Origin of the sequence: Cocleimonas sp. KMM 6892 (assembly GCF_035798195.1) — a bacterium.
Lineage (GTDB): Bacteria > Pseudomonadota > Gammaproteobacteria > Thiotrichales > Thiotrichaceae > Cocleimonas > Cocleimonas flava.
This window is the reverse complement of record NZ_JAPFBV010000002.1, coordinates 230,687-288,357: the sequence shown is the minus strand read 5'-3', so window position 1 is coordinate 288,357 and position 57,671 is coordinate 230,687. Positions and strand designations below refer to the sequence as shown.

Sequence of the window (57,671 nt, the reverse complement as noted above, 5' to 3'; positions counted from 1 at the left end):
CTTCGTGACCTGCAGCATCAGCGTAAGAGAAAAACCGAAACAAACTATTGTTAAAATCGATACTTGAAACAAAAGTACCTTTGCCTTGATGTCGATACAACAAACCTTGCCAGACTAAGTTATCCAGAGCTTTTTTAACGGTGCCGATACTCACATCTAATTCCTTAGACAGACGCGGTTCGGACAGGATTAGATCACCAGGCGTGAGTTCACCCTGTTCTATTTGATGCTTAATATGTTCTTCTACTTTTTGATAAAGAGGCTGCACTTGCCTGTGATTAGCGCTTTCATCGATGTTTGGATTTTTAGTCATTTGTATGTGTGTTTTGGTTTTTTAATAATAAATATTTGACAGTTAAAGAGAGTACTACTATCTTAATACCACTAACTCATATATATGAGCTGTATGACCTTCAGATAACCTTAACTATAGTTCAAGTCATCTGATATTTCTACTTACAACAATAATACAAAAAAAGACAAAAGCTTTAAGAGGAGCAAAGTGGAATTCTTAAATTATTTCGGTAATGTATTTACCGTATACCATATGTCTTTACTGATAGGTGGCACCCTTGCAGGTTTAATTCTTGGTGCTTTACCCGGTTTAAGCCCTACCATGGCTGTCGCTTTGATGATTCCATTTACTTTCCATATGGAACCGGCGGCAGGTCTTATTTTATTAGGTGCAATGTATACCGCAACCGTCGCTGGTGGAGCCATTAGTGCGATCTTAGTTAATGTGCCCGGAGCACCCGCTAATATTGCCACCGCATTAGACGGACATAAACTGGCGGGGCAAGGACGGGCTGCTGAAGCACTCTTCTATTGTTTTACCAGTTCATTTGTTGGTGGAATAATTGGCATTATCATCCTGATATTTTTCACTCCCCCACTTGCAAAGCTTGCGCTTAAATTTGGACCTACAGAGTTATTCTGGATTGCAATTCTGGGGATAACAATCATCGGCACAATTGGCAGTAAATCGGTCGTCATGGGGTTGCTCTCAGGCATCATCGGTATTGCGCTTTCTACCATTGGTGCGAATCCAATGCTCGGTGAAGATCGTTTCGTATACAACGAACACCTTGAAAGTGGCATTCATATTGTCGCTGCGTTGATTGGTTTATTTGCCATTCCTCAAGTATTAAATCTTATCGAGAAATCCCGAGATGCCAAAGATGCCGCCATCCACGATTTGGGTGAATCCAATGTATTAAAGGCTGTTCTATACAACCTCACTCGCATCAAAGCGCTGTCTATTGGTTCAATTATTGGGGTGATTGTCGGCGTTATACCCGGAGCTGGTGGACAAATTGCGGGCCTAGTTGCTTATGATCAGGCGAAGAAACTCAGTAAAAATCCTGACAAATTCGGCAAAGGTGAACCCGATGGTGTTATCGCGGCAGAATCTGCAAACAATGCGATGGTAGGCCCTTCACTCGTGCCTTTACTGACGCTTAGTATTCCTGGTAGCCCAACCGCCGCGGTGTTACTCGGTGGATTATTGATACATGGTTTATTTCCTGGCCCGACCTTATTCACAGAACACGCTGAAGTCACCTGGACTTTTATTAATTCGTTACTTGTTGCACAAGTCTTCATGTTAATCATTGGGCTAATACTCAGCAGGCACAGTGGCTGGATTATGAAAGTCCCTGCTCACTTTATGGCGGCGACCATATTTATCTTAGCGGTATTTGGTACTTACAGTATTCAATCTAGTTATTCAGATGTATTGATAATGGCTACTCTTGGTGTGTTTATGTACTTTGGTAGCAAGCTTGGTTTTAGTCCTGCACCTGTTGTTTTAGGCATTATTCTTGGGCCCATCGCAGAGGACAATTTCTTACAAGGAAAATTGATTGGAGAAGCCAGTGATGGTGTCTTTAATTACTTCACTTCTGGTGTGTTGAATATCACGATGATCACGCTTGTGATTCTATCAATTGGATACAGCGCTTATTCAGAAGCAAAAATGAACAAATTAAAGCAGAAGATATTGGCCGATAAAGAACGACAGAGCAAAGAAAGAAATAACAGTAACACGCAGAAAGACAATAACACTCAAGGAGCAGTTTGATGATTTGGTTTAAATCTAAAGAACATATAGCCGCACTTGTAACAGCTGGTATCGCTACACTTGCGCTAATTACATCTTTTTATAAAACAGATGCTGAAGTCTATTTATTTCCTAGAATTGCAGCAGTCATTATTACTTTATTAGCCGTTACGCTGATTATTAAAGTCATTAAGAATACGGCAAAAACGGTCAATTTCTCTGACAGTTTACCTAAGCTTATCAAGTGGAAAACACTGCTACCCGGCTTGGCTGTGGGTTTTATCTATCTATTTTTATTAGAAGTTGTCGGTTTCTATGTCACCTCATTTTTCGCTTATTTCGCAATCTGTGTGATTTACGGCAGATGCGATATGACAAATCGTAAGCGAGGAATTTTTAAACTTGTTGTTTCAACAATTTTCATGATAGTGCTGTTTTTACTGTTCTGGAATCTCTTGCATGTACGAACACCAACAGGATGGTTGATATAACTATTCCAAGAAAAAAATAAAAAGACATGGAGTCATTTTACACATGCGCAAATATCCTAAGGAGGAATTACGATGTATCAACGAACAAAGACGTGCCAACTAACAAAGATGTGCCAACGAATAAAAGTGTACCAACGAACTAAAAAACACCAAAGGAAAAGTAAATTCACCAAGCTAGGCATCATGCTAGGCACCAGCCTGTTAACCATAGCTGCTACCACAAATAGCTATGCAGAAGGTTACCCAGAACGCCCGATTGGGGTGATGGTGGCGTATAACCCGGGGGGTGCTACTGACTTTCAGGCACGTATTGCCACGTTAGCATCCGCAAAGATGAAAGACGACAAACCTATTTCAATAGGCCAACCGATCTATGTCACTAATAAACCAGGCGCTGGTGGCCGAAAAGGCTGGAACTGGTTTGCAGATAAAGCGCCCAAAGATGGTTATATGATGGCGGCGTATAACGTGCCTCACTTTATTGCTCAATCGATTGTCTATGACACTAAATACAACATCAACAATCTGGAACCTGTAGGAAACTGGGGTGCTGACCCAGCAGTACTTATCGTGGGTAAAGACAGCCCATTCAATACTGTTGCAGATTTAGTTGCTTTCGCAAAAGAGAATCCCGGAAAAATCACCGTAAGTGGTGCGGGTAAATTTGTAGGACATCATATCGCGCATTTACAACTCGCAAAAGCAGCCGGAATAGATATTAAATACGTACCGGGAAAAGGCGGTGTTGGCGCGATGAAACTGGTAAAAGGCGGACAGGTTAAAGCCGGGTTTAATAACCTATCGGATGCCGCACGCGCTTCTGATGACATCAAAATCCTCGCGGTTGCTGATCTCGAAAGACATTCATTTTTACCCGATGTTTCTACACTTAAAGAGTCTGGTATTGATGTTGATAATTCGAGTGTAAACTTCCGTGGTTTGATGGTTCCTAAAGGAACACCTCAGGATGTTATCGATTATTTAGCCAAATCAGTCCCTGTCATGTTTGAAGACTCAAAGACTATCGGAAAAATGAAGCAAACTAATTCTCCGGTAAAAATAATGAGCCGCGATGAAGTCGTCGCCATGTGGGCAGAAAGACAGACTGCACTCTCTGCATTACTTGAAGGTTTGAAATAACTTTTATTACACGTTAGGCCGATGGATACACAGTATTCATCGGTCACCATTTTTTTAAAATTCATTGAAAGAACGACATAGTCTATGAACACTGAAAGACAACACTCGACATCGAATAACGTTACAGAACTCGTTAACAGAGCCCGCAAAGCTCAACTTATCTATGAGCAGTATACTCAGGAACAAGTTGACGAAGTTGTTACAGCCTTGGGCTGGAGCATTATGAACCCGGAAAACAATAAGACGCTGGCGATGATGTCAGTTGCTGATACTGGGCTTGGAAATATTGAAGATAAAATCATTAAAAATCATCGTAAAACACTCGGGCTGTTACGTGATTTACAAGGCGTTAAAACAGTCGGTGTCGTCTCTGAAAATATCGAAAAGGGTATTGTTAAAATAGCTCGACCTGTGGGCGTAGTAGGAGCCATTGTGCCCTCAACAAATCCTGCTGCGACACCTGCCAATAAAACCATTAATGCACTAAAGTGTCGAAACGCGATGATACTTGCGCCTTCTCCCAAAGGTGCCAGTAGCTGTGCCAAATTAGTTGAATTCATGCATACTGAACTGGAACGTATCGGCGCACCAAAAGATTTGGTTCAGCACTTACCCTTTCCAATCAACAAAGCAGATACTCAGCAACTAATGAAAGAAGTTGATCTGGTGGTTGCTACCGGATCACAAAACAATATGCGCGATGCTTATGCCAGCGGCACCCCAGCTTTTGGTGTTGGCGCGGGAAATGTCGTTTCCATAGTCGATGAAACAGCCAACCTGGATTCAGCCGCGCAAAAAATTGTCGCATCGAAAGCATTTGATAATGCCACCAGTTGTTCATCTGAAAATCAACTCGTTATCGTAGATGCTGTTTACGACCAAATGATTGAAGCATTAGCCAAACAACATGCCATCATGCTGAGTGACAGTGAACGAGATAAAGTATGCAAAAAATTATGGCAAAACGGCTATTTGAATCAGGCAGTAATCGCCAAAAAAGCCAACGAAATAGCCCAGATGTGTGAGCTCGATTCACCCAATCAGGAAAATGCAAAAGTACTGTGCGTCGCTGCAACCGGAATTGGAGAAGATCACCCTCTTTCGGGAGAAAAACTTTCCCCCGTTCTAACGGTTTACCGTGCCAGTGATTTTAACGACGCCAAAAACATTACCAATCACATTCTGGATTTTCAGGGTAAAGGGCATTCAATCAGCATTCATTCGAACAATGATAAACGTATATTTGACCTTGGTCTAAACATGCCAGCTTGTCGAATTATCGTTAATCAGGCACATTGTTTTGCCACCGGCGGAAGTTTTGACAATGGCATGCCCTTTTCTCTCTCGATGGGTTGCGGCACATGGGGCAATAACAATATGTCAGACAATATGAATTATAAATACTATTTAAATACGACGCGTATTGTCCGGACTATTCCTGTTAATCAACCGTCTCTTGATAGTGTATTCGGTGATTACTGGAAGGCGCATAACATCTCACCTTTGGCCGCAGAGTAGAGGTTTAATTTATGCCAACCAGATTACAGACCGTTAAAAAAATCATTGACCAAGGTGCGAAACAACATCCTGATAGACCTTTTCTTATCGCCACTGAAGGAGTAGATGAATACCTGACCTGGTCACAGCTACAAACTCACGCCCAGGAAATTGATGCCCTTCTGGATGATGAGGGCATCGAATTGGGTGAGACCGTAGCTTTCCTACTTGATAATGGTTACTGGACGACGATCTTATTCCTGGGGGTAATGTATAGCGGCCGCGTCATTCTTGCACTAAATGCACTAAGTGGCCCAGATGCATTGGCCTATGTAACAGAACATTCTGACGCGAAGTTAATTTTCACCAATGAAAAATTTACGAGCAAGTTTAGTGATGTTTTTTCACAAATACCCGATTCAACCAAAATTATAGATACTGATGAAACCACAGGTCCTGTTGTCGAATTCCCTGAGATAAATACTTCCAAAACTGAAAATAAAATCTGCCCTGATAGCATAGCCATTTTGATGTATACATCAGGCACGACAGGCAAGCCCAAAGGCGTCTTGCTCTCACACAAAAATGTTATTGCAGGCGGGCGTAATACCGCCGTTGCACATCAATTGACGGCTGAAGATATCAGTCTCTGTGTTTTACCCTTGTACCACATCAATGCACAAATGGTTTCTGTGATGGGAACCTTAGTCAGTGACAGCAAATTGGTGATTTCAGATAAATTCAGTACTCGACGTTTCTGGCAAGACATTCACCATCATCGGTGTACCTGGTTCAGTATAGTGCCGACCATTATCTCCTATCTGATTGATCACGATGGAGAAGGCACCAGCGATAAAATGATGCTGGATATAAAACGTCAGGTACGCTTTGGGCGATCCGCATCAGCTGCGCTTTCACCGTCAAAACACCAGCAATTCGAAAAACGTTTTGGCATTCATATCATCGAAACCATGGGACTCACTGAAACAGCTGCACAGATTTTATCAAACCCTATGCCTCCTAAGAGCATTAAATACGGCTCACCGGGCACTGCGTTTGGTAATCAGGCAAAAATAATCAAAGACGATGGTAGTGAAGCACCTACTGGCACCATCGGGGAACTGATGATTAAAGGTGATAATGTGATGCAGGGTTATTACAAAAACCCCGAAGTCACCAAAGAAACAATCACTGAAGATGGATGGCTACACACTGGGGATCTTGCTTATGAAGATGAAGATGGTTTTTTCTTCATCACAGGACGTCTCAAAGAGCTCATCATTAAAGGAGGCGAGAATATAGCGCCTCGGGAAATTGATGATATTTTATATGGTCATCCTGCTGTGCTGGAAGCCGCCGCATTCGGTATCGAAGACGAACACTATGGTCAGGAAGTAATGGCATCTGTGGCGTTATGTCCGGGCATGACAGTGAATCAGGAAGAGCTTTTAGAACTTTGTATAGAAAAACTGGGAAAATACAAATCACCCAAACAGATCACTATTATGGATGAATTACCCAAGGGACCTTCTGGAAAAATTCAACGATTAAAGTTAAGCGCTTAGCGGTGTCTAATTTCAGGAATTATTCGTATTAAAAAATAAAATGGCACCCCCCTACTTCTAGGCCTTTTTTTTGATTAAAATACTAAAAATATACCATTCAAAGAACACAAAGCATCTAAACCGGCTAACTAATAAGCGATAAAAACCCCATGAATCCTGACTTTATAACACTTGCACAACAATCACCTAAACGCATTGTACTTCCTGAAAGTAGTGACGATCGTATTCTTCAGGCTGCTGTAGCAGCTGACCAACAAGGTATCGCCAAGATCACTTTACTTGGTGACCCCGCGGTAATAAACACTCAACTAGAAAAATTGAACTTGAGTTTAGGGAATATCACTATCGTTCATCCCGAGACCAGTGACAATAATTACGCTACGAATCTGTTTAAGCTACGTGAAAAGAAAGGCATGACTCAGACACAAGCCGATAAAATAAGTCTTCAGCCTTTGTATTTTGGAGACTTAATGGTCCAAGCTGGCGATGCCGACGCCTGTGTTGCGGGTGTGATAAATTCAACCGGAAATGTAATTCGTGCAGCACTGCATGTTTTGGGTACTGAAACGCCAACCACGCGATTATCTAGCTTTTTTATTATGTTGTTAGAAGCGCCATTAGAAAGCCCGGTATTATTTGCCGATTGCGCGATTAATATAGACCCGGACGCAGAAATACTGGCAGACATCGCCATTCAAAGTGCCAAGAATGCAAAAAAATTACTTGGCATGGACCCTAAAATTGCAATGCTGTCTTTCTCAACAAATGGCAGTGCAAAGCATATCTCAGTGGATAAAGTCCGAGAAGCGACCGATCTAGTCAAAGAACAGGCTCCAGAGCTAAATATCATTGGAGAAATTCAGCTAGATGCTGCTATGTCTAAACGTGTATTGGCGACGAAATGGCCCGATTCTGATTTTCAGGCACCTGCCAATATTTTTGTCTTCCCGTCATTAGAAGCGGGCAATATCGGCTATAAAATTGCAGAACGCTTTGGCAACGCCACAGCGGTTGGACCTATCCTCCAAGGCTTGGCAAAACCAGTGAATGATTTATCTCGTGGAGCCGATGTAGAAGCGATCATTAATACGATTGCGGTAACCTGTTTGCAGTGCGAATAAATAACCTAAATGCACTTAGGCTAAATCAAACACGTAAGTACATTTAATCGTTAACTACTCATAAAAACACATCGAAGATTCCATGCAGAGCCTTCGATGTGTTTTTAGACCTTAGAAAAATGAACAAAGCCACCCCCCTACTTTGAGGCACTTTTTTTTATACTTACATAAAAAGAAAGCTATCAAATCACGACTTTTCTCAGCAGAAATAAAAGCAGACTAATTACTCCTGAAACGATACTACTAATAACACTTAGCAATAATTCAGTTGTTCTTTTTAAAACCTTGACCGTTCTTAACGCCCCTTTTCCAACGAGTTTCATCATCCCTTTGGTTTGACTGCCATATTTCAGTGTGACTTTTTCCAAATGACGCAGATCATCGGTAGTCTCAACGTATTTAAGTAAATGCAGCGTATCTACTGCGGAACTGGATTTACGAATCGTATTCACCTGTACCGCAACTTTTTTAAGTGGCTGGATCGCATCTGGGTGATAAGCGCGTTTGGCAGCGCGCTGTATATTATTTAAACTGTTATCTTGTTTGACTAAACGGGTAAACGCAGGCCAATCGAATATCTTTCTGCCAAGTTTCAGCAGTTGCTTCTGAAAGCCTTTACTAATTCTTTGTGTTTTAACAGCCAGCTTCATCATGGAAGCACCCGTTTTAGCGGGAGCAGCAGTCCCCATAGAACCAATAGTTAAAGCGGTTAAACCAATTCCGGTACCCGACAAAATAACAATCAGCTCATTCACGTCTTTTCCTGCCAGATACTTATTTGTTTCTTTCTTCAAATCCCTGACGTCACCCACGACTGTAAAATCTGCACTGACAGCTCCGGCAATGCCTGCAATATTAGAACCATCACCTTTAAGAAACCCATCAATGAAGTTTGAGGTGTTATTAACGATGCGTTTAACCTGAGTGTCTTGCTCTGCTAATTGTTGTTCATACTTAGAAAAAGCTAGTGGATAGTTATGTTTTTTGGCAATTTCAAGATACATGCGCACATCATCAAAGTCTGAACGAATAAATGCCGCTTCAATTTCAGATTCAACTGCTTCCTGACTTACCGACTTTTTTAATTGCTTAGAAAGATCGACTAGAACATCTTGATAGTTCCAGTATTGAGTGACTTGATACAAACTAAATGCGAATGCACTGAGAGATAGAATAAATAAACCAAGTCTAAATTTTGTTTTAAAGGTGTGCCACTTAAGCATCTTTTTGCAGCGCTATCCATTTCCCTTTGATTAAACCTTCGATAGGCTGGTAACGCGTTTTATAATTCATTTTACGGCAATCTTTTATCCAGAAACCAGGATAAACATATTCAAGCTGTTGCTGTTTAGCATATTCAATTTGCCATAACACGGCGTAAACACCTAAACCGCGCTTATTCCCTTCTTCAGGATCGAAAAACGTATACACCGCAGATAAACCGGATTTAACGACATCTGTAACGGCCACACCAATAAGATTTTTATTGCCCGACTCATCTTCAGAGTAAAACTCATAAAAATCGATATCACACCAATCAGCCAACAGGAATTTTTCAACCCCTTCGTAATCCTGACTTTCGTGACGACTTTCCAGATAGCGTTGGTATAGCGCTAAGTATTCCTCACGAAATCCAGCAGTGTTTATTTCAACACTCAGATCACTGTTTAACTTCCAGTTACGTCTCTGACTTTTGCTTCTAGTAAAGTCAGCTACTGGTATTCTGGTTGTTACACACTCTTCGCAAGTATGACAATACGGACGGTAGACTTGTTCGCCACTGCGTCTAAAGCCATTTTGAATTAAGTAATCGTAGACATGCGGTGTCATTTCGTAATCGGGATCGACTACTGCGTTTCTTGCAATAAGACCTGGTAGATATGAACACGGGTGCATACCTGTAGGAAATATTTTGAGTGGCTGATCAAGTTTCATTGTGAAAGATTATTAACCCATCTAAAGAAAAACATTATAAATGACTCTAATTGCAAGCCCCCTGAGTACATGCTGCATTCTTCAATGCTGTCGCATCAAGTATCTGAATACTACCCTTTTCCTCCTTAATGAAACCTTTACGTTTCCAGTCGGAAAAGAATCGACTCACCGTTTCGATAGTTAATCCTAACAGAGAACCAATTTCACTTCGAGACAAGTGTAGCTTAGACCATTCAGAAGCGGGTGCGCTATCTAAAGCATCAACAGAAAAGGACAAATTTTGATCAGAAAGACTCAAGCGCATGATAAAACTAGCTAATTTTTCAGAAGCTTTTTTAGCGCCAAGCTCTAACAACATATCTTCGGACTGACGAATATTTTTGATTAGACGCGCAACCATGGATTGATCAATTTCAGGCGTAGATTTGCGCAACACGGCTAATTCAGCCATGGGCAAGCGACATACTTCGCAATCTGTGAGCGCTATCGCAGTATTGTTATAACTTTCATTGGCAAAACCATCAAAGCCAAACAAATCACCAGCAACCAGAATACGCACGATTTGTGTACGTCCATCCGGCAAGCTCTTAGTGACTTTAATCAGGCCTTTTCTCAACGTGTATGCGCTCTCCGAGCTATCATCAAATTGGCGAAACAATGTTTCTCCAGATTCGAACGTCAAAACGGAAGTATGAAAGTCCTGAATGGTGGCTTCTAAAGACTCTTCCGGTAACTCAGAGAAGATACTTTGGTGACGAACTGGACACGTATAACAATGACCTTTGCATTTAACATGTGACACTAATTTTTACCTTATTTATATCACCACAGACAAACCTAAATCTGTTAGACAGTGAGTTGATTTTTTGATTATTGGTTTCATTTTACTGAAAAAAATATAATTTCGATATATTATTGCTATTGTCAAACGATGGGGCTCGTTTGACAAATATCCAGACAATATAATTATAAGGGCTAAGCCAATGAAATTAGGGGCAAAATTTTTAGCATTAGTTGCGTGCTATTTCCTTACAACCAGTAATGGTTTTTCTCAAGGTAGTTCGACTGTACACGATATTAAGCGTGTCGCATTCTCTTTAAATTTAGTCGATGCCGCACTTGAACGTCTAAAACACAGAGTTAGATACGACGGACGTTATGTGGCAATACCTTTTCCCTGGGGTGATGTGCCTAAAAATATTGGCGTGTGTACCGATGTCGTGGTTCGTGCATATAGGAAATTAGGTATCGATTTACAAGAACGCGTTTTTCACGATATGCGTCAAAGCTTCTCCCAATATCCTAACTTACCAAAATGGAATCGAGTCCAAGCCGATCCGAATATAGACCACCGCAGAGTGCTTAACTTACGTGTTTTCTTTGCGCGTAACGGCTCGGCATTACCGATTACAAATAGAGCTAACGATTACTTACCCGGCGATTTAGTCACATGGGACATCATGCCTGGCATGCCGCATATCGGTATCGTCACCAATAAAGTGAGCTACGATAAAAAAAGACCCTTAATTGTTCACAACATAGGTAAAGGTCCAAAACTCGAAGATGTGCTGTTTACTATGAAGATTACCGGTCACTATCGCTACCAGCCTGATTTATAAGTTTTTTTCCCTCTTATCAATTTAACTGAACATCTGTTCAGCTTTGGTTAATTGATTAAATGATATATAGACTCTATACCAATAAATAACTAAATTCCGGGGTCATTATGAGGATAACGTTGCGTAAGCATCCTCTTATAAAATCATTACTTTTCATTTTTATAATGGGAATGTGTAGCCTTACACCAATTTCAGCTCAGGCTGAAGTTATTAGCATTCCGATCAAAAGGACTATTCCTACTCAACCCATCACAAAGCTAGAGGTTATAGCGATGGTTAAAACTATTTTAAATGGTCGTGTGCTTTCTATTAAGAAGCAATCCAGTTACACCAACCCTGATTGTCATCATGTGAAATTTCTTGAAGATCAGGGTGAATTCCAGATGATTAAACTCGGTTGTTACGTAGAAACCATTGCACAGACAGAAAAATAAATATTAAGCCTATAAAAATAATTATGTGCTGTAATTTACTGTGTATAATGACCCTCAAAGTTATTTTTTTTCGTTGCTAATTACTTGATAATTAGACAAAAGAATAACTATCAGAAGATCATAAAATACAGAAACAAATGGGGTTATTATGAGAGTACTGGTTGTCGAAGATGATGCAGATATTCGTGAACAACTCATCGACACATTGCAAGGGGAAGGCTATGTGGTTGATGCAGCAGCGGAAGGTTCTCAAGGTTTATATTACGCACTAGAATACCCAATTGATATCGCGATCGTAGACTTGGGTCTTCCTGAAGTTAGTGGATTGGATATCATCAAACAATTACGTGATGCCGGAAAAGATTACCCAGTAATTATTCTTACCGCACGTACACGCTGGCAAAACCGCGTAGAAGGCTTAGAGGCCGGTGCCGATGATTATGTCGATAAGCCATTCCATCACGAAGAATTATTAGCACGCATGCGCGCCCTACTTCGCCGCACTGGCAGATGGTCTCAGGCTGAATTTTCTTGCGGTCCAATTCGCTTGAATACATCTGAGCAACGCGTTTTAGTTCATGACGAAGAAATTTCTCTGACTGCTTATGAATACAAAGTCATAGAGCACCTGATGATGCATGCAGGTGAAGTCATCTCAAAAACCGATTTAACAGAAAGCATGTATGACGATGAGTCAGACAGAGACAGTAATGTTATTGAAGTATTTATTCGTCGCTTAAGAATGAAACTTGACCCTGATGGATCAATCAATCCAATCGAGACATTACGTGGTCGCGGCTACCGCTTCACACTCACTCGCAACAATAACTAATACACAACAAGACAGACTTACATGAGTTCTCTTCGTAGCCGGCAATTCCTAAGTGCCCTAGCCATTATATTCCTGGGCATTCTGCTTTTAGGAAGTGTTTTATATTATGTCACACAACATAAGATGCTTAAGGACGAAGAGTCTTCATTAAGTGAAGCTGGCCTTGAATTAATGGGCTTCATGGATTTCCATGACGGTAAATTCGTTATTGATAACAGCTCTAAAAACGATTTCCTTGCTTTCTTGACTAGAAATAATTTCAGCAAATTAAGCTCGGAAAAGTTTGCCTATATACAACACACTGAGACCGGAAATATTGTCTGGCACAGCCAATACCCTTTCAATGACATCAGCGCAGGCCGTTTCGCCAAAGATAAACGAAAAGTTTTCACCACTTTCTTATTGAATATGCCCGCAGAAGTTGAAGGGGTAGATATTCTCAACCCGGAAGATACGCAAGGCAGAAACGTCTCCAAGCTTGACGGCGCAGAAAACTACATTGTTTATGCACGTGGATTCAATTACAAACCAAACGGGGCCTATCAGCTTATTTTAGCCAAATCTGCTGAAACCTTACAAAAAGGTCACGATGAAATTATTCGTAATATTTTATTGCTCTTCCTTATAACTACTATTCTGGTTTTAATCTCGCAGCTTGTCAGTAGCTATCTGGTAATCACACCAATTAGAAAGTTTGAACAAGAGATCAACAAGATTGAGTCTGGTGAACAGCAACTTATAAGCAAAGAATACCCTACTGAGTTATCAGCAGTAAAAAGTGCGGTAAACGCATTAATAAACGCAGAAAAAGGCCAGAAACAACGCTACCGCGACGCACTTGATGATCTTGCCCACAGCCTTAAAACACCACTCTCAGTTCTTCAAAGCTCCGCAGAGAAAAGTCACAATGACACTATTCGTACCCAGGTTGAACGCATGGATGACATTATTGCCTATCAACTTAGGCGTGCAGTTGTTAATGAGCACGGTGGTACCATCATCAAACAACAAGCTGTCAGACCAGTGCTCTACCGATTAAAAGAGTCTTTAATCAAGGTATACCGAGACAAACCTTTTGAATTTGTTATCAATGTAGATGATTTCTCAAAATGCCGCATGGAAGAAGACGACATGATGGAGGTTTTTGGCAACCTCGCGAATAACGCCTGCCGCTTCTGTGAAAAAATTGTTGAGATAACGGGCACACAGAACGGTGACACATTGATTATTGATATCGATGATGATGGCCTTGGCTTTCCCGACAAAAACCCTTCTGAGCTATTACAGCGCGGAATTCGAGCAGATAGCCAATCAGAAGGACAAGGCATTGGCTTAGCTGTAAGTACTGAAATAGTCGAAGCCATTGGCGGTAAGATAGAATTACTGATATCGCCCTATGTAGGCGCCAGAGTCAGATTACATTTACCCATGTAAAGCAAATGCAGTTATGTACAACACTGCATCAGATCAGTCCTAAACCCACCATTCCATCATTTTTATTATCACTCTATTCTAATCGTGACTAGAGCTTCATAAGCCCCAACTAAAAGCGAATACTAACCATATTGATTAGGCCTGTTATTGTCAGATTTTAATTCATAACCCACAATTCATAGTTCTTAATTGCTATATCTAAATTTCAGCTGTAGCCGACTTCTATATAAGTACAATGCCTTAAAATCAGAGCATATTTATATTAGAAGATGAAACACTAGAACGCAAAGACATGCGCACAACATCAAAAAATACATGAGGAAAGTAAAAAAGTGCCCGTAAGTGGGGAGGTGTGTTTTTGCTAATAGATGTAAAACATTGATAACTGACAGAATGGCAGTTAGTAAATAAAGCCTTGAATGGCGTCCCCACGGGGACTCGAACCCCGGTTACCGCCGTGAAAGGGCGGTGTCCTAGGCCACTAGACGATGGGGACCTTGGATCTATTCAATTTGTAATTCTGTAACACTCCTAAAAAGAGCCCTACAAAATAGTGTAAAAAATGGCGTCCCCACGGGGACTCGAACCCCGGTTACCGCCGTGAAAGGGCGGTGTCCTAACCACTAGACGATGGGGACACATATTTTCATGTGCTTAATCTAAAATAGACAAGAGCTAATTCAGATTAAAGACGCTACTTTTTTACATTTGGATCTAACACATCTTCGTGTAAATCCTGCAATGATCTTTTCTTATTAAGTTCAGAATCATCACGGGGCGAGAACATAACAGAAGTTGCCAGACCAGTAAATAAAAAAACGAAACCAGTTGGTACAGCCATCAAAAATCTCATTGCCCATTTATCATTCCCCTGAAACATAAAGGTAAAACCTACTATGAGTCCGACGACGGCTAATACTAAACCGATGATAAATACTACCTGGCCAATGCGTGCAAGTGTTTTCATGATCTAAGTTACTCTCATCTCAATCGACTCTTACTATACATCGAAACTATTACTCTTATGAGCGACCATTACAAATAAATATAATGGTGGAGCTAGGCGGGATCGAACCGCCGACCTCTGCAATGCCATTGCAGCGCTCTCCCAGCTGAGCTATAGCCCCACTGCCAAAAGAGCGCGAATTGTGAGGCAAATATTAAAAGCTGTCAAGCATATTATGTTGATTATTTTCGACAATTTTAGAGTTTTTATTACTATTGTTTTTTATACCTTTAGTCAGCGTGTATTAAGCCAATGCCATGTACTCTTGAGAACAATAAAAATCGTAATCTCAGATATTTGTCTCTTGGGCATGAGAACTTACTGCTAGAATGCTAATCATTATTATTCACTAAAGGGGATTTAAGTGAATAGAAAAATAATGAAGCATAGTTTGCTAATTAACATGGATTGCTAAAACAATAATAATGAATTACCTATCAAAGAAACTGAAACCTAAAAAACTTCAGAGAGCAGGAATAATCGGGCTATTATTTATTCTACAATGCACTATTTTTACGCATTATAGTTACGCTGGTCCCAATACACGTTCACCTTTAGGGGTGAATAGTAATGAGGTCATGGATGACGACGCCAGTATTCCGTTTATAGACGTCTTTAAAACGTCCATTCCCTTTGAAGAAGCACGCCCCTGGCTCACAAAAGGAAAAGTAGAATACGATGAACATGGCTGGCCAAAAAATCTAAATGGCGGAAAGGCAGGCACTCGCTTCTTATATAAACTACCTAAAGAAACCGTACCAGAAGGAAATTATACCGTCCTATATGATGGAGAAGGCATTCTTAGTTACAGTGACGATGCCAAACTCGTTAGCCGTGAACCCGGAAAAGACATTATTTCTATTCATGCGGGTAAAGACAAAGAATTCCGCGTTAAGTTAATCATCGAAAATAGTAACGCAAAAAACTATCTACGAAATATTCGTGTACTTATGCCGGGCGGCGTATGTTCGAACAATCCATTCAAACACGTGAAGGATAAACGCTACTGTAAAGGTTCTCGTTACCTTGCATTCGAAAACTATCATGAAAGCTTAATCTTTAACCCTGCATACCTTGATTATATGAAGGACTTTAAAGTTGTGCGCTTTATGAATATGTCTGGTATTACACGTAATCCAATTAGCTCATGGGATGAACGTCCTAAGTTAAAAGATGCGACCTGGGCTGGTAAACAAGGTGTGCGTGGTGCTCCTTTAGAAATCATGGTGGCACTGGCAAATCGACTCAATGCAGATCCATGGTTTACGCTGCCACACAAGGCCGATAATAATTTCGTTAGACAATACGCGAAATACGTAAAAGATAATTTAAAACCAGGCCTCAAAGCCTATGTTGAATATACCAACGAAGCCTGGAACTCTATTTTCACCCAAGCACACTACGTAAAAGATATGGGTGAACGCATGCAGCTTGATGAAGATAGAGATAAAGCGGGTTATAAATACTTCTCGTTACGCTCAGTACAAATTTTTGATATGTGGGAACAAACCTTCGGTGGAACAGATCGTATTGTTCGCGTTATGGGTAGCTGGACTGGTTGGACTCGACTTTCTGAAATGCTGTTATCTTACAGAAATGCCTATAAGAAGACGGATGCTATAGCAATAGCGCCCTATTTCTTCCCTAGTTTTAAAAGCGCTCAAAAAGCGCGATCAGTCAGTCAATTATTCAAGTTAATGTATGACCCAAAAGAAAAGTACTCCATTCCAAAAGTACTAGGATACATTCATAAAAATGCAGAGACAGCCAAGAAATTTGGCGTCGATCTAATCGCCTATGAAGGTGGTCAACATCTTGTGGACTGGAAGAGCCGTAATGTAACGTCGCACCCAACCAAATTGATGATAGAAGCCAATAAAGACTGGCGCATGGCAAAGGCATACAGTGTCTTTATGCAGGGCTGGAGAGATAACGGTGGAAAATTATTCGTCAATTTCTCTGCACCTAGAACCTATCAGTGGTTTGGCAGCTGGGGAACAAAAGAATACATTACACAACCGATTAATAAAGCACCTAAGCATCGAGCACTCATGCAATACGCCCGCAAGAACCCTTGTTGGTGGAGAGGTTGTACTAGCCAAACGGTTGCAAGGCTGGATAAACCCGCTAATAACCCGGTTGGCGATGTGTATGCATTAGTACCATCCAAGAAAAAGAAAAACGTACCGGGTAAAACACTGGCTAACCCAGCGATGGTAGCAAAAGCTAAAGCACAAGCGAAACCAGCAGCAAAACCAAAAGTGGTGGCTAAAACAACGCCGCCTAAAGTTAATACAAATGCACCAGCTATTGCCAAAGCTGCAGTAAAAACAGTTACCACTGCAGCTAAAACAGCCGCAGCTGTCAGTAACCCAGCAACAAAAACAACTGCGACCGCTGCGGTGGCTGCCAGTGTAGCAAAACCGATTTGGGAGACAGCTACAGCTGCTGCCAAACCAGCGCAAAAAATAGTTACGCCTAAAGCACAAAAGCCAACACCAAAGCTGGCAACAGCAAAACAGGATCATGATGCTGTTGTGCATCGTGTAAAAGGACGTGGGCGTTTTTGGAGCAATAAAGCCGCCCTGCACTTAAGAAACATAGTAGATGGACGTATTAATGGCGGAAGCGATCTCTCCGGCGTATGGCAGACTCATTGGGATAATCAGTATCTACATGTTCGCGTAGATGCGCTTGATGATAAATTCATGCGTGATTCACAAGCCCCCTGGGGAGATGATTCCATAGAAATATTCGTCGATGCCGATGGCAGCCGCAATAATAAATTTGATGGAAAAAATGATTTCCACTTTATCTATCGCTGGAAAGACAGAAACGTAAACCTAAGCAAGAGCTCACCCAGAAAAAGAACGCTAGGCATCAAGCAAACCATGACTAGAACAGACAAAGGTTACACGCTAGAAACGTCTATTCCCTGGACAACCTTGGGTGTACGCCCTGTAGCAGGTAGAAACATCGGTATTGATGTACAAATCAATGATGATGACAGTGGCAATGGTCGTGATGGTAAGCTCGCATGGCACGCTACAAACGATCAGGCATGGAAAAACCCACAAACATTTGGCAAGTTGGTATTAGGCATATAAAATGCCTAATACTTAAAAAGTACCAATCACTTTAACTTCCACTCAAGGCTAAATGCAGAAACTCATCAAGGGCGTATTCCTCCTTGCAATTGTTCTATTAACACTTGCAGCCGGAGCTTATCTTAATCAGCGCTACCAAAATTATAAGAACTTCAATATGCCCGCCGCAAAACCACCTTCTGCGGAGCAATTAAAATCAGTACTTAATGCAAAACGCACAGCAAACGATCTGGATAACAAAACCAAGAAACAACAAGATGTTTTTTTGGGAATCAATACAGCAGATGTCAGAGAAGATACTTCCAGCGTTCAGTTTTTAAATTTATTTAAACCCGCAATCCCTTTTGCAGAAACTGTACCTTGGGGCAGCAGCAAAGACGTAGAATATGATAAAAATGGTTACCCAACTGACCTAAAAGGCGGTAAAGCGGGTACTAAATTTTTAAATAGATTACCCGCCGATACTATTGAAGATGGCTTTTATACCGTCTTATATGATGGGGAAGGAGAAATATTTTACGGCAATGATGCACGGTTAGTCGTACACCGCCCCGGCAAAGACGTCATAGAAATCAAAGCTGGCGCAGATAAAACACTCAATGCATCGCTATTCATTAAAAAAACCACCAAAGACAACTATATTAAAAACATACGCATTCTACCCGAAGGTGGCATTTGTGATGGCTATCCACATATAAAAGTAAAAATAGAGTCTGATTGCAAAAACGGGGAATTCCTCTCTTTTGAAGAAAATCACGACAAAATATTATTTAACCCTGATTACTTAAACTTCATGAAAGACTTTCAAGTAGTCCGCTTCATGAATATGTCAGGAATGACGCGTAATCCCGTTGAAAAATGGAGTAGCAGAAACACATTAGAAAAAGCTACATGGGGTGGTCGTGCTGGCCTTTATTCTCGCGGTGCGCCCGTTGAAATCATGGTTGCTTTAGCCAATCAAATCAATGCTCATCCCTGGTTTTCAATGCCTTATAAAGCTAATGATGACTACGTTCGTAAGTTTGGAGAATATGTAAAAGCCAACTTAAATCCAAATTTAAAAGCTTATATCGAATACAGCAATGAAGTATGGAACCCAATCTTTATCCATCACGATTATGCTATTGAGAAAGGACTTGAAGAAAAACTGGATACCAACAAATCACCCGCCGGTTACAAATGGTACTCCAAGAGAAGCGTTGAAGTATTTAAAATATGGGAAGATGCTTTTGGTGGTTCACAACAATTGGTACGTGTTTTAGGAAGCTGGGCAAGTAATCAAAACATGTCGAGCCAGATTCTTGCTTATAAAGACGCCTATAAACACACTGACGCGATTGCAATCGGCCCTTATGTCTCTGCTCACCCTAAAGTATTGCGCAAAGCCAATAACGTGGATGACGTATTTAAAGCAATGATGAACAAAACCTCTAAATGGGGTATGAAAACCATTGTTTCCTATATACAGAAACAACAAAAAGTAGCTTCTTCTTTTGGCGTGGATTTGATCGCTTACGAAGGCGGACAGCACTTGGTTGATTGGGACACACGCAAAGTAGATCAGCACCCTAACCCATTACTTTATGCCGCCAATCGCGACCCACGTATGGGCATTGTTTACGATGAATTAATGAGAGAATGGAAGCAGGCAGGAGGAAAGCTATTTGTTGCCTTTAGTGCGCCTAGAATATACAGCTGGTATGGTAGCTGGGGAGTCAAAGAACACATCAGACAAGCACGTGCTGATGCCCCTAAGTATGATTCTTTATTACGTTATCTGGATAGCAACCTTCATCCAGAAGAAAACCAAAATACCACTATTCAAAATGTGATTGACGCAGAACAAACCGAACTGCCTGTTCCGTATGCAAAAAAGCCAGAGTTAATCTGGAATATGCAAAAGAGTATGACCATTCCATCAAAATTATCAGGTGTATCTGCCAGCAACCTGAGCGCTAAATGGCAATCAAACTGGGATACAAAACACTTGTATTTTAGCTTCTCAGTCACTGACAACGATATTCAAAAAGGCGACAAAATAATATTAACGCTTGATAACAGCGTTGCTAATGAAGAGGGTCAGGCTCCTTCCAAACAGTCTAAATCATACAAGAAAACTGCAGAAGGCGATAAATCTGACGCCGTTTCAAAGTCAGAATCAAACTCTGAGTCAGAGCCTGTCCCAGAGGAAGAAAAAGCAAAAACATTTACATTCACACCATTTGATTCATTAGGTTCTCAAACACACCTCATACGAACGGATACTGGCTATCAATTGAATGCGGCAATACCCTGGAGTGAAGTCTTTGGCGAATCATCAAAAAAACATGCAAGCAATGGCACCAAAATAGGCATTAATATTAAAATAGTCGATATTGACGAGGATATTAAAGGCAGCAAGTCATTACACTGGGCAGATACCAGCAAAGCATTGCCAAATTTAGTGTTAAAAAACACTCCTGTTTCTCAATAGAATATATTTAAGTTTTTTAATTGTGCATTTTTACACAGAATATTAACCACATTTTAGTATCAATATTACTCATATTAAATCTTGCAAATATAAGATAATTTGATAGGTATCTACCTTTCAAGTCGTTTCTCTATATGAAAACAATCAAAATGCTCGATATTATCCGTCACCCACATAAACAGCACTTATCAAGCTGCTAAAGTTTTACTTGTCACTATTCATGAGATGAATAGTAAAAATTTAAATAAGTTACTTGTTTAATAATGCAGTTCTAATACTCTTACCCACCACGTTGCTGCACAGCAACATATAGCGGAAAGTCATTACTTACGCCTTCCCGGGCCAATATGACTTAATTTATTTTTTTTAACTCTGTATAAACATACAGTTAAAAGGAGGAGAACACATGTCACAGTATCAAGATGATATACAGGCTGCATCAGCACTAAAAGAAACCAACGGATCTTCATGGGATGCCATAAATCCAGAATCAGTAGCGCGTATGCGTGCTCAAAACAGATTCAAGAATGGTCTAGACATCGCTCAATACACAGCAGACATCATGCGCGCTGATATGGAAGCGTACGACAAAGATTCATCTTTATACACTCAGTCATTGGGTTGTTGGCATGGATTTATTGGTCAGCAAAAAATGATTTCTATCAAGAAACATTTTGAAGGCAAAACTGACCGTCGTTACCTATACCTTTCTGGTTGGATGGTAGCTGCACTACGTTCTGAGTTTGGTCCATTACCTGACCAGTCAATGCACGAAAAAACGTCTGTTGCCGCTTTAATCAAAGAATTATATACATTCCTACGTCAAGCTGACGCTCGTGAATTAGGTGGTCTTTTTCGTGAACTAGACGCTGCACGCGATGCAGACGACATGGCAAAAGCTTCTGAAATACAAGACCAGATTGATAACCACGTAACTCACGTTGTGCCAATAATTGCAGATATCGATGCTGGTTTCGGTAACGCTGAAGCAACTTACCTAATGGCTAAGCAGATGATCGAAGCAGGTGCATGTTGTATCCAGATCGAAAATCAGGTTTCTGATGAAAAGCAATGTGGTCACCAGGACGGTAAAGTAACTGTTCCACACGAAGACTTCCTAGCGAAAATCCGTGCTGTACGTTACGCATTCCTTGAGCTTGGTATCGACAACGGTGTTATCGTTGCACGTACTGACTCACTAGGTGCTGGCCTAACTAAGCAAATCGCTGTATCTAACGAGCCAGGCGATCTAGGCGACCAATACAATGCATTCCTTGATTGTGAAGAAATATCTCCAGAAGATATGAAAAACGGCGATGTTGTAATCAACCAGGGTGGCAAGCTTGTACGTCCTAAGCGTTTACCATCTAACCTATTCCAGTTTAAAGCTGGCACAGGTGAAGCACGTTGTGTACTTGACTGTATTACTTCATTAAACAACGGCGCAGACATGATCTGGATCGAAACTGAGAAGCCACACGTTGCTCAAATCGGCGGCATGGTTAATGCAGTACGTGAAGTTATCCCGAATGCCAAGCTTGTTTACAACAACAGCCCATCATTCAACTGGACATTAAACTTCCGTCAGCAAGTATTCGATGCGATGGCTGAAGCCGGACAAGATGTATCTGCATACAACCGCGACGAACTAATGGATGTTAAATACGATGGAACTGAGTTAGCAAATACTGCTGATGAAAAGATCCGCACATTCCAGGCTGACGGCGCACGTGAAGCAGGTATCTTCCATCACCTAATCACACTACCGACTTACCACACTGCAGCATTGTCTACTGACAATCTTGCGAAAGAGTACTTCGGCGAGCAAGGTATGCTTGGATACGTACTAGGTGTTCAGCGTAAAGAAATCCGTGAAGGTATCGCATGTGTTAAGCATCAGAACATGTCTGGTTCAGATATGGGTGATGATCACAAAGAATACTTCTCTGGCGATGCAGCACTGAAAGCTGCTGGTGAAGATAACACCATGAACCAGTTCTCATAATTGAGAATTGCTAATTATCTATTTATAGATGATTAAATTGTTTAACAACACGGCACACCATTTGGTGTGCCGTGTTGTTTCCGGGATTTAACTATTGAAAGTAATAGATTGTAAACCTTACAATCGAACCATTAATTAAAAAGGAGTAATACCCATGCCATTTTTGACCGCTGATTTATGTGATGAGTTTTGTGGAGATAATTGTGATGACGTTCAAGTTGTAGGCTCTTGCTTAAACAACTATGGCGGTCGTCCACGTATCCATGGTGAAGTTGTTACTTTGAAACTGTTTGAAGATAACCAACTCGTTCGTGATCAGGTTAATTCAAGCGGAGTAGATGCAAATGGTAACGGCAAAGTATTAGTGATCGATGCAGGCGCATCGATGCGACGTGCTGTATTAGGCGACATGCTCGCAGCTAAAGCAGCTGAAAATGGTTGGAACGGTGTGATTATAAATGGTTGTGTACGTGACTCAGTTGAAATGTCGACGATGGAGTTAGGCGTTAAAGCACTGGGAACACATCCATTAAAAACCGTTAAAAACGGCGTTGGACAAACCAATGTTAAAGTGAGTTTTTTAGGGCTACACATCAATGCAGGTGATTTTATTTACGCTGATGAAGATGGCATCATTGTTTCACCAAAAGCATTAGTTTAGATACCTTTGTAAATAAGCTGGCAAGATTAATATTTTGACAATTAATTCGTAAAAAAGGGTGTCATTGAATAATTATAATGACACCCCCCTACTTTGAGGCCTTTTTCTGTGGCTTTATTTCTGTGACCTTTTTTACAGTCGCCTTTTACAAAAGCAGCGGGTATTAAGTAACAACCTTTTCAAAAGTCGCTTGCCTGGCATTACGTTTACTCAGCATCACAGTCAGAACGACAAATATCGCACCGGCAATATTCGCTGCCCAATTTAATGGCCAGAACGCACCAATAATACCAATCACCAACAAAGGCACATGCCATAATTGAAGCGGCCCTTCGGCGTAATACTGCATCAAGGCATTCAACGCATATATTCCGAACAGCGCGAAGAAACCTAATTGCAACACCTCTTGCAGATTCCCACTAATCAACGGCGTATAGGCAAACATCAACGGAACGATGTACAGACCTTTGGCAATTTTCCACGCTTGAAACCCTGTAGCCATGGGCGGTGATTTAGCTATTCCCGCTGCAGTAAATGCGGCCAAACATACGGGCGGTGTCACATTACTGTCCTGACTTAACCAAAAGATAATTAAATGGGCAATCAACAAATAAGTGGTCAATTGCTCTGTATCGATTAATGCAGGTCGAAGTGTCACAGCAATTTCGAAAGGAATCGATGACATCAAAGCCTGTGCATTTTCTAAGCTCATCCCTTCTGTTATTTTGGCGACATGAGGACTATCCACCAGCAAGAATAACGCGCTATGTACAGGATTCGTTATCCCCTCCACTAACTGCGCCACAATCAATTTGTCCGCCATAATACCCGCTAGCGCAGGCGCACATAAAATTGCCAGAATGATATAAGCGGCAGTAACAGGTAAGCCCATACCCAGAAACAGTGACGCTAAACCAATCAGTACAATCGCTAAAACCACAGAACCTTGGGACCATTGAGCAATCATCAATGAGAAACCATTACCAATCCCACTGGTAACTATCGCATTATTCATAATGCCGATAGCGACGAGCAACACGCCTGTTAAAATCGATGCACGAATACCCATCATGAATGCTTCCGCGACTCTTTTGGGATTCATCACCTGCGGCTTGAAATCATCTCGATTAAGTATTTTTGCAGCAAGAAAATTTAACCAGGAGACGATCACCAATGACGCAATTGCCCATGATGCGGCGTAACTTGGCGTAACACCACTCATCAATAACCAGATCATGACACCTAATGGAATGACAAACGTAGAACCACCTGAAATGATCTTTCCCTTATCGATACTCAAGTCCTGATCACTGCCTACATCGTATTTCATGGCTTCGATACGAACGATAAAAGCAACCGACAAAAAATACAGAATCGCAGGGACTACAGAAACAGCGACAATGGTCGAATATGGAATTGACGTATAACTTGCCATTACAAATGCACCTGCACCCATAATTGGCGGCATCAACTGCCCTCCTGTTGAAGCGGCAGCCTCAACACCACCGGCAAAGCGTCCGCGAAATCCATTTGATTTCATTAGTGGAATAGTAATAACTCCGGTAGAGGCCGTATTAGCAATTGCCGAACCACTGATCGTACCGGTAAGCGCAGAAGATAAAACTGCGACAAAAGCAGCGCCACCTTTGATTCGACCGGCGACCATTTTCGACATTTCAATAACAAAATCACTAGCGCCTGATACCACCAGAAATCCACCAAAAATCATGAATAACGTGATATTAGTTGATGAGATGCTCGCCAGTATTCCAAACATACCCTCATCGTTATAGAGCGTACGAAACATAACATCATTCAAAGGCAAACTGGCTGTTCTGAAGACACCTGGCAAATGTTCACCTAAAGCAAGAATATACGCCAGCGATGTAATAATCAGAATCGGAATGACCCAACCAGATACACGTCTGGATAAATCCACCGCGGCAAACAGCAATACACCACCGGCAAACCAGTCAACAGCATTGAATTGCCATGACTGCCCCGTAACAGCTAAGGTGTCTTCATAAATTCTGGATTCAGAACCAGCTACCCATAAAGCTGCAAATGCCACCAGCAAGCCGTAACACACATCAAGATGAATTGCCCAACGCTTTCCAGAGTGAGTACCAAATGCGCTATAAACCGTAGCTGCGAGAAACGCAAAACCAGCAAAATGAATCGCGTTTTGCCATAAGCCAGGCTCATTAAGCATCAGATTAGTCAATATATGCCAAACACCGAAAACGACTGAAAACGCCGCAATAATCCATTGCAGAGATGATTTCTTTTCAGCATTCAATAAGAGCCATGAATCACGAAGATGAGACTCACTAGTTTGTTCAGACATTGCGGTACCTCTACCAATAATGTTTACATTTAGATCAAAACCTAACGTTCTTAACAAAGACCAACTGATCTTAGTTAACATTTTCTACGGGACTGAATCGTGACGTACTTGTGCTAAGCAGAAAGCTTCATGCACAGAAATACAAATACTTACAACGAAGTAGTCATAGATAGAGAGAAAGGTTTTTATTAAGAAAAAACACCCCCAAAGTTGGGGGGTGTCTATTTTATAGCGGTGTTATAGCGGTTATTTTGCTATGAGACGATCCGGAACAGTCAAACCGATTTCTTTGTAGTACTTAACTGCACCCGGGTGAAGTGGTACAGGTAAACCAGCCATTGCCGCGTCTTTATTCATCGCTTTAGTCGCTTTATGAATCGCTTGCAAGAATGGAAGGTTTTCATACAGTGCTTTGGTTAGCAGGTAGACGTGATTCTCATCAACGCTTGCATTAACCGCCAGGAAGTTAGGCTGTGCGATCGTGGTTACATCAGCATCTTGTCCTGGGTAAGTACCTGCTTTGATTGTGAACGGAGTCCATAATTCACGTCCGCCATCCATCTTTTTCATTTCTTCAGGGGTTGTATTTAGCAGTGTGAATTTGCCCGTATTTGCTGCCATCAGCTTAGTGATTGCACCCGTTGGTGTTCCAGAAGGGATACCAACGCCAGATACTTGACCATTCGCTAATGCATCTGCTGTCGGGCCGTAACCTGAGTAAACCAGCGTGTAGTCTTTCTCGATATCAACACCAAGACCCTGCATCAATACTTTGTTAGAACCAAGTGTTCCTGAATTTTGCTTACCAAAACCCATCGACTTGCCTTTTAATGCAACCATATCAGCCATAGTGCCTGTTTTTGCATCATCTTTACTTACGATGAACTGCTCAACATTTTGCCAAAGCATGGTAACCGAACGCATATTGGTTTGTTTTGCCGTTACCGGACCTGTGCCCGTTGCTGCATAAGAACCATAAAGTCCCTGAAGGATTGCGAAATCTGCAGTGCCAGCACCTAATGCCTGTACGTTAGCACCAGAACCTGCCGAGTTAACTGCTGTAAGGCTGAAACCTTCTTTAGGTAATAATTTAACTTTAGATAATGTAGAAATAGCCGTTCCAACCGGATGGTATGTTCCACCTGTTGATGCTGTATTTAGAACGTAATCTTTAGTGTCTGCAGTTGCTGAACTCACACTTATTGTAAGCAACGAGGTAACCGCGATTGATAATAATCGTTTTTTCATGCTTTCCTCCTAAGGAATATAATATCCACCGGCGTGTTGTAAACTTTGTGTTCACCGATTTGCCATAGGCTATCAAAATACATCGATAGACCGTTAGGCGGATTTCCGCTTAACAAAACGGTTACAAAATCCGTATACTGTTTTAATGAGGAAATTCGTCTAAATGAAACAAAAGAACATTCTAATATTGATAGGATTTTTCGTTCTATCAGCATTAACTGCTTCCCTTCATTACTGGTTGAAAAACGCCTATCAAGATCAACTCATCAACAATCAACAGATTGGCGTAGACACTTATCGTAACGCGCTTGAAGCTGCACTAGCCCGCTTCGATTACTTACCACATGTACTCAGTCAAAATAACGATCTGTTTGAGCTCGCATTCAACCAACCAGAACTCGCGAATAAATCTTTGTTGGCATTTAAAGAGTCCTCCAAAGTAGATGCGATTTATATTATGCAACGTGATGGCGAAACCATTGCGTCGAGCAACTGGGATCAGAAAGATAGCTTTGTAGGAAAAAATTATGGCTACCGTCCCTATTTCAAACAGGCATTAAATCAACAAAAAGGTCAATTTTTTGGTGTTGGCGCCACAACCAATATTCCAGGCTATTTTGTATCCGCCCCTTATCGAGAAAAAGGCAATGTAAAGGCAGTTATTGTTGCCAAAGTTTTACTTTCATCGATTGTAGATAACTGGAACACCCGTACGCAAGACGGTGAAACTGTATTTGTCGCCGATGAGAACAACGTCATTATTCTCACGAGTAAAGAGGACTGGCTATATAACACCTTAAGCCCGTTAAACAGCGAGCAAAACATCGCCATAAAAGAACAGAAACAATTTGGTAATAACCCACTCCCCTTACTCGACATTAAAAGTAATCCCCAGAAACCTCATTTCATCAGGATTCGACAACAGCAATATATTCAGTCAATTGCATCACCCAATGTGATGAACTGGAAAATTCATTATTTAATACCCAGTAGCCAGATTTCTGAAAAGCTCTTTGCTTTCTGGTCTCGCGTAATAATTCTACTGCTTCTTGGTTTGGCAGCTATTTTGATCATTAGGGGGATTAACAATAGAACGGCATTGCGTAGATCACAGGGCGAATCATCTGCGTTACGCAAACTAAATCTGACACTAGAACGGGAAATCGAAGAACGTAAACAGATAGAACACAAGCTGAGAAAAGCCCAAGTAGAACTCCGAAGAACCAGTAAGCTCGCCGCTATGGGGCAATTATCGGCATCCATTACGCACGAAATAGGACAGCCATTGGCCGCCATGCGCACCTATATTGCTAATTTGACCATGGACCAACAGCAAGCCACCGAGAGTAATTTTGATCCTTCTCGATCCATATCTACCCTTAGCAAGCTCGATCAATTAGTCAATCGACTCACTACGATTACCCAACAGTTACGCTATTTCGCACGCAGTGGCGACAAAGAAACCTTGTCGGTGGATTTGCGTAAAGCAATTAATGGCGCCATCACCACCACACAACCTTCCATTGAAGAAGCCGGTATTCGCCTCGACGTGCTAAAAGGCAAAGACCCTGTAATGGTTCAGGCAGGCAGAGTGAGATTAGAGCAAGTCATCGTCAATCTTTTGAAAAACTCGATGGAAGCGATTCTGGAGACTTCAACAACTGCCAACGCTAAAAATGATCAAGAATGGATCACACTCTCACTAGAAAGTACTGAAAAAAATGCGATTATAAAAATTGAAGATTCTGGCCCGGGAGTGAGCGAAGAAATTCGCAAGGAACTGTTCGAACCGTTTTTCACAACAAAGCCTTCAGGAGTTGGCATGGGATTAGGACTGGCAATCTCTTTGAATATCATTCACGAATTGAACGGCACTTTACATGTTGAAAACAGGACGACAGGAGGCGCTTGTTTTATAATTACACTACCCATACAGAATAGTAATGATAATGAAGCAATCGAGAGCCTGAGAGACGATAGGGACAACAATGACAATGAGTAATGACACGCCATCCCCAAAGAAAGAATCGGCAAATGATTCTACTAAAGAGGTAAAAAACCAGTTATTCATTATCGAAGATGACTATGCCTTACGTGATGCCTTAGAAGATTATTATTCCCGCGTAGGTTATCAGGTATCCGTTTTCGATAATGGCGTCTCATTTCTTGAAAACTACCCAACGCCATTCTCCGGGGTCATTATCTGTGACTTACGCATGCCCAAAATGACTGGTTTGGAAGTGCTCAAATCGCTTCGAGACAATAGGCTATTACCGCCATTTATTCTGATGACCGCGTACGGTGATATTCCTTCAGCGGTTGAAGCGATGAATCTAGGCGCTTATGACTTTGTTGAAAAACCTTTCGACCCGAAGATGCTTGAACTGAAAATACTGGAGGCTTTCAACCATAAAAAAATGGTTTCAGAAACCGTCACTTTAGATGAAAAGAAACGCCTCAGAGAATACGTAGCGAACTTTGAAAAATCACTGTTGATTCAGGCCTTGCAAGAAAGTAATGGCAATATTGGTAAGGTCTGCGAGTTATTAAATGTACCTCGCAGAACCTTAAATGAAAAACTGGTTAAATATGATTTGAACCGGAATGAATTTATTCATTAAGCGTTTTAACCAAACACGCTTTGTTAATTCTGATCAGTGATTGATATTTTTAGAGAAAACATGAATCACAACAACCCCTGAAATTATCAAGCCCATACCCAGAATACTCGGTAAGTCAGGAATTTCTTTGTATTTCCACGCGCCAACAAACGTTACCAATACAATACCCACACCCGACCAGATTGCGTAAGTAATCCCTAATGGGATGAATTTTAGTACCAACGTCATAAAATAGAATGACACCAGATAAGCCACAATCATCACAATGGTCGGTACGATTTTAGTAAATTCTTCAGTGGCTTTTAAACTCGATGTTGCAATGACTTCAGCAATGACTGCCAACGCCAGAAATAAATAGGTAAATTCTTTCATGTCGTTTCTCTTTTAGTTATACATATTTTTTTAGTTATACACATTCTTTTAGTTATACACATTCTTTTAGTTATACACATTCTTTTATGAATCAGTAGATTTTACAAATAACACAAAGCCACCCCCCTACTTTGGGGCTTTTTTTATTGGGTTCAAAAGCCGTAAGTCGCAGGATTGTAAATTGATAGATTAAATTTTATTAAGCTTAATTAACCCTAAATAACTTCAGCGCATTTTCACGTTTAATTTTAATCGCCACATCATCAGGAAGTTGCGCCAACCAACTGCGATGAAATCCCCAGAACCTTCCCAATTGTTCCCAGCCGGTATCAGGCTCGCTCCAACCATCTAGTTGATCTACTGGCCAGACGGTATCTGATCCGACCAGAAAGCGATCGGCGTATTTAATCATAAGTGCCTTCCACGCGGGTAATAGTTTTCCAGTTTCATCGGTATGCTGATTGCTCACATACCGCCACGGATCACGGGCCCCCATACCGCTCCATACATTGGGACATTTACTCATAACCTCATCAACGTGTTCTGGCGTTAATACAGCACCTGCATGCGCCCAGATGATTTTACTCTTTGGGTGCTTTTCGCAAATCGCCAACATGTAATTCGGTTTCGAAAATTCCGTATGAATCATAATCGGCACATCGTACTCAACCACAAGTTTAAGCAAACCGCTTAACACATTAGATGAATCCAGTTTTCGTGCAAAACCGCCACCCAAAATATGCAGCTCTCCTACGCCATGATAATCACCAGAAGCGAGTGCTTTTCGTGCCTCAACCAATACTTTCTCATTACGTTGCCAGCGATACCAGTCTTGCGAATCTCGATAAGGGCTATAAATAGCGATGACTTTTTCAGGTGCCAGCTTTTGTAACAACAGTGCATTTTTAGCGGGTTTGCCGATAACCACAGCGTGAGAAATATTATGCTGATTTAAATACTGTACGGCCTGTTCCGGTGACGTGACTTCTTTTTGGCTCCATTTGTAATGCATGTGCATATCAAAAACAGAATCTTTATATTGGCTCTTATTCGCATCCTGCTCTGTAGCGCTAACAGCAGCTATCAACAGTAAGTTGCAAATAAAAAATACAATAAGAGACTGACTTAATTTCATGGCTAACTCGCGTGACTTTCACATTCAGCCGTAATTTTAGCACTAATCAAACCCGCATCACCCTCCATCCCTGGTATTTCAATGCGGTCGATGTTTACCGTAATATCTTCTTTATTCTGGACTTCACCACCTTTGGTGATCAAATCATGAGAGACCGCTGTGATAGCCATATCTTTGGCAATATCCAATGCCCTAGTGGCAGATTCGACATGAATCACTTCATCTGGTGCATGAATCTGAAACCCCTGCTTTTCGTGCAAAGTGACTTCTATGATGCAACTGGATTTCACATGGCCAACAGCCGCACCAATCGCATTAGCCACTGCACTGTATGTGGGGATTAATACTGGCTGACCTAGACGCTCGCCCACGTTTGGATAGAAGATTTCAGCAGGTCCACCAACAGCAACCAGGGGAATGCGAGATTCAAATGTAATGTTTAAATCTTTGATTAGCGGATTGCCAGAAGCGACCGCATTGACCAAGACATCATTCTCAGAAAATGACTGAGCAGCCAGCTGATCGATCATCAAACGCGTACTCTTTGTTACCACTGCATCATGTATTTTTTGTGCCAGTGCCTGAATTTTTTCTGCGGTATTGTTATTGCTCACATACCCCGTAGCACGACCTAATAATTCACACGCTGAAAATGCGGCTTTGGTATTCCATTGTGATTGCAGTCCCAATACGTGCGCAGCATCACTGGGAGTAAAGCCAGACATTCTTACCACCCCCCTACTTATAAGCCTTTTTAAGGTACTGCGATCTTTAGCCGAGACAATCGCTTCACGAAATAGAATCGGTTTCTCGGTACTCAATACGCTTAATAGCTCTTGTTCACGCTCGCTAAAATCAGAAGACTCAATCGATGATTGCAACAACAAGTACTGCAATGCCGAATGCATACCGCTATTCGCAGTGAGTGCGGCCGCCAATTCTTCTTCGATATGTGGGAAACGCATCGCCAACATCGATAACGGCAATGCACGATTAGGTAATAATTGAATATGTTGTAATCCATCGATTTCAACTTCACTGTCTCCACCCAGACCTAAAGTTTTCATATCGATCGCCTTTACCAATGTGCGGTAACCACCAACGTCAGCACCTGCTTCATTCAATGCTGGCCAACCATCAACAACCGTTGCTACGTCAGTTGTGGTTCCCCCCATATCAGAAATCAGGAAATCCTTTTCACCGGTTAAATATCGCGCACCAATAACACTCGCAGCAGGACCTGATAAAATCGTTTCTATCGGCGTATACATCACTGAATCTGCGCGGGCAATTGAGCCATCACCCTTCACGATCATAATCGGTGCATCAATACCCAGTGTGTGCAAAGCCTCACGAACGGCAGATTCTAGCTGTACGATTAACGATACAATCTGCGCATTAAACCCAGCCGTTAAGGCACGCTTTGGACCATTCAAAGAATCAGATAGATCACAAGATGCTGTCACTGGCGCACCGGTGATTGATTTGATTAATTCTGCAGCTTCACGTTCGTGTGCTTGATTGCGCACCGAATAATGACCTGCGACAGCGTAGGCATCTGCTTTGCCTTTATCACTGGCTAAAGCTTCGCGGATGGTATCGGTATCGAGTGCTTGTTGTTCTTTACCTGTATACACATGGCCACCATCAATGCGGATTATTTTCGCATCAGGAATCGCCTTGGCAATTTCAGTACGTTCAACCATTGCGTCGTTAAAGCCCAATAAGAAAACAACAAGCGATGAGCCTTGTCCTTCCACTAAAGCATTCGTCGCCAAGGTAGTTGAAAGTGACACTAGAGCGATTTCAGAAACATCAAATTTTCTATTTTTTTCTTTTTGAGTCCTAATATCTGCCGCGCCGAGTGCTTGTTGTAAGGCATCGATCACACCCAAAGATAAATTGCCATGTGTGGTGAGTGATTTGGCACTGGCTAAAATCTCACGTTTTGCTGTATCTACGACTACCGCATCGGTGTAGGTTCCGCCGGTATCAATTCCTATTGTAAAGTGTTCATTCATAAACTAATTATTGCCTGATATTTCTATTGTCACTGTTCTCTGCTGACCGCTATTTAATCTTATCCCGACATCTTATAAATGCTTTAGGACTATTTTTTATAGATGCTTAAAAGATGATTACAGGTACAAATTTTCATTTTTCATCATTAAAATGAAAATTTTCTGGTTTTTTTCATTTGTTGTTCTACAATCGCTTTAACGTTAGCTATTAAACCGATTTAAACTCTTTAACGAAGGACACAGCCATGCACACTTATCGACTCACATTCGATTGCCCAGATTCAATTGGTATCGTCAATCAAGTTAGTACTCTGATTACCGAACATAAAGGCTGGATATCAGATGCATCTCAACATTCTGATGATGAAACAAAATGGTTTTTCTCGCGTATCGAAATCCTCGCCGATTCAATCGATGTAGATCTGGAAGGACTTCGGGAATTACTCACGCCCCTCGCTGAATCACTAAACTTTAACTGGAAACTAGAAGATAGCACTGTTCCTAAAAAAGTCATTATGATGGCGAGTAAAGCCTCTCATTGTTTATCAGATTTGCTAGATCGTTGGCATAGCGGCGAACTTAACTGTGAGATCCCTTGTGTTATTTCAAATCATGATGATATGCGCGGTTTGGTCGAGCACTATGGTATTCCCTATCACAAAGTAGTGATCGAAAAAGACAATAAGCAACCGGGTTTTGATGAAGTAGAAAGACTCATTAAAGAGTATCAGGGCGATACAATCGTACTCGCACGCTATATGCAAATTCTACCGCCGACCTTATGTGCTTTATATCCTCACAAAGTGATCAACATTCATCACAGTTTCCTACCATCATTTATTGGTGCTAAGCCTTATCATCAGGCATCGATTCGTGGCGTGAAATTGATTGGAGCAACCTGTCATTACGTCACTGAAGATCTGGACCAAGGTCCAATTATCGAACAGGATGTATCGCGTGTTAATCACCGTAATAAAGTCGAAGATTTAGTCCGTTTAGGTAAAGACACGGAAAAATTGGTTTTAGCCCGTGGCCTGAGAGCGCATCTTGAAGATCGTATTCTGGTTCATGGAAATAAGACCATCGTATTCTAAAAAAATATACGCATAGATTAAAAAGTTAACATCACATCAACCCCTTTTGGGAGCAACACCATGAGTAAAGCATTACCTTCTTCAGCACAAGTCGTCATTGTCGGCGGCGGCGTTATCGGTTGTAGTCTTGCCTATCACCTAACAAAATTAGGTATCACCGATGTGGTGTTACTCGAACGCAAAACACTAACCTGTGGCACAACCTGGCACGCTGCAGGTCTTGTACCTACACTGCGCGCTAATTACAGCATGTCGATGCTGGCAAAATACAGCGCGGAACTTTACGGCAAGCTGGAAGAAGAAACCGGACAGGCAACAGGCTATGTACGCAATGGCTCATTAACCATTGCAACAAATAAGGAACGCCTTGCCGAGCTCAAGCGTGGTGCTTCGATGGCGAAAGTCGCAGGTTTTCCCTGTGATGTTATCGACCCCAATCAAGCTAAAGAAATCTGGCCATTATTAAATATCGAAGACGTTGTCGGTGCGATTCATTTACCCGATGATGGCATGGCGAGTCCGGTTGATCTGACCAATGCATTAGCACGTGGTGCGAAGAACGGTGGTGCTCAAATTTTTGAGAACACCAAAGTCATCGACATGATTGTTAAAAACGGTAAAGCCGCCGGTGTAGCAACCGAACACGGCGAAATTGAAGCTGAAATCGTGGTCAACTGTGCCGGCATGTGGGCGCGTGAATTCGGTAAAAAAGCCGGCGTGAACGTTCCGTTACACGCCGCAGAACATTTCTATGTCGTTACTGAAAAAATGCCTAATCTACAAGACCATTTGCCAACAATGCGCGATATGGATGGCTACTGTTACTACAAACCTGAAGGTGGTCAATTACTGGTAGGCATGTTTGAGCCTGGCGCTAAACCATGGGGCATGAACGGCATCTCGGAAGATTTTAGTTTTGACCAGATTCCGGATGACTTTGATCATTTAGAGCCTTATCTCGAAGCAGCGATGCACCGTATTCCAGAACTACAGGAAACCGGTTTACAACTCTTCTTCAATGGCCCTGAATCATTCACGCCAGATGACCGTTACCAGCTAGGTGAATCACCAGAATGTCGCAATTACTTTGTCGCTGCAGGTTTTAACTCCGTTGGTATTCAATCTGCTGGCGGTGCGGGTAAAGTATTGGCAGAGTGGATTCAGAAAGACCACCCACCCCAAGATTTATGGCCCGTGGATATCCGCCGCAACAATCCCTTTCAGGGGACTCAGCGCTACCTGTTTGAGCGCACTACCGAAACGCTTGGGTTGTTGTATGAAACACACTTCCCATTTAAACAATTCAGAACAGCGCGTGGTGTAAGACGCTCAGTCCTACATGCTCAATTAGAAAAACTAGGTGCAGTATTTGGCTGCGAAAACGGTTGGGAACGCCCTAACTGGTTTGCTGACGAAGGTCAGGAACGCAAGTACGAATACTCTTTTGGCAGACAAAACTGGTTCGATAATAATAAACGCGAACACGAAAACGTACGTAATGGCGTTGGTGTGATTGATCAAAGTTCATTCTCTAAATATCAGGTTGAAGGACCGGATGTGGTCAAGTTTATGAATCGTATCTGTTCGAATAATATCGATGTAGCCGTGGGCAAAATGGTTTACACCCAATGGTTGAATGATCGTGGTGGTATCGAAGCAGATGTGACACTTACCCGTACCCGTGAAGATGCCTATCTGATAGTTTCGGGCGTTGCGTGTCAAACACGTGATTTGGCTTGGTTACACCGTAATAAACAAGACGATGAATATGTTGTGATCAACGACATGACATCTGCTTATGCCGTAATAACCGTGATGGGGCCAAAGTCGCGCGACACACTCAGCAAACTTACAGAAGCTGATATGTCACACGAAGCTTTCCCTTTCGCAAACTCTAAAGAAATTGATATGCAATACGCGCTGGTTCGTGCCTCACGTATTACCTATGTCGGCGAATTAGGTTGGGAGCTTTACGTACCAACAGAATTCGCGCCAAGTGTGTTTGATGCAATTATGGATGCAGGTGAAGAGTTTGCTATCAAACCTTATGGTTATCACACCATGAACTCACTGCGTATGGAAAAATGCTATCGTCACTGGGGTCATGACATCACCGACGAAGACACAGCATTAGAAGCAGGCTTGAGTTTTGCTTCTGACTTCAACAAAGAAGGTGGATTTATTGGCAAAGAAGCCCTACTCGCGCAAAAAGAGAAAGGTTTACTCACCAAACGCTTTGTTGCCTTCCTGTTTGAAGACGACCAACCCATGTGTTATCACGAAGAACCTATCTACGCGAATGGTAAAATTGCCGGCCGTGTGACATCCGGTATGTTTGGTCATACAATGGGGGCGACAATCGCAATGGGTTATGTAGAATATGACGGTGGTATTGATAAAGCATGGCTAGAAGCGAGTGAGTTTGAAATTGAAGTAGAATGTGTTCGTTACAAGGTAAAACCTTCATTCTCTTCATTCTACGACCCAAAAATGGAAAAGATTAAGTGTTAATCATTAGCAAAAAGGCACCCCCCACCTTTGGTGCCTTTTTTAGCTTACTTTTTTGATAAAAGCACAATAAGCTATTTCACAGTCATTGATAGAGAGAACAACAACTGAATGTCTAAAACCTTTACAGACAGATTAAACGAGACAGAAGCTGCTAATGCTGAAGCTAACCAGGGCAATTTACGCCTTGGTCAGCAAATCCGTGACCTGCGTAAATCCAAAGGCATGACGATTAGTTATCTCGCACACCAGATCAATAAATCCGTAGGCTATCTGAGTCAGGTAGAACGCGGCGTTTCATCGTTACCGATTCCTGTATTACAGGCGATTAGCGATACACTGGAAGTTCAGATCACCTGGTTTTTCCACACCGACACACCGCAAAAAGAAGATGAAGTCGACTATATTGTGCGACGTAACACTCGCCGTCATCTTGAGTTTTCAGGTACCGGCGTTAGCGAAGAATTACTCTCGCCACGACTCAGTGGTGAAATCATGATGTTACAAACCACGCTGGAACCAGGCACTGTAAGCGACCCAGAGCCACGCCAACGCAAAGGTGGTGAAGATGCCGGCGTGGTACTTTCCGGCACCTTAGAACTCACCATAGACAGCAAGCAATTCACTCTGGAAGAAGGTGATAGCTTTTCCATCTACGATGACAAACAACATTTCTACAAAAACCCGTCAAAGACAGAAAAAACCGTCATCATCTGGGTACTCACTTCACAGAACTACTAAATCATCTAGTCATAAACACGCATAAGCTTGCTATCTAATCCGTAGATAATTACCACTAAAGTGAGTTTGATGATTTTGTTAACTATGCTATTTTCTTTGAAGGTTCTGCATTCTGCAATTCTCTCACACTAAAGATAAATATTATGACGTCACGCAATCATTTCTCTTTACTCAAACTCTCAGTAAAAGCACTGTTAGTTCTGACTTTATCTTGTATCGCAATAAGCACTTTTGTATTTGCTGATAACACTGGCACGGCAACTAACAAAACAACGGATACAACAACTGACAATAATGCGAACCAAACCTTAGTCGGGCAGATTATCGGCGCATCTGATGTTGAATTTCCGGATTGGTTTAAAGAGAGCTTTTTAGATTTCAGGGAAGATGCTGAAGAAGCGGCAGAAGAAGGCAAACACATGCTGGTTTTCGCCGACTTAAAAGGCTGCCCTTACTGTGCAAAAATGCTGGAAGATAACTTTAAGACCGCAGAAAAAGATGGTGGCAATCTGGAATTCATTAAAGAAAACTTCGATAGCATCCACATCAATATCAAAGGCAGTCGAGAGATAGCCTTCAATGAGCAAATGGAAGTGACTGAAAGCGAACTCGCTAAAGCCCTTAAAGTCCTCTATACACCTACCTTGTTATTCATGAATGCTGATAATAAGGTCGTAGCAAGATTGAACGGCTACCGCACGCCACGCGAATTTAAAACTGTTTTGAATTACGTCAAAGATAAAGCGTATGAAACAACCGATCTTGCCAGTTACCGTAGTGAAAACCTCAACGATGCGGTGTATGAATTGCTCCCTAACAAACACTTTACTGACATCACCGACTTTCAAAAAGCCAGCGAACAAGACAAGCCCATTGCTATTCTCTTTGAAGATAACACTTGTGGCGAATGTGAAGCTTTCCATAAAGATATTCTCACTAACCCAGATATAGATAACTTAATGAAAGCCTATAATTTTGCGCGTTTAGACGCCCTATCAGATAAAGAAATTATCGATATAGACGGCAATAAAACCACCGCCAAAGACTGGATTAAGAAGCTTGGTATCAGCTATCGTCCTGCTTTGGTGTTATATGCCGAAAGTGAAGAAAAAGCCCGAGTTACAGGCTTACTAAAAACATTCCACATGACTGAATTACTCACCTATGTTGCCGACAAAGAATATGAGACCTATGCCACCTGGCTAGAATTTGGCAAAGTCTACCAGGAGAACATACTCAAATCCGGTAAAGACATCGATATCTGGAAGTAACTCTCAGCCGTTTTAAAACTATGCTATAGACAAATATGTAACAATGTATCTTCATTTTATAGATACATTCATTAACGCGTATTCAATGCGCTTTAATCAATAATAACAATCACTTCCATTACGCTTCTATAGCGTTTTTATTACTCTCTTTCTCGCACTTTTATTCTGCAAACCACTCATCCGAAAAAGTAGTATTTAATGGCCATAAAACTTAGTATGGCGTTAATGCGGCAAAATGTTTGCTAGCAAATATATATATTAATAATTATAAAAGCAGATAAACCATAAACTAACGTGATACTGACCTCTAAACCAACCAAAGAAGAAACCGCATCTTTCAATCAAAGTGTATTAGAAGAAAAAGTTAATTCGACCCGGGTTATCGTGATACTTGGGGCATTGCTGTTTATTGTTTATACAATAATGGACAAATTCGGCTTGCCCGAAGAAACGTTAGAAACGATTTATCTTGCGCGTGGAACACTTCTGGTGGTTCTTGCTTATATCTATTACCTGACTTACCAAAACATATTCCAAAAATATTACATACCCATTGTGATGGCTGGTTATTTTGCCTGTGGCATCGCCATCTCAATTGGTGTCTATGTTTCTCAAGCAGGTGAATATTCATACGATTTGTACTTTGCAGCGCTGATAATTCTGGTGGCTACCTCTTTTTCTTGGAGTTATCTACCTATAAAAGTTTCAATATTCATCAGTGCGCTTTTTATCATCACATACATCTGTATGAGAGTGTTTGCCCACAAAGACATAGAAGGTGCGCGCTTATTAACATTAATGTCTCAAGTATTTTATCTATTATCAATCGGGGTAGTCGCAGCGACCGCACAATACATTAGAGATACCTTAATCTATAAAAATATCCGATTACAAAAAAACTTAATCAAAGAAGCCGAAGAACAAACAAAAGAAGCCGAAAAACAAGAAATGCTGGCAAACCTCGATGCACTGACAGGTATACCGAATAGACGCTATATCACAGAGTGTTTAGAACTGGCGTTAAAAGATGCGCAACACACAAACACACTATTGGTTCTGATATTTTTGGACCTCAACGGATTTAAAGAAATCAATGATACCTATGGGCATGACTCGGGAGATCGAGTGCTGGAAGTCACCGCCAAACGCCTCAAACATACGATTCGAGAAGACGATTATCTGGCACGTATCGGCGGAGATGAATTTCTCATTGGATTTAAAACCGATCAATTCTCAGCCAAGTTTATCGACAGCCTCTGTGCAAAACTAAAAAAGAATATTTCAGATCCTATTGCATTTAACAAACACAAATTAAAGGTAGGCGTGAGTATAGGCTGCGCCTCATACCCGGGAGATGGGGAGACCATTGATGAATTAATAAAAATTTCAGACAAACACATGTATCTGGATAAACAGGAAGGAAGACGAAGCAAAACAATGTGAACTGATGCATCGGAAAATTTAAACATCGGAAATTTTAAACAAAGACAATTACAGAACGACTAAATAACAACGAATAAGCAAATACTCAAAATAAAAGGATAATTCTGAGAATGGCTGTTTATATGACTTTTTAATAAATATAAGAAACCACTAAAAACTAAAAAACGTGAACATAAGCTCTTTCATATCTAACTACAAATCCATATCTTTTGGAGATAATCTGGCGGATGAAAAGGTCAATTCTACTCGAGTGATCGTGATACTCGGGAGTCTCCTTTATATATTGTATTCAGTAATGGATTATTTTGGATTTTCGAAAGATGTCTTAATGCAGCTATATATCCCACGCGCAGCCAACCTTGCCTTATACGCCTTTATCTATTACCTGACCTACAAACGAGAATTCTTCCTCAAGCATTACAACAATATCCTCATGTCCGGTTATGTCGTATCCGGCATAGCGATCTGTTTTGCCATCTTCATAGCCAGAGATGGAGATTACTCACATGGTATGTATTTCGCGGCACTCATGGTACTTGTCTATAATTCCTTTACCTGGAGTTATCTACCCATGCACTATTCAGTTATTCTGGGTGCATTGCTTCTCGTCAGTTACGCAATGATAAAAATATACATCCATCAAGATGCATCGGGTACACACTTTTTGTTATTCATTGGTCAGGTTTTTTATCTGATGTCTCTCATCACCGTCGCTGCAACATCAAAAATAATCAGAGATAACCTGATCAAGAAAAACCTGTTACTTCAGAAAAAACTGACAAAAATTGCCAAGGCAAAAACTCAGGAAGCAGAAAGACACGCAAAGCTCGCAAACCTAGATGTACTCACAGGGTTACCTAATCGTCGCTCCATGAGAAGCCGTATGCGCCAGGCATTGGCAGAAGCAAAACAATCGAATACCAAGCTCACCCTGATCTTCATAGACCTGAATGGCTTTAAAATAATTAACGATAATCACGGGCATGACTCTGGGGATAGAATCCTGGAAATCACCGCAAAACGTTTATTGCAAACCACACGAAAAGAAGACTATGTTGCGCGCTTAGGTGGCGATGAGTTTTTAATCGGGCTTAAAACCAATTGCTTCAGCGATCAATTCGTCAAAACACTCTGTGAAAAAGTAAAAATCAGCGTATCAGCACCGATTGCATTCAAAGGTCAAAAACTACAAGTAGGCGCCAGCATCGGCATCGCACAATACCCTGAAGATGGCGATAGCATCGAACAACTCATTAAAGTTGCCGACCAACGCATGTACATCAATAAGCAAAACTGCAAGATAAAAAGAACAAGTGCGATAAGTGAATTACTCAGCTAAACATAAGCTGATATCACTTTCACGACTAATTAAAAGCCACCCCCTACCTTTAAGGCACTTTTTTTAAATGCTTAGCTTAAGTCGTAATCAACCAGATACCTACGCCAATCATCAAAGTACCCGCAATACGATTCATAATGCGTACATTACTGCGCTCTCGTAATAAATGCGCCAGCGATTGTCCACCGATTGCATACAAGGTCAGCGAGAAAAATTCGATAGTTAAAATGATCAATAACAACACCGACAACTGTGGCAACAACGGCAAAGACTGATCAATAAAAGGCGGCAACAACGCCACGAAAAACGCCCAGCCCTTAGGGTTAGCAATAGCCGTTACAAAGCCCTGAGTCGCCAGTGACAAACGCGAAACCTGTACGCCTTCCTCAGACACTTCCTGAATCGCCAAACGCCCACGAGAACGCCACATCTGAATCCCGATATAACCCAGATACAAACCACCCGCCCATTTAAAAACGGTAAAGAAATCCGGGTACTTCAGCATAATCGCAGCCACCCCGATCATGGATAACACCACCACCGAACCAACCCCAATCAACTCGCCCGCCATCATCCAGAATGTCTTACGCACACCAATCGTCATGCCCAATGTCATCGACAACGTCATACACATACCCGGCGTTGTTGAAACAAACAAAAACGTGGGAATAAACACTGCCAACATCGCGGCATTAATAATTAGAAAAGTCATGGAGCGGAGATTAGGATAGAAATGCAGAGGATTCAATTTATTGTTGTAAGGAAAAGTAAAATAAAGGCCCCCCCCTACTTATGGGCAGTTTTTTTAATTATTTAATAGCTGGCAGTTTATAATAATTGAGTTAGAAGGAAGCCGAAGTAACAGGTAAAATGCAGAATCTATCTAATAAACTGTTAGAGTAAAACTAGTGAAATAATGGACTACAATAAAAAATATCGAGACAGGCAAACATTTCAAGATAGTAAAACTTCTTTGAGCGATATTGCTAAAGACTCTACAAAAGTATCCTTCTACAGAGAAAAAAATTCTCACAAAGGTATTTCTGAGTTTAAAGACATTAAGGTTTTACTCGCTAAGCAAGTAAACCAGAGTTTCCTTAATGAAATATCACAACTACAAAAATTAGAATATTTAGAAATTGAAACAATTACAGCTGAAGATTTAACAGATATTGGAAATTTATCAAATCTGCGCACATTGAAAATATATGGAATAAGAAAAGCTAATAATTTTTCTTTCATCAACAAACTACCCAATCTGAATGTTCTGCTAATTGAAAATACAAAACAAATTAGTGATTTAGGTTTTCTATCTAATGCTCACAATCTATCCGTTATAGGTTTTGAAGAAAGTATGTATACAAAACAAAAACTAGACTCTTTACAGCCTTTATCCAATTTACAAAATTTAGAGGCTTTGTTTATGAGTTCAGTGCAACTCAAAGACAAAAACTTAAACTATTTATCCAGTATGCCTAACTTGAAATATTTCGCACCAGCTAGGTTTGCACCAAAAAGCAGTTTTGTATCATTACGTAAAGCATTACCATTATTAGTTTGTAATTGGTGTGACAAATATGAAATATAAAAACGCTAACAAGTGCATCAAAAAAGAGCGGCAAAAACAGATCGCCTTTTTATGCAGCCGTTATGTTCTTAACAAAATTAAAAAAAGTACCTAAAAGTACTAGGGCGTACTTTTAACCTAAATCAAAGGATAAAAATGCTAAATAAATCAGAATATTATATTTTTGTAGTAGTTACTTTGTTAATCAGTGGTTGTTCTTCTAATTCAGGTGTAGTGCCTTTGGGAAATAATAGTTTTATTATTTCTAAGCAAGCAGCTACAGGTTTCCCCGGAACTGGCTCAATTAAAGTGGAAGCTTTAAAAGAAGCATCTGCTAAGTGTTTAGGTAATAATCAAGCGGTGAAAATTGACAATATTAATGAAAGTAAACCACCTTATATTTTAGGTAACTACCCAAAAGTTGATGTAATGTTTCATTGTATTAACAAAACATGACAAGTGACATCATCGGAAAAATTACTCGCTGAGTAAGGCGTTAGACTAATTCAGAGATTTAACAATGGGATATAATTTATACATCACTAGGAAAGAGAATCATTGGGATGAATCAGGCAGCAAGATTTCAAAGAAAGAATGGTTAGAATATGTATCGAAAGATTCAGAACTTATTATCGATAGTAAATCTAAGGACTATGTAATATTAAAGAATTCAGGCGACTCAGCACCTTGGTTGTTTTGGAGTGAAACTGGTGTCATTGACAGTAAAAACCCACCGCATTTCTTTATTGAAAAAATGATTTCCATAGCAACTGATATGGATGCAAAGGTTCAGGGAGATGATCTAGAAATTTATACCTCTATTCCAAATGGTTACAAGTTAATCACAGATGCGCAGCCACCAGTTGTGATTGAATATCATAGAAAGGCTATGAACGGCAAAGTTGAATATACTGAGATACTAACTTCAAATAATAAACCTACAGCAACCCTGCAAAATAAAGAAAAAGCTTCAGTAAATACATTTTCACTACTGTTATTATTACTTGTTGTATTGGCTGTGGGTTATTTTGTTATAAGTCGATTAATAAAATGAGTCAAAAGTCTAACGAGTACATGCATTCAACCAACAAAAGCAAGGTTACTGCGTCACCCTACTATTTCATTCATCTGATGTAGGCGTCACGAATCAAACCGAGGTTAAACATTTGTTTTCATTAAATAGATCCATGATGTATTCCTTTGTTGACTCAATCTGGTTTGCTTTTATGGTTTTTAATCCGATTCTGTCTCTGGTTATACTTTTTAATACCGTAAAAATCACAACAACATTTAACAAAAGCGATGTTGTTATCTACCCAGGTGGGTTCTGGTTAATCGTTATAGCCGTATTAGTGATGTCATTATTATCTGTTTATTTTGTTTATCTGAGCAAAACTGTAACGACTAAACTTGGTATATTGTTTTTTTCAACGATTGCGCCATTATTTATGCTGTGCTTTGGCTTATATCAAATGTATGAAAATATAGGTTGGGGTTTTGTTACTTAAACTGTCTGCTGCAAAAAACATTAAATTTTTCATCTAATATAAATATGTATAACAATTTTTTGCAACGGTAAAACCACTAACTAGCATCGTATACATTATGAATATCGAGATATGGATAACATTCGTCGCCGCATCCGTTGTATTGCTAATCATACCTGGGCCTACGATTCTCACAGTAATAAGTTATTCTATTTCTCACGAGTATAAGGCCAAGATACCATTAATTTTAGCGCTAGCGCTTGGCGACTCAACAGCACTTGCTCTTTCTCTACTCGGTTTGGGGGCTCTGTTAACTGAATCTGCTTTTTGGTTTCAGACCGTAAAATGGGCTGGTGGACTGTATTTAATATATTTAGGATTTAAACTCTTTATGTCTGGAGTTAGCCCACTAACTATAAGTAAAGGCAAAAAAGAAATCACAAGCTCGCAATTGTTCGTAAATACTTATCTCGTTACGGCTTTAAACCCTAAGGGCATAATTTTCTTCGTCGCATTTTTACCCCAGTTTTTAAATACGAATACTGAGGTGACCACCCAACTTTGGATACTTGCATTTACATTTGTTGCACTGGCCACACTCAATGCCACTTTATACGCAGTATTCGCTGGTAAAGCTCAAAAGCTTTTGTCGTCGCCAAAAACACAACGTATATTTAATATCTGTGGTGGGTCTCTGCTTACTACCGCTGGTTTATGGGCATTATCAGTCAAACAATCACAATAAAGCTTAAACGTATTGATAGACTTTATCTTTTTGGAAGAGAAAAATGATTCACATTAAACGCATTCTGACGTTTCTAATAATATTAAGTTGTTATCACACTCAAGTATTTGCCGAGCAGATGATAAAAATACGAGTGTCTGAATTCCCTCCTAATTATTATAAAGACGCTAACGGAGACTGGACTGGCTTAGGCGTCGAGTTGGCCTCAGCTATCGTAAAAAAAGCGGGGTTTGAGCCTGTATTTATTAACGAGCCTTGGGCACGCGCGCTTGAATCCATGAAAGAAGGCGGCCTTCAATATATGACTAACTTGAAAAAAGCGGATGGACGATCTGCATTTATCAACTGGATTGGTCCTGTTCGAAATGGCGAAGTGAGACTTATTGTAAAGAAGTCTAATGAGCATCTTCCGATAAAGTCATTGAACGATTTCATTACTATTTCTAACAATAAAAAAAGCAAGTTCGGCTATCTGGGAAATATGGAATATACAGAAGAATTTAAAAAACGTTTTGCGAGTGATCCTGAATTTAAAGAGTCATTTGAGCCAATACAATCAGCCGAATTGAATTTTAAAAAAGTCATGGCAGGAAGAATAATCGGTTTCTTTGAGACCACCATCTCAGCCGAATATCGCATTAAGAATGATCCTGATTATAAAGAACTCGCAACACATCCGTTTGTACTGAGAAGAACGCCCGTATACCACGGGGTAAGTAATAAAGGTGTTGATAAAGAAACTCTGGATAAGCTTCGAAAAGCATTTGATACATTACAAAAAGACGGAAACATTGAGAAAATAGTACAGAAATATCAGTGATCCAATAAATAATCGTCCAGAATAAAGGTTGTTTGAGCGAAGCGACCTGCCTTCATACCCATTATTTTTCCCTTAGGTTTAGAAACTATGATGTTGTGAAGTAAACGGTATTTATTTGCTTACATTTCTTGATGCTGTATCTATATGTATGAATATGGACAAGACAGTAACTCGTAGCTTTGAATATGAAACAATAATCCAATATCACTCTCTATTTACCTCCTCTATTTACAACCGCAATTTACAGCTCTTTATCATCGCTATCCCACCCATCTCATTTCTACCTTTTATATTCATTCCCCCCTTCAGTAATAAATAGTAAAAACAGTATCAACTAAAAAGAAAACACCCCATAACGTTCAGACTTAAAAATTGACCACTTATCATTATCAATGAACCAATACAGCCCCACCTATCACGTACTTTTAAATCTTAATGCTTTATATAAATTATTCAGATTGAGTTAATACGTCAAATGTTAATATAAGAATAAAAAAAGAAGAAAAACCTAGGAGAAGAAAATGACTGATCTTGCAATGTCACCCGCAGAACAAAAGTCTCATGGTAAAAAGGTAGGAGAAATCCTGGTTCGTGATTACGGTAAAAAGAAATACTATTCATGTGCGCACATCAAGAAAGCTTCGTTAGAAGTTAAACAAGGTTTTGATTGGCATAGTTGGGCAATGAGTTTATTTGCGTCGCCTTCCGGCTTTAGTAGTTATCATGATTCGATTGGTGAAGATTTTGATTATTCTGAGATGAAATCTGAAATGACGGCTGCGATGACGAATGGTGCATCTAAAAAGTGGTTTGATGCGAGTATGTCATGGTTGGATTGGCCGAATGTTGATTTGCAGACAGTTTTTGATTTTTACGATTAATTAAAATACCGAACGCACCCCCCTACATAGGGGCGTTTTTTTATTACGCGTTTTTTTATCACTCGTTTAGGTATCGTTTATATCTTTAAGGATTTGCTGAACTAATACGGCCCTTAGCTATTTAGTTGCTAAGGACTAATCCAATTACTATTATCGCTGCTTAGCTTTATGTTTATTGTCTGCGCTGCTAGTCAAAGTAAAAGCTTAATCTATTTAATGTGCCCACTGATTGATCTTAAATTATGCCCCCAGTAATTGCTTACTAATATGAGATCGCTATAGCTGTTTTATCTAATTTTTAACTAATGTTTTTCTGAGGTCATATTTAAGACCACATTTATAGCACCAATGCCACCTTCACTATTAGCCGCATTGCTTTGTACCAACGCTGTACTTTTTGCTGGCGAAAATGCAAAACAACTAATGATAAGGGCTATATAAAATACTCCGCGAACGCCGCGACTACTGGCTAGTGTAGTGAATTGATTAACGAGCTTCATTGTCTTCTCCCAGTTTACCAGGCTCTAATATAATCGAGGCTACCTTCACGTTCTGTGAAATCCATCACGTTTCATTGAATCTCTTTGTGTTTATTGCCTTGTATGTCGGTGCGATTCAATAAACTCGCTAATATTTACTATTCGTAAAACATAAAGCCACCCCCCACCTTTGGGGCACTTTTTTCACCGCATTGTTCCGCATTGTGTTTTTCTGTAATTATTTATCACTGTAGATATCTCTCTCGCTGTCCTTAAAACGCCATCTGGCATATCTATCCAGATTGTTTTTACATATTTATTCAATTTTTTGTAGCGCCTAAGTTACAGCTAAGTTTCATTCCTTATTCTTCTACTCACGTTAAAACTAAAAATAGCGTTTTGCTAATTATTTAACGGTTTTTTAATAGTGAAACTTATTCTTAATAGTGAGAAATAGAGGGATAAACACAATGAAACATTTTAGTAAAACCATAATCTCAACGCTTATTGGTACGGGTCTTCTTGGTTCTGCAATTATTGCTCAAGCGGGCAGTAATGATAAAAAAGAAACGGAAGTCATCTCGTTTACTGAATCATCTATCACCATTGATAAAGCGCTGGAAATTGCACTCACAACCGTTCCAGGAAAAGCGAAAGCAGTCGAGTTTGATAATGAACACGGCAAATCAGTCTGGGAAGTTGAAGTGGTTGATTCGAACAAACTAATACACGAATTAGAAATAGATGCGGCTTCTGGCAAGGTGCTGAAGCAGAAACTTGATTACAAAGATTAAGTCTTAAATCTACAGTCTAATCAAAAATAAAGAACAGTCACCAGCATTTTGCTGGTGGCTATTAACAAGGAGTATACAATGCAAACTCAAACATTTTATCAACAGATGTCACAGCGGAAACCTTCGTTTGCCAAGATTGCCATGTTGTCTGTTATCGCTAGTGTGGTTCTTTTGAGCGGCTTTATGTTTAGCCTAATTTTAATGGCTGTTTCAGCTATCATCTTTCCTTTTGTGGCGTTTAAACTGTGGCGCTTACAACGACAACATCAGAAGGATATTAGCTTAGGTCAGGCGGCTGTGATTAAAAACGGTGAGATCATCGATGCCGAATACACGGTTGTGGATGAGCCTTTAAAATAACGCGATTGATAAAACCGTTTTTGTTAATATGCTGTGACTATTCATTAGCGATTTTTGTTAGAGATTTTCAATAGATATACTCATTACAGATTAGAGTTTTTATAACAATGACAGATACGGCAAATCAAATATGCGCATTCTACTGGTAGAAGATGACGAATCTATCGGCAATGCGATTAAGCAGGCACTTAATGATGCATCCTACGCGGTCAACTGGGTAAAGGATGGCATTACTGCCTTATCTAGCCTTAACACCGAAGAATATTCGCTGGTATTGCTGGATTTGGGTTTACCCGGTAAAAATGGTTTAGAGGTCTTGCATGAGTTACGCAAAACCAAAAGCCTTCCTGTTATCGTGATAACGGCGAGAGATGCCGTTGAAGACCGTATTCAGGGACTGGATTTAGGCGCAGATGATTATCTGGTCAAACCTTTCTCGATTGATGAATTACACGCCCGTATGCGTGCTGTGGTCCGACGCAATCATGGCGTTGCCACCCCTATTCTTTCTAACTCTCTGTTAGAACTTGATCCTGCCACACGCGAAGTAAGCCGAGATGGCGAGTCGTTTCCCTTATCTGCACGCGAGTATGCCTTGCTCCAAACGCTGATGCTTAGACCTGGCACTATTTTCTCACGCGATAATCTGGAAGAAAGCATTTACGGCTGGAATGAAGAAGTCGCGAGTAATGCGATCGAGTTTATTATTCACGCATTGCGTAAGAAACTGGGCAAAGATGCAATTAAAAATATCAGGGGCATGGGCTGGATGGTCAGCAAATGATGCAACAAAAATCACTGCAACGTGAGTTGTATCGCTGGATCATTCTCAGCGCGTTGGTTTTAGTAGTTTTCGGTGGAGCAATCGCTGGGGCATTGGCTTTTCAACAAGCTAGAGAATTACAAGACAATACGCTGATCGAAATTTCATTATTGGTACGTAACGGTCAATTAGATTTTTCTGATTTTAATGAAGATGAACAACACGCCAGAAGAAAAAAGAAACTCAGCGAGAAGATTCATGATCGCAATGAAGATTTCCGAGACGAACATAATATCGAAGATGAAACCACTATTATCATTCACGAACTAGGTATAAGTGATAATTTAAAAGGCATCCCGCCAGATATTAGCGATGGTTTAAAAACGATTACTTTAGGGGATGACAAATGGCGCGTCCTGGTGATGAGCCAATTTTACAGCGATAGACGCTTTATCATCGCGCAACCCACCGAGTTAAGAAACAATATTGCATGGAGCAGTAGCATCAGCACTTTTTTGCCGATTCTGTTACTGGTAAGTATTCTATTATTGATGATTCATATCATCATTCGTCGTCAGTTTAAATCACTGAATCTATTGGTGAAAAACATCGATCGGCAAGATGGTACACAGCTTAAGGAACTCTCTGAAAAGAATATTCCTCTGGAAATTATCCCCTTTGTGAGTTCTATTAATGCGTTGATTTCGAGAGTAAAACAAGTGATGCACAAGCAACACCGATTCATCGCCGATGCTGCGCATGAATTACGCACCCCAATTACAGCATTGTCATTACAGGCAGAAAACGTCACGCATGCCAACGATGATGCCGAGCGAAATGAACGACAAAAACAACTGAAACAAGGCTTTGATCGTTTGGGTAATCTGGTGGCGCAATTACTCGATCTGGCACGTTTGCAAAGCAGTGACGAGGTTGAGGCACAAACCGTTAGTTTTAATGATGTGGTGAAAAGTGCGATTGCCGATCTCTTTCCATTAGCGGAATCTGCCGAGATTGATTTGGGCATGTTACATCAGGATAAGGCGATCAACGTTAAAGACCAAAACGGTCGATTAGGCCAATTAGTGCATAATGCGATTGGCAATGCGATTCACTACACACCCGCATCAGGAAAAGTGGATATCAGCCTGTTTAAACAGGGAAATAAAGCGATATTACTGGTGGAAGATACCGGCATCGGCATCCCTGAAGATGAACTGCAGCAAGTGATGGAACCATTCTACCGAGTACTAGAAAGTGGAAAACCGGGTAACGGTCTGGGCTTGGCAATCAGCCACGAAATTGCAGAACACTTAAACGGCAAGATTCACCTATCGAACCGAAAACAAGGCGGATTATGCTTTCGTTATGAGCAAGACCTGGTTAGTGACTAAATGTATGCTTAAGTGCATTAATCAGTGCGTATTTAAGTAAACAATTAAATAAATAGTTAAGTAAATAGTTAAGTACATGATAGATAAGATCATTTCTAAAATCGTGATAACACAAAATCATAGATCGTTTCAAAACCGAAGCCACCCCCCTACTTAGGGGGCTTTTTTTTGCCTTTAAAAAACACAACGCAGGGTAATTTTTTAAAGATTATCCGAACTAATATGCCCATTAAACCTACATACCATCAAGCTATTGATGCACGTTGTAGGATCTTCAGACGCTAACCATTAACGAATAAATGTCGCCTCCTATCTAACGTACTGAGAAACAAACAAAAAACGTATCGTAACTAACGTATCTTAATGTATAGGTAAAAAATGCGAATATTTTCTAGTGTATTGTTTTCAGCGCTCGTACCGACTTTTTTGATTCTGCTATTACCGTCACTGGTAAATAGTCAGGGGATAAATCTTAGGCAGTCATTAGCACTTTTTCTACCGATTTACGTGGCTTCATTTGCTGGATTATTAATTATAGGTTTACCTATTTATTACGCTTTAAAACAATACAAATTGCTATCGACGTTTAATCTCGCGCTTTCTGGTGCATTGGCTGGAGTTATCTACTTTTTGTTTTTAACTTGGTTATTACTCACCGTGCTAACAGAAGGTCATTTTGTATTAGAACCCCTCACGATGCTTTGGGGTTGTGTATTAGGTTTAATAACCGCAGCTGCTTTCGGTAATTTTTTAGGGCTTAACAACAGGGATTATTAGTTCAAATGAGTATTTTAGAATCACAGATAGCAGCAACGCTTCTACCGGGCATGTCCATTCCACAAGAACTGTCCCAATTATTTAGCTGGATTGAAGAGAATACATTTTATATCGACAGAGATGCTGACACACCACGCATAGGCTTGCTCTGCCCGAAAGAAATGCTAAATCAATACATCAGCGACTTCGATGAAGATGGCGATGAAATTGAAGCACGAAACGGCGGAACGGACATTAGCTTTCATGCCGAAGGTAATGTGAATCTGCATCATTGGTTTGGTCATGACAAACCAGAAGTAGTAGATAGGCTTTGTGTGTTTGCCAGAACGGGTGGCGATGGTTCGATGGCTGCATTCTGGTTAGACGATGAAGGTAATCAGAAAATTGTACATTTAGGTTCAGGGTCTGGTTCGGTCTTGGTTTGTCAGCTAGCAGATAACGCGATCGATTTTATGCGCTTACTTGCAATTGGTTATGATGAGATATGCTGGAACGAGAATTTCAATTTAACACCCGAGCAATCGTTCGAGCTTAATATGACCTGGGTAAAACCCAATCGCAACTATCAAAACTGGTTAACACAAACATTTGATGTGTCTATTCCTGAGCGCGCGAATGAAATCATAAAACACCCAGCAGAAATGGGTGATACTGAAACCAAAGATCCTTTTTGCTTATGGGTTGAGAAACACTCAGCATAAAATTTAAGGCAGCGAATAACACCTCAAATCAAATCTAGATTCCAGATACAGCTTCGTTAAGCTGTATCTTAAAATGTCTACGACCTATACTCGTGTTTCATTCTTACTCGTGAAGCTCCGTCGACGCTATGATCACCCCAACACTTTTAGGTACTGCTGTTATTCCCAATAACGGCGGAGAATTGCGATTAACCCAGCGCGGCAATGATTTTTCTATTCATTTGAAAGGACTGCGTGGCGAATTGATGAATAGTCGTGTGCACTCTTCTGAATTAGCCTTGGCCGAATTAGGTTGTGCTCATCTTCAAGGCGTACAAAACACGACCGTATTAGTTGGTGGTTTAGGCATGGGATTTACGCTGGCAGCCGCCCTTAAAGCTACCACCAAGAGTTCTACAATAGAGGTTGCAGAATTGGTGCCAGAAGTTGTGGAATGGAATAAAGGCCCGTTAGGAGAATGTGCTGGCAGACCCATAGATAATAAACGCACAGTGGTGCGATTAGGCGATGTCGCAACGCTATTCAAAACCAACAAACCTAGCTATGACGCTATTTTACTCGATGTGGATAATGGACCAGAAGGTTTTACACATGCCGATAACAATAGCTTGTATTCGTTAAATAGCTTACTCGCGATCAAACAAACACTTAGCCCTAAAGGTGTGTTAGCTATATGGTCGGCATGGCATGACCCTAAATTCACCCAGCAATTGAAGAAAGCCCGTTTTAAAGTGGAAGTCAAAACGGTTAGGGCCCATAAAGGTAAAGGCAGTCGCCATACTATTTACCTCGCCCGTTAGCTCACAAGCAAATTAGTCAGCTACAACTACTACCACGAAACAGGAACACTTAGATTGTTTAAAAATAGGAAAAGATCTATTTAGAATTTATGTTCGCTTTTTGTATTCTTTTGTTTTATAGTAGAACACATAACAAACAAAAAGCATAAGGAGCTAACAATGAATCAACTCATAAACAAAGTAATATCTGTATTAACAAAGAAACCTTCAAATGCATTTCTATTATTTTTAAGTGGCTTTCTTTTCGCTCAGGTAATGATTGTAAATGTACTGTATAGCCGACACCCACAAGGTGGTTGGGCAACTGATTTAGGTATGTTTTCAACACCGTCTATTCTGATGACATTCTTAGCGGCTTTATCGTTATGTCTGTTTGTTTTATGGCGCTCAGTTTCATCTGAAGATTAATCTTACTTCCCCCGGTAAGTCCCCCAGAATCTTCTACGAATGAAACACTGAAGTAGCACCAAGCCTTGGGTGACCTGCCTTTTTATTGTTAACTAGCCCTTCAATAAAATGTCAGGTCACCCCCCTACTTTTAGGGGTTTTTCATATTTTTATTACTCATTTCCAATAGTTAAAGCAGCTATAGTTTTTCTTCTTCAATCAGCTGAACTTCAACACGCTGTGTTTCTAAAGTCACCGAAGGTCCAAACTGATTGAAAATTGCTACGTCAGCCGCATCACGGCCATAACCAATTGCAACATAGCCTCCTGTGATTTCTGACTGTGTCGCATCGAAGGTGTACCAACGACCGCCGACATAGGCTTCAAACCAGGCATGTAGATCCATCGGTTCTAATTCGTATAAATAACCCACTACCAATCGTGTCGGGATACTCAAACTCCTACACAGTGCAATACCCAGATGAGAAAGATCACGACAAACACCTGATTGTCTCTCATTAACTTCTATAGCAGATATCGCTATATCACTGGTTCCCGGTAGATAACTAATATTATTACGTAACCATGTTTCAATGGCTTTTACTTGATCGTAACCCATTGCATGACCTTCAGTGATCGAAGCAGCCATGTCGTTAAATCGATCCGACTCGCAATAGCGACTGGGTAAAAGATAGCTAAGTACAGATTCGGGGAGTTTGTCTATTTCGACAAAAGGTGCGCCGGGTGATTGATCGACCAAATCATTAATCAAAACATCAGAGGAGGTAAAGATTTCAAAGGGGCCTACAGGTGCAACCAATCGCTGACAAAGATTGCCATAGTTATCAGTAAATTCATAAACAGGGACTTGAGGACGAATTCTGTACTCCTCTCTCGCTACCCATTGATTAGCGCCACTGCGTTGTCGCAGCATTAAAATGAACGTTGTTGGTATTTCGACTTCGAAAGTCATGTCACAAATAGTGCGTAACCACATAGGGTTTATCCTTATTTAAGGTTTAGGGTATAGAACTTGAGATTTGGAACTTGGAACTTGGAACTTGGAACTTACATACTATAACACTGATGCATAGACAGTCAGATTACCTAATTGTTTCAGATAGGAGCCTAGTTATTTGATGCGCATAAATTTGGCACCCCCCTACTTACAGGGCTTTTTTTATCTGTCTTTGATCGAATACATTATTTATTAAAGTATCACTCAATAGCTTGTTTCAGACTCATGAATCCATATAAGGCAAAAACAGTTGATGCATATTCACACGTGCTTTTAACTTCGCCGCGAGTAAATAAAGCCCCGCTAGTTTACGATGCAAGAATAATGCATCCGCTGGTGGTGTGTGCCAATAATTCTGTTGTGTACTCAATGCCATGCCCGACTCACGAATACGCTTTGCCAGATTAGAAGTACCAAAGTCGTATTCACCATTAAATGTTAAGGGTTCGCAAGCCGTTTCAAATAAATCCAGAACGGCTTCGCGTTGTGGTTGTTGAATAAATTCCTGAAAGAAACCAATATCTGTGGCTGCTTGTTCCATAGCATCACGGTTTTCTTCGATCGCTCCTTGCATTAAGGAACGGTAAGCTGAAGAAATCTTGCTGGAGTATTCCCGTGTTGCACCAAAATCCAGCAGAATGAGTTTTTCACTCTCAATATCGTATTGGTAGTTAGCAAAGTTAGGATCTGTCTGAACCAGTTTAAATTCGAAAATTTCTTTAAACAACAAGGACATCAACAAACTAACAACACGATTGCGTTGTTCCTGATTAATTTTCTGCCCCAACGTTTCTACCTGATCACCGCCGACAAACGACATCGCGAGTATATTTTCTGTGCTGTAATCGGGATAATATTCGGGAAGCTCATAGTCTGATTCGTTTTCTAGCAATTTTGTATACGTCTGTATCCACTTACCCTCGAGCGCGTAATCAGCTTCCAGCTGTAACTGAATTTTTGCTTCATCTAATAACGGTTTGAAATCAACCTCTTTAGGGATCAAGCCAGAGACTCGCAATAAGGTGGCGACATTATCTACATCACTGGAAATACTTTCACGTACACCGGGATACTGAATTTTAAATGCCAGATGACGGCCATCTTTGGTATAGGCAGAATGCACCTGTCCGATTGATGCAGCTGCAATCGGTTCAAAGGAGAATTGTTTAAACGATTTATTCCAGCCTTCTCCCCAATTATCGTGCAGAATTTTGGTAAGCTGACTAAACGGCATCGGCTTCGCATCTGAACGCAATCGAGATAAAATCTGGGTGAGTTCTTCAGGTAGCAAATCACCGGTATCCATCGACAATAACTGACCCACTTTCATTGCGGCACCGCGTAATTGTGCTAATTGATCGGCAACCCGCTTTGCATTGGCAGGCGTCAATAACATATCACGCGTATTGGGGCGATTTCCCTTGGCAAGTTGTCGTGCGCCTTCGGCCAACATTCCACCAGCTACTCCCGTAGCTAAAGACCCTAGTCTGGCAAAGCGTGACAACCTATGTGTAGGAACACTTGCTGTTTTGTTTTTACCTGAATCTGCCATGAGTATATTTATTGCCCTGTTTTTATTTACTAGGAGTTACTAGAAAACTTTTGATTAGAAACTGTTAACGAAAATACGATAAGAGAAATATCGAAATCCTTGATTAAATATAATTATACAATATTTGTACAATATACCTACATAAGTTATATTTCACAAGAAAGACTTATCGAATGAGACGACCCATTATGACGAATACTTCAAAAACAATGTATCTACTCGGTTACGCTGGCGTGATCCCTTTCTTGTTATTAGCGGTGTTAGTTGCACGAGATCAACCATCTTTTTTTTATTCCACCATACCGCTGGCTGTATGGCTGGGTATTTATGCGGCGGTTATACTCAGTTTTTTAGGTGCAGTGAGTTGGGGTGTCGCGCTAGCAAATCAGGCACAATTGAACACTAAGCAAACTAATCAACTTTTGTACTATGGTGTTGTGCCATCGCTATTGGCATGGCTCTCATTACTCTTACCGATTAATCTGGCATTGGCAGTGATGGCAGGTTTAATCGTTTTAGCTTATCTGGTTGATTTATTGTTATTAGCGCCGTGTTTACCTGCAACGATTTCTTCGCAATACATACGCCTACGATTTCATTTGAGCATCACTGTCGCAACGCTGTTATTACTGTCTTCGATATTTGCCCGATAGACTCATGCTTTACCCAGCGATACCTTGACATGCCCAGACATGCCCAAACATACCCTGATAAAAACTGAGTAAAAACAGACTAAAAGCTTAGTAAGCTCTATAATCCCCCGACTTATTTTTCGAAACTCTTTATCAATCAATATGCGAACATTTTTAGCCCCAATGGAAGGTGTGGTAGACCATGAAATACGCGATGTATTAACGCGTATCGGCGGCTATGATCGTTGTGTGACAGAGTTTATTCGCATTACGCGACAAACACTCAAGGAAAGTCTTTTCCTGCGCAGTGCTCCTGAATTAAAAAATGGCGGAAAAACACCGGCCGGTACTCCCGTCTATTTGCAATTACTCGGTGGTGATCCTGATGCGATGGCGCGCAATGCTGTTCGTGCCCAGAATCTTGATCCACTCGGGATCGATATCAACTTTGGTTGCCCTTCTAAAACCGTGAATAAACGCGACGGCGGTTCAGCGCTATTACGCGAGCCAGATCGTATCTATCATATTGTGGCTGCTGTGCGTGATGCGGTTGATCCTAAAATACCGGTTACCGCTAAAATCCGTTTAGGTTTTAGTGATCATGATTCACTACATACCATTTCTGAAAATATCATCAAAGCCGGCGCTAACGAACTTTGCATTCATGCGCGTACCCGTCAGGATCGTTATGTCCCGCCCGCCTATTGGTCTGCGGTTAAAGACGTTTCTGCGATGAGTCCAATACCGGTAATCATTAATGGTGAAATATGGACCATTGATGATGCAAAAAAAGCGTGTGAAGAAAGCGGTTGCGAAGACATCATGCTGGGACGCAGTGCGCTAACTCGCCCTGACCTGGCACTGAGTATCAAAGCCGAGAATGATGGCGTACCTCATCAATTAATGACCTGGCCGGAAGTATTAGAAATGATGCTAATCTATTTACAAGCATCCACTAAAAACCAACATCCTAAATTTATCGCAAACCGCACCAA

General features: G+C 40.8%; 53 protein-coding genes and 3 tRNA genes (2 of these 56 running past the window's edge). 39 read left to right on the top strand and 17 right to left on the bottom strand.

What is annotated here, in order from left to right:
- Positions 1–313: the 5' end (the start) of a GntR family transcriptional regulator gene (locus OO007_RS06930; RefSeq protein ID WP_131905477.1), read on the bottom strand. It extends 437 nt beyond the left edge of the window; the window shows 313 of its 750 coding nt (coding positions 1–313); its start codon is at positions 311–313; its stop codon lies beyond the left edge, outside the window.
- Between the two features lie 189 nt (positions 314–502).
- Here OO007_RS06930 and OO007_RS06925 point away from each other — a divergent pair, with 189 nt between their 5' ends.
- The 6 genes from OO007_RS06925 (at position 503) to pta (ending at position 7,873) form a co-directional block, all read left to right on the top strand.
- Positions 503–2,080, top strand: coding sequence for a tripartite tricarboxylate transporter permease (locus OO007_RS06925; RefSeq protein ID WP_325808250.1), 1,578 nt, complete (start codon positions 503–505; stop codon positions 2,078–2,080).
- Positions 2,080–2,550 carry a tripartite tricarboxylate transporter TctB family protein gene (locus OO007_RS06920; RefSeq protein WP_325808249.1) on the top strand — a complete coding sequence of 157 codons (471 nt, stop codon included), beginning with the start codon at positions 2,080–2,082 and terminating at the stop codon, positions 2,548–2,550. Before OO007_RS06925 ends, OO007_RS06920 begins: the two co-directional genes overlap by 1 nt.
- 126 nt (positions 2,551–2,676) lie before the next feature.
- Positions 2,677–3,690 carry a Bug family tripartite tricarboxylate transporter substrate binding protein gene (locus OO007_RS06915; RefSeq protein ID WP_325808248.1) on the top strand — a complete coding sequence of 338 codons (1,014 nt, stop codon included), beginning with the start codon at positions 2,677–2,679 and terminating at the stop codon, positions 3,688–3,690.
- 84 nt (positions 3,691–3,774) lie between these two features.
- Positions 3,775–5,208, top strand: coding sequence for an acylating sulfoacetaldehyde dehydrogenase (sauS, locus tag OO007_RS06910; protein WP_325808247.1), 1,434 nt, complete (start codon positions 3,775–3,777; stop codon positions 5,206–5,208).
- 11 nt (positions 5,209–5,219) lie between these two features.
- Positions 5,220–6,752, top strand: a complete 1,533-nt coding sequence (locus OO007_RS06905) for an AMP-binding protein (RefSeq protein ID WP_325808246.1) — start codon at positions 5,220–5,222, stop codon at positions 6,750–6,752.
- A 149-nt stretch (positions 6,753–6,901) separates the two neighbouring features.
- Positions 6,902–7,873: a phosphate acetyltransferase gene (pta, locus tag OO007_RS06900; RefSeq protein WP_325808245.1), complete on the top strand. Its 972-nt coding sequence runs from the start codon at positions 6,902–6,904 to the stop codon at positions 7,871–7,873.
- A gap of 182 nt (positions 7,874–8,055) precedes the next feature.
- Here pta and OO007_RS06895 read toward each other — a convergent pair whose 3' ends face one another.
- Genes OO007_RS06895 through OO007_RS06885 form a run of 3 tightly spaced genes read right to left on the bottom strand, consistent with a single transcriptional unit; the run spans position 8,056 to position 10,610 of the window.
- Complete coding sequence (locus OO007_RS06895) at positions 8,056–9,096, bottom strand: hypothetical protein (protein WP_325808244.1); 1,041 nt, start codon at positions 9,094–9,096, stop codon at positions 8,056–8,058.
- Positions 9,089–9,808: an arginyltransferase gene (locus OO007_RS06890; protein WP_325808243.1), complete on the bottom strand. Its 720-nt coding sequence runs from the start codon at positions 9,806–9,808 to the stop codon at positions 9,089–9,091. Before OO007_RS06890 ends, OO007_RS06895 begins: the two co-directional genes overlap by 8 nt.
- 46 nt (positions 9,809–9,854) lie before the next feature.
- The gene (locus OO007_RS06885) at positions 9,855–10,610 is read right to left on the bottom strand and encodes a Crp/Fnr family transcriptional regulator (RefSeq protein ID WP_131905483.1); all 756 of its coding nucleotides are present in this window, start codon (positions 10,608–10,610) and stop codon (positions 9,855–9,857) included.
- A 181-nt stretch (positions 10,611–10,791) separates the two neighbouring features.
- On the opposite strand from OO007_RS06885, the gene OO007_RS06880 reads away from it, so the two are divergent.
- From OO007_RS06880 to OO007_RS06865, 4 genes are all read left to right on the top strand, one after another.
- Positions 10,792–11,427 carry a DUF1287 domain-containing protein gene (locus tag OO007_RS06880; protein WP_131905484.1) on the top strand — a complete coding sequence of 212 codons (636 nt, stop codon included), beginning with the start codon at positions 10,792–10,794 and terminating at the stop codon, positions 11,425–11,427.
- A gap of 170 nt (positions 11,428–11,597) precedes the next feature.
- On the top strand, positions 11,598–11,861 hold the full coding sequence (locus OO007_RS06875; protein ID WP_325808242.1) for a hypothetical protein: 264 nt from the start codon (positions 11,598–11,600) through the stop codon (positions 11,859–11,861).
- Between the two features lie 148 nt (positions 11,862–12,009).
- Entirely contained in the window at positions 12,010–12,693 is a 684-nt protein-coding gene (locus OO007_RS06870; RefSeq protein ID WP_131905486.1) for a response regulator transcription factor, read from the top strand.
- A 21-nt stretch (positions 12,694–12,714) separates the two neighbouring features.
- Positions 12,715–14,127 carry an ATP-binding protein gene (locus tag OO007_RS06865; RefSeq protein ID WP_131905487.1) on the top strand — a complete coding sequence of 471 codons (1,413 nt, stop codon included), beginning with the start codon at positions 12,715–12,717 and terminating at the stop codon, positions 14,125–14,127.
- Between the two features lie 420 nt (positions 14,128–14,547).
- Here OO007_RS06865 and OO007_RS06860 read toward each other — a convergent pair.
- The 4 genes from OO007_RS06860 to OO007_RS06845 all read right to left on the bottom strand — a co-directional run bounded on the left by OO007_RS06860 (position 14,548) and on the right by OO007_RS06845 (position 15,254).
- Positions 14,548–14,623 (bottom strand) — tRNA-Glu (locus tag OO007_RS06860).
- Positions 14,624–14,690: 67 nt separating this feature from the next.
- Positions 14,691–14,765: transfer RNA gene (locus OO007_RS06855), tRNA-Glu, on the bottom strand.
- A 56-nt stretch (positions 14,766–14,821) separates the two neighbouring features.
- The gene (locus OO007_RS06850; RefSeq protein ID WP_207907020.1) at positions 14,822–15,094 is read right to left on the bottom strand and encodes a hypothetical protein; all 273 of its coding nucleotides are present in this window, start codon (positions 15,092–15,094) and stop codon (positions 14,822–14,824) included.
- 84 nt (positions 15,095–15,178) lie between these two features.
- A tRNA-Ala gene (locus OO007_RS06845) sits at positions 15,179–15,254 on the bottom strand.
- Positions 15,255–15,558: 304 nt separating this feature from the next.
- On the opposite strand from OO007_RS06845, the gene OO007_RS06840 reads away from it, so the two are divergent.
- The 4 genes from OO007_RS06840 (at position 15,559) to rraA (ending at position 23,379) form a co-directional block, all read left to right on the top strand.
- A complete protein-coding gene (locus tag OO007_RS06840) occupies positions 15,559–18,240 on the top strand; it encodes a sugar-binding protein (protein ID WP_325808241.1) in 2,682 nt (893 codons plus the stop codon).
- A gap of 52 nt (positions 18,241–18,292) precedes the next feature.
- Positions 18,293–20,713 carry a sugar-binding protein gene (locus OO007_RS06835; protein WP_325808240.1) on the top strand — a complete coding sequence of 807 codons (2,421 nt, stop codon included), beginning with the start codon at positions 18,293–18,295 and terminating at the stop codon, positions 20,711–20,713.
- A 406-nt stretch (positions 20,714–21,119) separates the two neighbouring features.
- Positions 21,120–22,718, top strand: coding sequence for an isocitrate lyase (locus OO007_RS06830; RefSeq protein WP_131905490.1), 1,599 nt, complete (start codon positions 21,120–21,122; stop codon positions 22,716–22,718).
- A 154-nt stretch (positions 22,719–22,872) separates the two neighbouring features.
- On the top strand, positions 22,873–23,379 hold the full coding sequence (gene rraA / locus OO007_RS06825) for a ribonuclease E activity regulator RraA (protein WP_131905491.1): 507 nt from the start codon (positions 22,873–22,875) through the stop codon (positions 23,377–23,379).
- A 163-nt stretch (positions 23,380–23,542) separates the two neighbouring features.
- On the opposite strand, the gene OO007_RS06820 is transcribed toward rraA, so the two are convergent.
- Both OO007_RS06820 and OO007_RS06815 read right to left on the bottom strand, forming a co-directional pair.
- A complete protein-coding gene (locus tag OO007_RS06820; protein WP_325808239.1) occupies positions 23,543–25,726 on the bottom strand; it encodes a TRAP transporter permease in 2,184 nt (727 codons plus the stop codon).
- Positions 25,727–25,972: 246 nt separating this feature from the next.
- Positions 25,973–26,974, bottom strand: a complete 1,002-nt coding sequence (locus OO007_RS06815; RefSeq protein WP_131905493.1) for a TAXI family TRAP transporter solute-binding subunit — start codon at positions 26,972–26,974, stop codon at positions 25,973–25,975.
- Positions 26,975–27,137: 163 nt separating this feature from the next.
- Between OO007_RS06815 and OO007_RS06810 the strand changes: the two genes are divergently transcribed.
- Both OO007_RS06810 and OO007_RS06805 read left to right on the top strand, forming a co-directional pair.
- A complete protein-coding gene (locus OO007_RS06810) occupies positions 27,138–28,976 on the top strand; it encodes a sensor histidine kinase (RefSeq protein WP_325808238.1) in 1,839 nt (612 codons plus the stop codon).
- Positions 28,969–29,595, top strand: a complete 627-nt coding sequence (locus tag OO007_RS06805) for a response regulator (protein WP_325808237.1) — start codon at positions 28,969–28,971, stop codon at positions 29,593–29,595. The genes OO007_RS06810 and OO007_RS06805 overlap by 8 nt, the downstream gene beginning before the upstream one ends.
- Positions 29,596–29,628: 33 nt before the next feature.
- Here OO007_RS06805 and OO007_RS06800 read toward each other — a convergent pair whose 3' ends face one another.
- From OO007_RS06800 to OO007_RS06790, 3 genes are all read right to left on the bottom strand, one after another.
- Positions 29,629–29,967, bottom strand: a complete 339-nt coding sequence (locus OO007_RS06800) for a DMT family transporter (protein ID WP_325808236.1) — start codon at positions 29,965–29,967, stop codon at positions 29,629–29,631.
- Between the two features lie 205 nt (positions 29,968–30,172).
- Complete coding sequence (locus OO007_RS06795; protein ID WP_325808235.1) at positions 30,173–31,102, bottom strand: amidohydrolase family protein; 930 nt, start codon at positions 31,100–31,102, stop codon at positions 30,173–30,175.
- A 2-nt stretch (positions 31,103–31,104) separates the two neighbouring features.
- The gene (locus OO007_RS06790) at positions 31,105–33,123 is read right to left on the bottom strand and encodes a hydantoinase/oxoprolinase family protein (RefSeq protein ID WP_325808234.1); all 2,019 of its coding nucleotides are present in this window, start codon (positions 33,121–33,123) and stop codon (positions 31,105–31,107) included.
- A 245-nt stretch (positions 33,124–33,368) separates the two neighbouring features.
- On the opposite strand from OO007_RS06790, the gene purU reads away from it, so the two are divergent.
- The 6 genes from purU (at position 33,369) to OO007_RS06760 (ending at position 41,519) form a co-directional block, all read left to right on the top strand.
- On the top strand, positions 33,369–34,217 hold the full coding sequence (gene purU / locus OO007_RS06785; RefSeq protein ID WP_325808233.1) for a formyltetrahydrofolate deformylase: 849 nt from the start codon (positions 33,369–33,371) through the stop codon (positions 34,215–34,217).
- Positions 34,218–34,277: 60 nt separating this feature from the next.
- Complete coding sequence (locus OO007_RS06780; RefSeq protein WP_325808232.1) at positions 34,278–36,728, top strand: GcvT family protein; 2,451 nt, start codon at positions 34,278–34,280, stop codon at positions 36,726–36,728.
- A gap of 108 nt (positions 36,729–36,836) precedes the next feature.
- A complete protein-coding gene (locus OO007_RS06775; RefSeq protein WP_131905501.1) occupies positions 36,837–37,466 on the top strand; it encodes a helix-turn-helix domain-containing protein in 630 nt (209 codons plus the stop codon).
- A gap of 143 nt (positions 37,467–37,609) precedes the next feature.
- On the top strand, positions 37,610–38,737 hold the full coding sequence (locus OO007_RS06770; RefSeq protein WP_325808231.1) for a thioredoxin family protein: 1,128 nt from the start codon (positions 37,610–37,612) through the stop codon (positions 38,735–38,737).
- A 294-nt stretch (positions 38,738–39,031) separates the two neighbouring features.
- Positions 39,032–40,180 carry a GGDEF domain-containing protein gene (locus OO007_RS06765; protein WP_325808230.1) on the top strand — a complete coding sequence of 383 codons (1,149 nt, stop codon included), beginning with the start codon at positions 39,032–39,034 and terminating at the stop codon, positions 40,178–40,180.
- 328 nt (positions 40,181–40,508) lie between these two features.
- Positions 40,509–41,519 carry a GGDEF domain-containing protein gene (locus tag OO007_RS06760; RefSeq protein WP_325808229.1) on the top strand — a complete coding sequence of 337 codons (1,011 nt, stop codon included), beginning with the start codon at positions 40,509–40,511 and terminating at the stop codon, positions 41,517–41,519.
- Between the two features lie 76 nt (positions 41,520–41,595).
- Here the strand turns inward: OO007_RS06760 and OO007_RS06755 are convergent, their stop codons facing one another.
- Positions 41,596–42,231: a LysE family translocator gene (locus OO007_RS06755; RefSeq protein WP_207907021.1), complete on the bottom strand. Its 636-nt coding sequence runs from the start codon at positions 42,229–42,231 to the stop codon at positions 41,596–41,598.
- 204 nt (positions 42,232–42,435) lie between these two features.
- Between OO007_RS06755 and OO007_RS06750 the strand changes: the two genes are divergently transcribed.
- From OO007_RS06750 to OO007_RS06720, 7 genes are all read left to right on the top strand, one after another.
- On the top strand, positions 42,436–43,107 hold the full coding sequence (locus tag OO007_RS06750) for a leucine-rich repeat domain-containing protein (protein ID WP_325808228.1): 672 nt from the start codon (positions 42,436–42,438) through the stop codon (positions 43,105–43,107).
- Positions 43,108–43,242: 135 nt separating this feature from the next.
- Positions 43,243–43,542, top strand: coding sequence for a hypothetical protein (locus OO007_RS06745; protein WP_325808227.1), 300 nt, complete (start codon positions 43,243–43,245; stop codon positions 43,540–43,542).
- A 64-nt stretch (positions 43,543–43,606) separates the two neighbouring features.
- On the top strand, positions 43,607–44,140 hold the full coding sequence (locus OO007_RS06740; RefSeq protein WP_325808226.1) for a hypothetical protein: 534 nt from the start codon (positions 43,607–43,609) through the stop codon (positions 44,138–44,140).
- A 133-nt stretch (positions 44,141–44,273) separates the two neighbouring features.
- Positions 44,274–44,594: a hypothetical protein gene (locus OO007_RS06735; RefSeq protein ID WP_325808225.1), complete on the top strand. Its 321-nt coding sequence runs from the start codon at positions 44,274–44,276 to the stop codon at positions 44,592–44,594.
- Positions 44,595–44,691: 97 nt separating this feature from the next.
- Positions 44,692–45,318, top strand: coding sequence for a LysE family translocator (locus tag OO007_RS06730; RefSeq protein WP_325808224.1), 627 nt, complete (start codon positions 44,692–44,694; stop codon positions 45,316–45,318).
- A gap of 43 nt (positions 45,319–45,361) precedes the next feature.
- Positions 45,362–46,138, top strand: coding sequence for a substrate-binding periplasmic protein (locus OO007_RS06725; protein ID WP_325808223.1), 777 nt, complete (start codon positions 45,362–45,364; stop codon positions 46,136–46,138).
- Between the two features lie 521 nt (positions 46,139–46,659).
- Positions 46,660–47,019: a hypothetical protein gene (locus tag OO007_RS06720; RefSeq protein WP_131905515.1), complete on the top strand. Its 360-nt coding sequence runs from the start codon at positions 46,660–46,662 to the stop codon at positions 47,017–47,019.
- Between the two features lie 302 nt (positions 47,020–47,321).
- On the opposite strand, the gene OO007_RS06715 is transcribed toward OO007_RS06720, so the two are convergent.
- The gene (locus OO007_RS06715; RefSeq protein ID WP_325808222.1) at positions 47,322–47,519 is read right to left on the bottom strand and encodes a hypothetical protein; all 198 of its coding nucleotides are present in this window, start codon (positions 47,517–47,519) and stop codon (positions 47,322–47,324) included.
- 449 nt (positions 47,520–47,968) lie between these two features.
- Between OO007_RS06715 and OO007_RS06710 the strand changes: the two genes are divergently transcribed.
- The 8 genes from OO007_RS06710 (at position 47,969) to OO007_RS06675 (ending at position 53,495) form a co-directional block, all read left to right on the top strand.
- Positions 47,969–48,292 carry a PepSY domain-containing protein gene (locus OO007_RS06710; protein WP_131905517.1) on the top strand — a complete coding sequence of 108 codons (324 nt, stop codon included), beginning with the start codon at positions 47,969–47,971 and terminating at the stop codon, positions 48,290–48,292.
- A gap of 78 nt (positions 48,293–48,370) precedes the next feature.
- Entirely contained in the window at positions 48,371–48,652 is a 282-nt protein-coding gene (locus OO007_RS06705; RefSeq protein ID WP_131905518.1) for a hypothetical protein, read from the top strand.
- A gap of 130 nt (positions 48,653–48,782) precedes the next feature.
- Entirely contained in the window at positions 48,783–49,436 is a 654-nt protein-coding gene (locus OO007_RS06700; RefSeq protein WP_131905519.1) for a response regulator, read from the top strand.
- A complete protein-coding gene (locus OO007_RS06695) occupies positions 49,433–50,809 on the top strand; it encodes a sensor histidine kinase (protein WP_325808221.1) in 1,377 nt (458 codons plus the stop codon). Before OO007_RS06700 ends, OO007_RS06695 begins: the two co-directional genes overlap by 4 nt.
- A gap of 378 nt (positions 50,810–51,187) precedes the next feature.
- Positions 51,188–51,586 (top strand): hypothetical protein, encoded by a 399-nt coding sequence (locus OO007_RS06690; protein WP_131905521.1) that lies wholly within the window; start codon positions 51,188–51,190, stop codon positions 51,584–51,586.
- Between the two features lie 5 nt (positions 51,587–51,591).
- The gene (locus OO007_RS06685) at positions 51,592–52,287 is read left to right on the top strand and encodes a hypothetical protein (RefSeq protein ID WP_325808220.1); all 696 of its coding nucleotides are present in this window, start codon (positions 51,592–51,594) and stop codon (positions 52,285–52,287) included.
- Between the two features lie 128 nt (positions 52,288–52,415).
- On the top strand, positions 52,416–53,087 hold the full coding sequence (locus OO007_RS06680; RefSeq protein WP_325808219.1) for a hypothetical protein: 672 nt from the start codon (positions 52,416–52,418) through the stop codon (positions 53,085–53,087).
- Positions 53,088–53,246: 159 nt separating this feature from the next.
- Positions 53,247–53,495: a hypothetical protein gene (locus OO007_RS06675; RefSeq protein ID WP_131905526.1), complete on the top strand. Its 249-nt coding sequence runs from the start codon at positions 53,247–53,249 to the stop codon at positions 53,493–53,495.
- Positions 53,496–53,673: 178 nt separating this feature from the next.
- On the opposite strand, the gene OO007_RS06670 is transcribed toward OO007_RS06675, so the two are convergent.
- Positions 53,674–54,471: a transglutaminase-like domain-containing protein gene (locus OO007_RS06670; protein ID WP_325808218.1), complete on the bottom strand. Its 798-nt coding sequence runs from the start codon at positions 54,469–54,471 to the stop codon at positions 53,674–53,676.
- A gap of 244 nt (positions 54,472–54,715) precedes the next feature.
- Complete coding sequence (locus OO007_RS06665) at positions 54,716–56,044, bottom strand: ABC1 kinase family protein (protein WP_325808217.1); 1,329 nt, start codon at positions 56,042–56,044, stop codon at positions 54,716–54,718.
- Positions 56,045–56,232: 188 nt separating this feature from the next.
- On the opposite strand from OO007_RS06665, the gene OO007_RS06660 reads away from it, so the two are divergent.
- Positions 56,233–56,697, top strand: a complete 465-nt coding sequence (locus tag OO007_RS06660) for a DUF3429 domain-containing protein (RefSeq protein ID WP_325808216.1) — start codon at positions 56,233–56,235, stop codon at positions 56,695–56,697.
- A 141-nt stretch (positions 56,698–56,838) separates the two neighbouring features.
- On the top strand, positions 56,839–57,671 hold the 5' portion of the coding sequence (locus tag OO007_RS06655; protein WP_325808215.1) for a tRNA dihydrouridine synthase. It continues 175 nt past the right edge of the window; the window shows 833 of its 1,008 coding nt (coding positions 1–833); its start codon is at positions 56,839–56,841; its stop codon lies off the right edge, out of view.

Coding starts and splice junctions, on each gene's coding strand:
- OO007_RS06680 (WP_325808219.1), top strand. CDS start 52,416: ATGATCACCCCAACACTTTTAGGTACTGCTGTTATTCCCAATAACGGC.
- OO007_RS06730 (WP_325808224.1), top strand. CDS start 44,692: ATGAATATCGAGATATGGATAACATTCGTCGCCGCATCCGTTGTATTG.
- OO007_RS06700 (WP_131905519.1), top strand. CDS start 48,783: ATGCGCATTCTACTGGTAGAAGATGACGAATCTATCGGCAATGCGATT.
- OO007_RS06725 (WP_325808223.1), top strand. CDS start 45,362: ATGATTCACATTAAACGCATTCTGACGTTTCTAATAATATTAAGTTGT.
- OO007_RS06715 (WP_325808222.1), bottom strand. CDS start 47,519: ATGAAGCTCGTTAATCAATTCACTACACTAGCCAGTAGTCGCGGCGTT.
- OO007_RS06710 (WP_131905517.1), top strand. CDS start 47,969: ATGAAACATTTTAGTAAAACCATAATCTCAACGCTTATTGGTACGGGT.
- purU (WP_325808233.1), top strand. CDS start 33,369: ATGCACACTTATCGACTCACATTCGATTGCCCAGATTCAATTGGTATC.
- OO007_RS06770 (WP_325808231.1), top strand. CDS start 37,610: ATGACGTCACGCAATCATTTCTCTTTACTCAAACTCTCAGTAAAAGCA.
- OO007_RS06895 (WP_325808244.1), bottom strand. CDS start 9,096: ATGCTTAAGTGGCACACCTTTAAAACAAAATTTAGACTTGGTTTATTT.
- OO007_RS06870 (WP_131905486.1), top strand. CDS start 12,010: ATGAGAGTACTGGTTGTCGAAGATGATGCAGATATTCGTGAACAACTC.
- OO007_RS06890 (WP_325808243.1), bottom strand. CDS start 9,808: ATGAAACTTGATCAGCCACTCAAAATATTTCCTACAGGTATGCACCCG.
- sauS (WP_325808247.1), top strand. CDS start 3,775: ATGAACACTGAAAGACAACACTCGACATCGAATAACGTTACAGAACTC.
- OO007_RS06805 (WP_325808237.1), top strand. CDS start 28,969: ATGAGTAATGACACGCCATCCCCAAAGAAAGAATCGGCAAATGATTCT.
- OO007_RS06905 (WP_325808246.1), top strand. CDS start 5,220: ATGCCAACCAGATTACAGACCGTTAAAAAAATCATTGACCAAGGTGCG.
- OO007_RS06795 (WP_325808235.1), bottom strand. CDS start 31,102: ATGAAATTAAGTCAGTCTCTTATTGTATTTTTTATTTGCAACTTACTG.
- OO007_RS06750 (WP_325808228.1), top strand. CDS start 42,436: ATGGACTACAATAAAAAATATCGAGACAGGCAAACATTTCAAGATAGT.
- OO007_RS06875 (WP_325808242.1), top strand. CDS start 11,598: ATGTGTAGCCTTACACCAATTTCAGCTCAGGCTGAAGTTATTAGCATT.
- OO007_RS06920 (WP_325808249.1), top strand. CDS start 2,080: ATGATTTGGTTTAAATCTAAAGAACATATAGCCGCACTTGTAACAGCT.
- OO007_RS06835 (WP_325808240.1), top strand. CDS start 18,293: ATGCAGAAACTCATCAAGGGCGTATTCCTCCTTGCAATTGTTCTATTA.
- OO007_RS06810 (WP_325808238.1), top strand. CDS start 27,138: ATGAAACAAAAGAACATTCTAATATTGATAGGATTTTTCGTTCTATCA.
- OO007_RS06800 (WP_325808236.1), bottom strand. CDS start 29,967: ATGAAAGAATTTACCTATTTATTTCTGGCGTTGGCAGTCATTGCTGAA.
- OO007_RS06780 (WP_325808232.1), top strand. CDS start 34,278: ATGAGTAAAGCATTACCTTCTTCAGCACAAGTCGTCATTGTCGGCGGC.
- OO007_RS06660 (WP_325808216.1), top strand. CDS start 56,233: ATGACGAATACTTCAAAAACAATGTATCTACTCGGTTACGCTGGCGTG.
- OO007_RS06720 (WP_131905515.1), top strand. CDS start 46,660: ATGACTGATCTTGCAATGTCACCCGCAGAACAAAAGTCTCATGGTAAA.
- OO007_RS06815 (WP_131905493.1), bottom strand. CDS start 26,974: ATGAAAAAACGATTATTATCAATCGCGGTTACCTCGTTGCTTACAATA.
- OO007_RS06665 (WP_325808217.1), bottom strand. CDS start 56,044: ATGGCAGATTCAGGTAAAAACAAAACAGCAAGTGTTCCTACACATAGG.
- OO007_RS06745 (WP_325808227.1), top strand. CDS start 43,243: ATGCTAAATAAATCAGAATATTATATTTTTGTAGTAGTTACTTTGTTA.
- rraA (WP_131905491.1), top strand. CDS start 22,873: ATGCCATTTTTGACCGCTGATTTATGTGATGAGTTTTGTGGAGATAAT.
- OO007_RS06775 (WP_131905501.1), top strand. CDS start 36,837: ATGTCTAAAACCTTTACAGACAGATTAAACGAGACAGAAGCTGCTAAT.
- OO007_RS06740 (WP_325808226.1), top strand. CDS start 43,607: ATGGGATATAATTTATACATCACTAGGAAAGAGAATCATTGGGATGAA.
- OO007_RS06790 (WP_325808234.1), bottom strand. CDS start 33,123: ATGAATGAACACTTTACAATAGGAATTGATACCGGCGGAACCTACACC.
- OO007_RS06675 (WP_131905526.1), top strand. CDS start 53,247: ATGAATCAACTCATAAACAAAGTAATATCTGTATTAACAAAGAAACCT.
- pta (WP_325808245.1), top strand. CDS start 6,902: ATGAATCCTGACTTTATAACACTTGCACAACAATCACCTAAACGCATT.
- OO007_RS06830 (WP_131905490.1), top strand. CDS start 21,120: ATGTCACAGTATCAAGATGATATACAGGCTGCATCAGCACTAAAAGAA.
- OO007_RS06840 (WP_325808241.1), top strand. CDS start 15,559: ATGAATTACCTATCAAAGAAACTGAAACCTAAAAAACTTCAGAGAGCA.
- OO007_RS06820 (WP_325808239.1), bottom strand. CDS start 25,726: ATGTCTGAACAAACTAGTGAGTCTCATCTTCGTGATTCATGGCTCTTA.
- OO007_RS06670 (WP_325808218.1), bottom strand. CDS start 54,471: ATGTGGTTACGCACTATTTGTGACATGACTTTCGAAGTCGAAATACCA.
- OO007_RS06695 (WP_325808221.1), top strand. CDS start 49,433: ATGATGCAACAAAAATCACTGCAACGTGAGTTGTATCGCTGGATCATT.
- OO007_RS06735 (WP_325808225.1), top strand. CDS start 44,274: ATGATGTATTCCTTTGTTGACTCAATCTGGTTTGCTTTTATGGTTTTT.
- OO007_RS06685 (WP_325808220.1), top strand. CDS start 51,592: ATGAGTATTTTAGAATCACAGATAGCAGCAACGCTTCTACCGGGCATG.
- OO007_RS06865 (WP_131905487.1), top strand. CDS start 12,715: ATGAGTTCTCTTCGTAGCCGGCAATTCCTAAGTGCCCTAGCCATTATA.
- OO007_RS06755 (WP_207907021.1), bottom strand. CDS start 42,231: ATGACTTTTCTAATTATTAATGCCGCGATGTTGGCAGTGTTTATTCCC.
- OO007_RS06690 (WP_131905521.1), top strand. CDS start 51,188: ATGCGAATATTTTCTAGTGTATTGTTTTCAGCGCTCGTACCGACTTTT.
- OO007_RS06880 (WP_131905484.1), top strand. CDS start 10,792: ATGAAATTAGGGGCAAAATTTTTAGCATTAGTTGCGTGCTATTTCCTT.
- OO007_RS06760 (WP_325808229.1), top strand. CDS start 40,509: ATGCAGCTATATATCCCACGCGCAGCCAACCTTGCCTTATACGCCTTT.
- OO007_RS06850 (WP_207907020.1), bottom strand. CDS start 15,094: ATGAAAACACTTGCACGCATTGGCCAGGTAGTATTTATCATCGGTTTA.
- OO007_RS06705 (WP_131905518.1), top strand. CDS start 48,371: ATGCAAACTCAAACATTTTATCAACAGATGTCACAGCGGAAACCTTCG.